Origin of the sequence: Microcystis aeruginosa LEGE 91341, assembly GCF_015206885.1 — a bacterium.
Classification (GTDB): domain Bacteria; phylum Cyanobacteriota; class Cyanobacteriia; order Cyanobacteriales; family Microcystaceae; genus Microcystis; species Microcystis aeruginosa_H.
Map to the genome: position 1 here is coordinate 1 of NZ_JADEXY010000012.1, position 48143 is coordinate 48143.

Below are 48143 nucleotides of genomic sequence, written 5' to 3' on the forward strand. Positions count from 1 at the left end.
GAGATGGGGAGATAGGGAGATGGGGGTTAGGTGTTAGAGAGGTTTGATCGGGCGAGAGAAAAACAATTTATAGCGTTTCCTGTTCGCACGAGGTACATTATCAATATTGATTTTGATCAAGGTGAAGAATTGTAATTTTTGGCGTTGCTGATTTGAGATATGAATCTTCTCTTGTGGGATTTTTAAAACCTCGACCCAAACTAACTTTTGGATACGATGCACAGTTGGCATTCATAACTTGATTCAGCAACGCCTAATTTTTTTTCTCAGAAAAAATCAATTATTGAAAATGTTCCCAATAGTAGTTTCTATAATGAAGGTTTTTCGTCAAAACATCTTGGGGAATGTAAAAATATATAAAAATATGTAAAGGTATATGAAGATGTGCGGAATGTCGGATTTAATAAACTGCATAATGTTCACTTTCGCAGCCAAAATAAGAATTTAAGGACAGCGAGAGAGATCGTTGCACGAGGAATTTAGCCCATTGTACAACTTAGTACAACTTTCTTGTCTCAACGCTCCGACCTGCTGCTGTCTGCTTTTACTTATAGTTGCAAAGGCTATGTCATCAAGCACTGGTAAATATCTATCCCTATCCCAACGTCAGCAACTTCTCGAAATCTTAACAGAACCAAATATCCCCGATATCGATCGCAAACGGATTCAAATCATTCTTTTAGCTGACGAGGGCAAATCCCAGGGCGAGATCCGTAAGCTTCTCGATTGTACTGCTGCCACCGCTAGTAAATGGATACTGATCGCCGAGAGTGGCAAGATCGATCGCTGGCAGAAATACCGCCGCGGTCGCCCGCCAAAAGTTGATCAACCTTACCTCGATCGCCTGAGGGAACTGATTACTAAATCCCCCCGGGATTTCGGCTATTCCTTTAAGCGATGGTCGGGAGTTTGGTTAGCGCGGCATCTAGAGAAAGAATTCGGGGTTGCGCTCACCCCCACCCACATCAATCGCCTCCGCAAACAGCTACAGCCGATCCGCATCGTCGATCTTTCTCCTTCAGCCAAAGCTTAAAACAACTATGCTCGATACTCACAGCCTCGTCAATCCCTGGCCAGAATTCCTGTCCGAAACCCAGTGGCGGAGTCTCCAGAAAACAGCGATCGCTATCTCTCCCGAAGCGGGTACCTTGTCCCTACAGCCCGGATTATACCTAGTCGTTCGCGGCAAAGTTCGGATAGCGAACTCGCAGCAAAAAGAGATGATCGCACTCAAAACCGACGAATTTTTCGGAGAATTCACCCTCTTTCCCCGATCAGGTTTTCTGCTCTTCGGCGTAGCTCAGAGACCACCCTACTCGGTTCGAGTCTCCGCAAAGGCGGAACTACTTCTTATCCCCGAGTCCGCGCTGAGGCCGATCCTGAAAAAACACCCCGCCCTGAAAAAAACATTACTGCAACGGGCGCGGGAAATTGAGCAACTTCTTGGGATGAAGGCAGAAGAAACGGACAAAAAAAGCGCTCGAGCCTATTTTCCCTCTCCAGCGCGGCGGTTAGGTCACTGGATCGGGCAATCCCTCCGCCGTTATCCCTTCTTCGAGCAACAGTCCGCCTCCGATTGCGGGGCGGCCAGTTTAGTCATGATCGCCCGTTATTGGGGCAAAAGAATCAGCGTCAACCGTTTGCGGGAAATGGCCAACGTCAACCGCGACGGAGCATCCCTGAAGGGACTGATCACTGCGGCGGAAAATATCGGCCTCTCCACCCGTCCGGTGAAAGCGACTCTAGAGGGATTAGGGAAACAGCCCCTACCGGCGATCGCTCACTGGGAAGGCAAACACTTCGTTGTGATCTGGAAAATTACCCCCAAACAGGTGATTATTGGCGATCCAGCGATCGGGCAATTAACCCTAAGTCGTGCCGAATTCGCCAGTAAATGGACGGGATTCACCCTTCTGCTCCAACCGAACCAGAAATTCCGGGACACAAAAGAGGATAAAACCTCTCTCTGGCAGTTTTATCGCTTACTCGAACCCCATTGGTTCGTACTGCTGGAAATTTTCGTCGCCTCGCTTTTTATCCAAATATTCGGCTTAATTACGCCGATTTTCACCCAGTTAATCCTCGATCGAGTAATCGTCCAGGGGTCGTTAACCACCCTTTGGGCGATGGGGATCGGTGCGCTAATTTTCGGGGTTTTTCGGGTGGCAATTACTGGTTTACGCGCCTATCTCCTCGATCATACTGCTAATCGCATCGATACGGCATTAATCACTGGTTTTATCCGCCATACCCTCAGCCTTCCCCTCGGTTATTTCGAGTCCCGCTATGTGGGCGATATTGTTTCCCGCGTCGGGGAAAATCGCAAGATCCAGCGTTTTCTCTCTGGGGAAGCTCTCTCGATTTTACTTGACTTATTAACGGTTTTCGTTTATGTGGCGGTGATGTTCCGCTATAGCTGGCAATTAGCCCTCATCAGTTTAGCGATCGTGCCACCGTTCTTTCTGCTGGCGTTAATTTCTACCCCTTTTCTCCAGCGAATATCCCGGGATATTTTTCAGGCAATCGCTAAGGAAAGCAGTTACCTGATCGAGATTTTAACCGGTATTCGTACCGTCAAATCTACCGCCACAGAGCGATCAACCCGTTGGCACTGGGAAGACCTTTTCTCGGTGGAGGTCAAGAAAAATTTCTCCGGGCAGATTATCGGCAATAATCTCCAAATCGTCAGTAATCTCATCGAATCTTTGGCGACGACGGGTTTACTCTGTTTCGGTGCCTATCTGGTAATTCAAAATCAATTATCGATCGGACAACTGATCGCCTTTAATATGCTTTTTGCCCAGATCATCGCGCCTTTTCAACGCTTAACCGTTCTCTGGACGCAATTTCAAGAAGTCAATATCGCCGTCGAGCGCATTAACGATGTACTGGACGCGAAACCGGAGGAGAATTTAGAGGAACTTTCTCGGCAGTTTCTCCCGGAATTAAAGGGACATATTCGCTTTGAAAGTGTCACCTTTCGCTACCACACCGACAGCGATCGCAATGTGTTAGAAAACCTCAGTTTTGAGATTTTACCCGGTCAAACCGTTGCCATCGTCGGTCGGAGCGGTTCGGGAAAAACCACGATCTCGAAATTGCTGATCGGCCTCTATCCCCCCACCGACGGCAAAATCTCGATCGACGGTTACGATCTGAGTACGATCGCCCTCAGTTCCCTCCGGCAACAGGTGGGAGTCGTCGATCAAGATACCTTTCTCTTCGGTTCCACGATTCGGGAAAATATCAGTTTAGGTCATCCCGATCGCCCCCTAGAAAATGTAGTGGTCGCGGCGAAATTAGCGGGAATTCATGAGTTTATTCAATCACTGCCCATGGGGTACGAAACTCAAATCGGCGAGGGTGGAGGGCTACTTTCCGGGGGACAGAGACAACGGATCGCCATCGCTCGATCGCTGATGGGAGAACCGCGGTTATTAATCCTAGATGAAGCCACTTCCCACCTCGATACCGAATCGGAACGGATTATTCAAACAAATCTCCAGAAAATTCGCCAGAATCGCACGATGGTGATTATCGCCCATCGCCTCTCTACGGTGCGGAACGCGGATTGTATTCTCGTTCTTGATCGAGGGGTATTAGTCGATAGTGGAACCCACGAAGAATTAATGGCCCGTCCTGGGATTTACCGTAATTTGAACTCTAATCAATTGAGTGAATAACTATGACCACCAATCTAGACAGAGAGCGTGATAACTGGTCTTTCCAGACCAAGGAATTGATCGATACTTTACCCCTACCTTGGACACGGGGTTTACTCTATTTTCTGATTATTTTCGTCTCGATCATTCTCCCCTGGGCGATATTCTCAAAAGTCGATGAAACGGGTGTCGGTCCAGGAAAACTGGAACCCCAAGGGGAAACAGTCAAACTCGATGCAATCACCGCAGGAGAAGTGGAAAAAATCTATGTCCGTGAAGGCCAAGAGGTGAAAGCAGGACAACCGATTTTAACCCTAGATTCCTCATTAATCGGCAAGGAAATACAACAAATCGAGGAGAAAATAGAAGGACAAAAAAGCCGTCTTTCCCAACAGAAACTGGTCAAAAGTCAGTTAGAGATTTCTTTAACCACCCAAAGCCAACAAAATCGCGCGGCAGCAGCGGAAAAAGAAGCCTCGATCGAACAAGCGCGGGAGAATGTGGACGCATTAATCAAGAAGGCCAAAATATCCCTAGAAGAACAACAAGCGCGAGTCAATCAAGCGAAAACCGCCCTCGCACAAAGTCAGACTGATTATCCGATTCTAAAAAGTCGTTATCAAACGGCTTTAAAAGAAGTCGATCGCTACCGAAAAGCGTGGGAGGATGGCGCGATATCGGAGGTACAATTCATCGAGCGCGAGGACAATGCCAAGGAACGCCAACAACTCTACGAGCGGGGAAAAGCGGAGGTAAAAGAAAATCAACATAAACTAGCGGAATTAGAAAGCACCTACCGTCAGACGAGTCAACAAACGAGCGCCGATATCGCCCAAGCGCGTCTGCAATTACAGGAGCGGCAGCGGGGTTATCAAAGTCTCCGCCATTCCAACGAGTTGGCACTCTTAAGGGTACAGGAGCAGATTAACAATCTAGACACGGAGATCGCAACACTGGCATCGGAAATCGCCCAAAGCGAGAGCCAACGGCAAGCGCTCCAAATCCAACTAAGTCAGAGGGTTTTAAAGGCGAATACCGACGGCACAATCTTTTCATTACCGATTAAACGCGCGGGTGCGGTGGTGCAGTCGGGAACGCGGGTTGCGGAGATAGCACCGAAGGGATCGCGGTTTATTCTCAAGGCAGAAATGCCCACGGATCAAAGTCAATTTCTCCGCGCCGGTATGCCGATAAAAGTCAAGTTCGATGCCTATCCTTTTCAGGATTACGGCATTATCGGCGGCAAGATCACCAAGAAATCACCGACGGCGATCGAAAAGGAAACACCAAACGGAAAAATTAACGTTTTCGAGCTAGAAATTCAACTCGATCGCTCCTGTATTCAAAAGGGAAATCAATGTATTCCCCTCAATCCGGGAGATACGGCTACCGCAGAAGCGATCGTTCGTCAGCGTCGGGTGATCGATTACATCCTCGATCCCTTTAAGGATCTACAAAAAGATGGGTTAAAACTGTAGTTTTTTTTCAGGAGTCATTATGTCCCATAGTATCACCATCACCAATCAAGACCTTATCCAACAGCTTAAGCTATCGGGGAAAGTTCCCGAAATGGTCGAGGGAATTATCGGTCGGAAAATCATCACCGAAACCGCCACGGCAGCGGGGATTAAAAACACGACTACTGAGTTACAACAGGCGGCCGATCAATTCCGTCTCGCCAAAGAATTACATAACGCCAAAGATACATGGAATTGGTTGGAAAAACAGGGCTTATCCCTAGATGATTTCGAGGAGATCGTTCAATTCAGTTTACTATCGGGTAAATTAGCCGAACATCTTTTCGCAGACAAAATTGAATCCTATTTTGTGGAACACCAGCTAGATTATACCGGTGCGGTGATCTATGAGGTAGTGTTAGCAGATCAGGCGATGGCGGAGGAGTTGTATGAATCGATTCAGGAGGAGGAAATCAGCTTTCAGGAAGTAGCGCATCGCTATATCGAGGATGTGGAATTACGACGCAAGGGAGGTTATCGCGGTACTGTTTCTCGTAAGGATTTACGACCGAATCTTTCCGCCGCAATTTTCGCATCGGATTCTTCTCGATTGTTGAAGCCGCTGCAAGGCGATCGGGGTTTTCACCTGATTTTCGTCGAGGAAATCCTTAAGCCAAAATTAACCGAGGAGTTGGCTGTGAAAATCGGGGTCGATTTGTTTAACGGTTGGATAAAAGAGAAAATTCAGGAAATAGAATACGAGTTAAGTAATTAATCGTGGACGGGGTGGGCATTGCTCACCCCGCCCCTTAATTATTCTAAAACACTATTAATAGAGTGCAACGTTAGAGTCTAACGAAAAACCGCCACCACCACCGCCGCCGCCACCGGTGGGAATAGAAACAGATATATTGGTCGGACCGCCTTGTGAAGCTCGACCGATACCGTATCCAACTACGAAAGCGGCGATAACCCATCCAAAAAAACCACCTCGCATTCCGACTTCTTCATTCGTTAGGTTTCTTAATTCATCGGTCGTTTGTAAATCATTGACTTTGATGTTAGCCATAATCGATTGATCTCATGTTTGAGGTTGACTAAACAAAATCATCCACGATACACATTCAAAACGCAAATATATTTTGAAACTTAATTAACTTATTTTTGTCTCGAATTTGATCGGCAAGAATACTGCGATCAGTTGTGCTTTAAGGTTATTCTCTCAAAAATGTAGAATAACCTAGATTATATTTTTTGAACTTAAATTATCTTTTTATGTTCAATTAGTCTTTAAAAATATCTTGTTTTTTCTTGCAAGGTTCCATAGTATTAAATTCAGAGAAGTAGCTGGACAAGCCTGACAACTCTTGCCAAGACTTTTCTATTTATAGAGTCAATTACGATCGCGAGCGTGTTCCCTAACCAATTCGCTCGTAATTATCCATTGAACAAGCGGATAAAACTGATGAAATCTCTTCCGCACCAGACACCTACCCTTTGCCCTAGCGCACGAGAAAATTCCCCGGATAGCGTAATTTTCGGGATCGCGGCGGGAACCGTCGAGGAACCCCGCGTCGCCTATCTCCCGGAAATCCAACCCGTCACCGCAGAAATTCTCGCACTCGCTCAACCCGTCACCCCCACCGAAGTCTTCCGCTTCGCCGCCTCCTGCGCGGAAAAAGAATGCGTTCATTTCGATGGGAAAGATTGTCGCCTTGCACGTCGGGTGGCACAGGGACTCGCAGAAGTAACCGATATCCTTCCCCCCTGTCGAATCCGGCAAAACTGTCGCTGGTGGTTACAGGAAGGAAAAGCCGCCTGTCTGCGCTGTCCGCAGGTTGTCACTGACAACTATAATCCTTCCGAAACTTTCGTGAAGGTTGCCGAACCCGAATCTTAACCCTATTAAATAGGAGTCTAATTACCATGGCTAAAATTCATATTTCCGATCTACAGGTGAACTCTTTTCAAGAATCTCTTGAAACTGCGATCAATCGCGCGATCGAGACTCGAAACATTCAAGGCGGTATATTATCGTCATCAACAAGACTGGGAATAATAAATTGGCCTCCCATCACTCTCGGAATTATCTACAGCCCGACCGCGGATTTATCTTGACGCTTGTTGTCTTTTATCAAATTCTAACAGGAGTTAACTTATGGCTCTCGAACAAGTTCACGCTTTTTATCAAAAAGTCGCTTCCGATCAGTCCTTCCGTTCCCGAATCCAATCGGTGAATAGCAAAGAAGAATGCAGCGAGATCGTCAAAGCTGCGGGGTTCGATTTCACACCACAGGAATTCGAGGAATACACCACGCGACTTCTAGAATCCGATCGCCCCGATGAAGAAATTAAAGATTTAAGCGAGGAAGATTTAGCGGCGGTCGCAGGTGGATTTATCAGCGGTTTTCGGTGGCCCCCCATAATGTTGTATGGTGGGCCAGCAAATCGCGATCTACTATAGGACGACAGAATCGTTCGACCGATGTACGGATTACCGGCAGATCGTTTCGTGGATTTCTAATTCCAACCGACTCATAAATTTTATCGAGTATTAAACTTGTAAGGAGCTAATTATGTCTTTTGATCGCACCCCGAACTTTACCGAAAAACTAGCAACCGATCCCGATTTTCGTTTAAAGGTTTTGGACGAAATCGCTAACGATGACGAACTCAAAGACTTAACCGAAGAAGACTTAAAAGCGATCGTCGGGGGATGGCTGAACAAACACCAAATATACGGCTCTCCTTATCTGCGTGATTGGTTCCTAAATATAAACATAGAATAATTCCAATGACCGAATACCGTCGCATCAGCTACGCCGTCTGGGAAATCACCCTAAAATGTAACCTCGCCTGTCAGCATTGCGGTTCCCGCGCCGGCCACACCCGTAGCCACGAACTTACCACTGAAGAGGCCCTCGATCTCGTCCGTCAACTGGCCGAAGTGGGCATCAAAGAAGTCACCCTGATCGGGGGAGAAGCCTTCCTCCGTCCCGACTGGCTCGATATCGCCCGGGCGATCACCGACGCGGGCATGATCTGCGGTGTCACTACCGGCGGCTACGGCATCACCCTCGACACCGCCCAAAAGATGAAAGACGCGGGGATCAAAGTCGTCTCTGTTTCCGTGGACGGATTAGAAACTACCCACGATCGCCTGCGGGGGAAAGCCGGCTCTTGGCAATGGGCTTTCCGCACCATGGGCCACCTCAAACAAGCCGGTATCCCCTTCGGTTGCAATACCCAGATCAATCGTCTTTCTGCCCCCGAATTTCCCCGAATCTACGAAAAAATCCGCGATGCGGGCGTATTTGCCTGGCAGATCCAGTTAACCGTCCCGATGGGGAACGCAGCCGATAATTCGGAGATTCTCCTGCAACCCTACGAACTCCTAGAACTATACCCGATGCTCGCCCGTGTCACCGAGCGAGCGCGACGCGAGGGGATAGACGTACAACCGGGCAACAATATCGGCTATTACGGCCCCTACGAACGTTTATTGCGGGGGGGGGACGCGTGGACATTCTGGCAGGGCTGTAGTGCTGGACTGGCGGCACTGGGTATCGAGGCCGACGGTGCGATCAAAGGCTGTCCCTCCCTTCCCACCGCAGCCTATACCGGGGGCAATATCCGCGATCGCTCCCTGCGCCAGATTATCGAAGAGGCCGAAGAACTGCGCTTCAACCTCGGCGCGGGAACCCCGAAGGGAACCGATCACCTCTGGGGATTCTGTAAAACCTGCGAGTTCGCCGAACTCTGCCGCGGTGGTTGTAGTTGGACTGCTCATGTTTTCTTTGATCGCCGGGGGAACAATCCCTACTGTCACCACCGGGCGTTAAAACAAGCGGAGAAGGGAATCCGAGAGAGATTCTACCTCGATCACCCCGCAGCGGGAATTCCCTTCGATAACGGCCAATTTGCGCTGGTAGAAGAACCCTTCCATTCTCCCCTAGCCAATGATCCCCTCGCCTTCAGTGCCGACGCGATCCAATGGCCGGAAAGCTGGCAAAACAAAACCCCCGTACTCACCCCCACAATCTAACCATGAACGAGAACCCGAACCCTATCCCCGCCATCCTACCCCGATCGGCGTGGGAGAGCCAGATCGCCTATCTCCGGGCTGTATTCCGGGCGAAAAAAGCACTAGATGAAATTGAACGAATTCAGAACGAGAAGACATGAACGCTCGATCGATCTAATCTGTAGCTGCTAACCCCTCATCCCTCACTGAATCGCCTGTTTTAAACTACGGCAGAATTCTTCGAGGGATTTTAACCCATCGCTGGGGGAATTATCGGCCAGACGTTTAACCATGGCACTGCCGACAATTACCGCGTCAGCCCCCCAGTTTTTCACCTGTAGTGCCTGTGTCGGGTCAGAAATGCCAAATCCTACCCCGACGGGTTTATCGGTGACAGAACGGATAGAATCGAGCAATTCCTCCACTCTGGTGGCCACTTGATTCCGCATTCCCGTCACTCCCGTGACACTAACCAGATAAATAAAACCTTGGGATTGCCGGGCGATCGCTTGTATTCGTTCCGGGGGACTGGTAGGCGCTACCAATAAAATCACTTCAATTCCCTTAGCGGCAGCTGGTTGCAGCAGACTTTCCGCTTCCTCTAGGGGTAAATCGGGAACCACCAAACCACTCACCCCGGCTGCTTTAATTTGGTCTAAAAAGACATCTATCCCGCGATGATAGATGGGATTATAGTAAGTAAACAGAATAATCGGAGCTTTCACCTCTCCCTGGGCATTTTTGACGATTTCTAGCACATCTTCCAACTTGACACCCCGATTTAAAGCGCGGGTGGCTGCCGCTTGAATAACTGGACCATCCGCAAGAGGATCGGAATAGGGAACCCCCAACTCGATCAGATCGGCCCCTGCCCGGTCTAAAATGCGTAAAGCTTGGGCAGTGGTAGATAAATCGGGATCACCGGCAGTAATAAAGGGAATTAAGGCACAATTCCCCTGGGAACGGAGAGAACGAAAACACTCGGAAACAGCAGTCATCGAAAATTACTGGAGACATAAAGCACCGTCTATTATCTCATGGCGGGGAATAGCTCCTTGCTAGTTGCCGCAAGCTCAGGTAAAGAATTTTTCAAGTAATACTTAAGGAATATTGACAAAATGGTGATCGAGGATAGAATGAGCGCAGTCTGATAGTTTTGAGAAAATCTCTTCTATAAACTGGTTTTCATTCCGCTTTTTCCGGTACAAAATAGGACTACTGCCCGATCGGGTTGCGTATAATCAAACACCATACCATATCTATGTTTTCCATTTACATTCTCACCCATAACGAAGAAATTGATATTGCCCCCTGTGTAGAATCGGCACTTCTATCCGATGATGTGATTGTGGTTGACTCCTACAGTAGCGATCGCACAGTAGAGATCGCTTCTCGTTATCCAGTGCGCGTGATTCAGCATCAATTCGAGAGTCATGGTAAACAAAGAACTTGGATGTTAGAAAATATCGAGACTAAATACGACTGGGTTTATATTCTCGAAGCAGATGAAAGGATGACACCCCAACTCTACGCAGAATGTCTGCGTGCCACGCAACAACAGGAATTTACTGGTTTTTATGTGGCCGAAAGAGTTATGTTTATGGGAACTTGGATCCGTCGCAGCACCCAGTATCCCCGTTATCAAATGCGTCTATTTAGAAAAGATCAAGTCTGGTTTAGCGATTATGGTCACACGGAAAGGGAAGAATGTCGAGGGAAAACCTCTTTTTTAGAAGAAACCTATCCCCACTATACCTGTAGTAAAGGTTTAAGTCGTTGGATTGAAAAACATAATCGTTACTCTACTGATGAAGCAGCAGAAACCCTACATCAGTTGGCTAACGGGGGTGTTAGTTGGAAAAATTTATTTTTTGGTGAAACCGAAGTAGATAGACGGAGAGCTTTAAAAGATTTATCCCTACGATTGCCTTTTCGTCCCTTACTTCGTTGGTTTTATATGTATTTTATCCTAGCAGGAATTCTCGATGGTAAAGCTGGTTTTGCTTGGTGTACTCTGCAAGCTTTTTATGAGTATTTGATCCTCTTAAAAGTGGCGGAAATGAAACAGGGTTTACCCACTCCCCCCGAAGTTAGAAATCGTTTTCATACCCCGCACAATAGTAACAATAGTAATTCCCATAGGTCTGGTTTCGTCTCCCTAAAAGGAAAAGCCGATTAACATTTAACCATGATTAATCAGCCGGCAATCACCTAACAACAACCTAGGGACAAAAAACAATGCCAATCCACCTACTCAGTGGTTAATTTTCACGGGGAATACAGCCGTTCGACTTCACTCAATAGTTACTTGACTGGTATCGACGCTGGTTGCCCCATGGACTTTACTGGCAATTACTACCATTTTATTTAAAGTCGCCTGATTGGAAACCCTGCCTTTTAGTACAACTTTACCACCAGTTTGAGCGACCCACAATTTGTCTTCATCAGCTAAATCCGGTGTCTCGTCAAAAGCTAAAACTACTCGTTTAGCTAGTCCGCTTTCGTCGTATTTTCCATCTAATCCGACTCTTTCGGGGGGAATACCCGCAGCAGCGGCTTTTCCTGCGATCGCACTAGCGGCATCTGCCGGTTTATCTAAGCCAAAAATTCTTTTTAACCAATCCATTGCTAACACTCCTGATTGAGTTCTAAAACCCCAATTTCTTTAAGAGGGATTTAGTGGAAACGATGTGTCGATCTAATCCTAAACGATCGGGACTGACTCCCACCGCTAAAGCGACTAATTGGGAAAAATGTAACACAGGTAAACCCAAACTTCGATTGATCGCTTTTGCCACTTCCGGTTGTCGGGAATCAAGATTAAGATGGCATAAAGGACAAGGGGTGACTAAACAATCGGCCCCCGCTGCCATGGCCTCTAAAATGTGTTTTCCTGCCATTTGGAACGATTGGGTGGTGGCATAACTGGACAGGGGCCAACCACAGCATTGAGTGCGTCCTTGATAATAAATCGGATTTGCTCCCACCGCTCGAAAGACATTTTCTAGGGATTCCGGCTGAAAGGGATTATCGTAGGGAAGAGTATCCTGGGCCCGCAGGAGATAACAACCATAAAAACTGGCACAATTTAAGCCTGATAAGGGACGAATCACCTTAGCCGCCAGATTATCTAAGCCATAATCGCCCACAATTGCCCAGAGTAGGTGCTTAACCGTCGTCGTACCTTGGTAGGGGGAACAATGTTCTTTCTGTAAATAATTATTAACTTCCTCAACATAATCGGGATTATTATGCTTTGCTTCCTTCAAGCGCTCATCCACATGACCGATCACCCCTTGACAGGTGCTACAGTGAGTCAACAGGGGTAAATTGAGGGCTTCTGCTAGGGCAATATTGCGAGCATTGACGGCATCTTCCAATAGTTGCGAATCTTCCTTATAGGTTCCCGAACCACAACAGGCAGCTTTTTTGAGTTCGACTAAATTAATCCCCAAAGCTTCCGTCAGGGCTGCCGTGGATAAATATAGTTCCCGACAGGCACCTTGGGCGACACAACCGGGAAAATAAGCATACTGGAGATTGTTGACTGTCATGGATTCTAGGAAATTACTACTCATTGCCTATCTACCATCTTGCCCCCCTTCCCCCCTGTCATCACTAAAGTGATGGAATTTCTTAACAGACAGTCTTTTGTGAGCTGCTCCCAACAAGTGTAGGGTAGTTTGTCCCTAGAGATAATATCCAAAAAGGAGGAGAGCCATCTCAACAGTATAATGGCTCTCCTTGAGAAAAATTGTTGTCCTGAGGAGTCGGTTGTACGAATGGGAATCTGCCCAGTCAAGAGGTGATTTACTGGTAGAATTGAGATTGTAGCCAAGAAATTACGGCGGGAAACCCTATTTTGTCTGCTTACGCCGCTTGGGGGAGGGTGATGACAGCACCAAAGTCAGCACGGCTAGGGAAAATCGAGAGAACCCGGTCCAGTTGGGTTAATTCAAAGATAATCTTGACTGAAGGTGGAATAGAACAGATATTGAAGGATTTTTCTTGACTTTGAGCCAGACGAAAGGCGGTAACTAAAGCCATTAATCCGGCACTGTCGAGGAATTCCACCCTACTCATGTCCACGAGAAAAGTGATAGAGCTATTCTGGTTCACCAGATTGGTGAGCTGCTCTTGAAATTCTAGGACGTTAGCGGCGGTAATATAGCCACTTGGCTCAAATAGAGCAATTTCTGGGACTTTTACAGGACTTTTCATGGCTGGGCTTTGAAATTCATAAATGAACCTTTTAACTGGAAATCAGATAACGCTATTATGTCCTAACTTTCTGAGTTTGTAACCTTGGTCTTGATCAATTTTCCCTCTCCTGAAAAGATTAATCTTTTTTTAATCTTGACCCCTATAGGGAGGAACCAATTTTAGGTTAACCTTAGGATTCTAGTGGTAAAGAGGAACAGTGGTCAGGACTGACTAGGGTGAACATCAGGGGAAAGTCGTTAGGTTTAAGCTCTAACTCCGAATAACTAAGGATGACCCAGGATTATACTGGTGTTTTTGCTAAAATAAAGTAAAGCAGGATACAGAAACTAGATTTATTGAGCTAGAGTAAGGAAATTGTGGATACCCAGCCGACTATCCGCCAATTAGTGGAAAAAGCCCTATATTATCGTCAAATCACGCCAGAAATTGAAAACGGAATTAATGAACTCCTCGCTCGTCTTGGCTACGTTTCTGATGTGGATTACGAGGCCCTCGAGTTACTCATGGATGAAATGGACGAAGGCCGGATTAATCTCGTTCCGCGTCGGTAACTTCAGTTATCAGTTATCAGTTATCAGTTATCAGTGGTGAGTTTTCAGTGGTGAGTTTTCAGTTCACTGATGGCCTTTCGGTTCCTGCTTATGCAATGGACGGGGTTATAAGGGATGATTTAGCGATCACCCGCTCGAACCGAACCTAGTAACGAAGAACCTGACTTTACTGATGACTGTTTACTGAACAATCCCCCAAAACCCAATTTCCCCAAATTTCCCCAAATTAATATAATTAACTTCAGGCTTTCTCTTAACCTGATTTTTTCCATGATTCCTTTAACTCTTAATCTTTTGCAAGGTTCCGTTACTTTTCGTTTCAGTCCCAGTGCTGCTCTGGATTTGCAAAGGGAAATTAACATTTTACTTGATCGCCTGAAAGCGATCGCCAGTAATGCTGCTAGTGGGGGTAAACCCCAACCCCAAAAACCGCTGGAATATCAGCACACTGGTGATGTATTTCTGGAAGTGTTTTGTAATCCCAATATTTATCCGAATCCTTTTTCGGCTAAAGTTTTGTTAACGGTTCGCGATGATCGCCTACGCTTAACCACAGAAGCAGAATTAACCCGTGTGATCGAAGATTTAGAGCGTTATATAGACCAAAATAGTTAGAAGTGGGGGATTTTTGGGGTTTTGACCTTTCCTTGTCGTCCCACCTTTCCCCATCTGACTATTCTTCTCTAGCTTGCCATGTTACCGACCGATTTATTGATTTCCCGTCAAAATGGCGAGACAATTATTCCCAAACGCTTACCGATCGCTCCTGATTATCTGGCGATCGCTAAAGAACAAATCACCTGTTTTCAGGAAAGTATCGGGGAAACTAAGGGAGAATTAAGCCAAAAACTCCTAATCTTGGAGGGAGACAGTCCCGATTATAAAATTAAACGGGGATTTGCTCACCTATTAACCAATCATTTTGCCACCTTTGAGATTATTAGTCCCTTAGAACCGCAGGAATTAAGAAAAAGAGTTTTTGAACAAGCGGCCAACTTTGTTCCTATTCCCCAAAATCGATCGCTAATTCTGGAGAAAATTGCCCAGCAACTCAGCCAAGAATTAAATCAAGAAATTTTTCCAGTAGCTCTAGAAAAAGGACTCTATGCTGATTTAGCGGAGAATAAAATTCTCACTCAATTTGATGCTCCCACCCCCGAAAACTTAATTAATCGTTTTAACCTCTCGCAAATTCAAGGGATTTTTTATCGGGCCAGTTATTTAATTATCAACGTCCACCGCAATGATCCGGGTGAATATAAATATCTCTTTCGCTATCTAAAACTATTTCGTTTAATGACTTATATCGAAGGGGATGCCGACACGGGATTTACTATTACTATCGATGGTCCCACCAGTTTATTTAAAGCTAACAGTCGTTATGGCATTGAAATCGCTAAATTAATTCCTGCCTTACTCCATGTGACTCACTGGAATTTGAAGGCACAATTACAGTATAAAGATTCCTATACAGGAACTATTAAAAAACAACAGTTTAATTTAGAGGATAACTGTGGTCTGGTATCCCACTATTCCCCGGGTAAACCCTACGATAGTATGTTAGAGGAATCTTTCGCTAAACGTTGGTTACAGTTAAAAACTGAATGGCAGTTAGAAAGGGAAGTGGATTTAGTGCCTTTACCCGGAGGAGTGATGATTCCCGATTTCCGTTTAGTGCATCCCGATGGTCGCGTTTTTCTCCTCGAAATTGTTGGTTATTGGCGACCAGAATACCTACAAAAGAAATTTTTACAGGTTAAATCGGCCCAAGCAAATAATCTAATTTTAGCCGTATCGGAACGGTTAAATCTAGAAAAAGCTGGCGTTAAATTTCAAAACCTACCCGCTCAGGTTATCTGGTTTAAAGATAAATTATCACCCCAAGCAGTGTTAGAAGTTTTAAATTAAAAGGTTAAGAAGCTAAAAGCGGAAGTATGATTTAATACTCCCGCTTCGGTTTAATCAGACTAAGTTAACCTTTTCGCTTAAGACCAGACAATGAGTGCTACATCATTGAGCAATGGCAGGACTGATGGACACTTTCACCACTTTATTTTTTTCTTCTTCCGCTTTCGGGAGGGTGAGATTGAGAATACCATCTTTGTATTCAGCAGCCACGTTAGTGTTATCAACCTGAACCGGTAGAGGAATAACCCGATGGAATTTACCATAACGGAATTCAGTGCGGGTAAATCCTTCTTCTTCGGTTTTAATTTCCGATTTTCTTTCACCATTAATGGTCAGACTATCGGCTGTTACTTCCACGTTGAGGTCTTTGGCTTCCATACCAGGTATTTCCAGTTTAAGCTGAACTGCCTCTGGCGTTTCGGTCATTTCCGCCGCTGGGATAAAGGATAACCCCACTTTTTCGCCATTGCCTACATCAGTCGGCACAAGACGGTCAAACAAGCGATTCATTTCTTTCTGTAGGCTTTCTACTTCTCTGAAAGGTTCCCAACGTATAAGTGCCATATAAGTCACCTCCGAAGTTTTCTTAACGCTAGAGATGTTGGTTTGTCTCTACACTTTTAGGATAGATAAAAGATTCTCTTACCGGGGTAGGGTTTTCGGTATTGAGTTTTTCCAGATTCCCGTACTATCTCCTATACTAGGGTCTGCTGAAAAAGTTTTTCCTGGGGAAGTGGGAATTATAAATTATGAATTATGAATTATGAATTATGAATTATGAATTGGGAATTATAAATTATGAATTGGGGAGTGGTAAGTGAGAAGACCACTTCGTGCGCGACGTTCGGACATTCGGCGAAGACTTCGGCGTGAGCTCAGTCGAACGCTTAGTCGAGCGGACGGTGGGACTGTCGAACCGTTGCTGGGGGAAGTGGGGGTTTTCTCAGTGAACTGATAACTGATAACTGATAACTGATAACTGATAACTGACTCTACCAACAAACTTATTCAGCAAACCCTAATTATCTACTGATGAATAATTAAACTTTCTAAACTGGTTTGTAAATCTTGGGTTAATTGTGCTACGGCCGAGCGTTGATCGCTTTTATAATCAGCATAGCGCTCGGATACAGAAATAGGTTTACCGATAGTTATTATCGCTTTTTGTTGACCAATTTGGGGACGAAAAAAGGGATTACCTCCCTTAATTCTTGTCACTAAATCCCAGAGTAATAAAATTGTCTCGGCAAATCTTTCTACGGTGGGTTTTTCCTTGACATAATAACCAGTTACTGAGACGAAACTTTCGACAATTCTCATGTGCCACATTTTTAAATTAGCTTCATCAGCAAGGCGATCAGCTAATCCTAATTCAAGGGGAGAAATAGAATGAGTGGGTTTTAATTCTTCCCGATAAATGCGTTCCCATCCTGCTTGTTCCAAACGACGACAGCGATCGATCACATTACCATTAGGAGAAATATTAAAATACTTTTCTGCGGTTTGTAGGGCCACATCTAATAAATTGGCTAAACGTTTGGCTAGGGTTTCGTTTGGATCATCACCATTGGCAGGCACTACCGGCAAAGATTGATAGTAGAAATCTCGATAAAAATCCTCCATTAAGGATAATAATCTTTCTCCTAAACGAAAAAGACGCTCGTATAAAACCTTTTCTTCTAGGGATGAATTTGGGATTGATTCTAAACCGCTATCGGTTTCTAAATTAGTTAAAATTCGCTCGATTTCTTGCCACACTGGAGTCAGATAAAAATACTGAATACCAATGGGTAAAATAATTACTTCCTGCTGCTGTTTAGCTTTTCTGACATCATCCACCCCCCAAAAAGCCAATTGAGAAATACCCGGTTCAATAGCACTGACAAGCTCATTATGTCCGTTAGTTGCCCCTTCCGGAGCGGCGGCTAAAGGATAATTTCCTTCTAATAATAAACGACGAGCCGAACGCAATCCAATTAAATCGGCTTTTCCCCGTTGAATTGGTGTGCCACCTAACTTAGAATATAACCATCCTACCCTTTCTCCCGCCCATAAAGGAATCCCTCGATCGTACATAAAATGAGCGTGAATTGGATTGTTTAATTTTATTCCTAACTCTTGGGCTTTTTTGGGTACTAATTTCCACAAAAGATAGGCCATACAGTAGGGATCGTTAATACTGGGATGACGAAAAGCAAGCAGTAAACGGACTTTTTTCTCTTGACTTTTTTGATAAAATGTGATTAAAGTTTCTAGATTAGCAGCGGAAATTTCTCTTAAGTTGGTTTGAGTTTGTAACCAGAGAGGTAAAAAGATTTGACATCCCTTTAAAAGCAGGGGATTAAGGTCAGGGGTGATAAATTCGAGGGGGGGTTGCGCGCCCAAAGATAGATTAGACATATAAGTAGTCGTGCCAAATAAATTTCCTAGTTGAGACAGTTATCAGTTATCAGATTTCAGTTTTCAGTTCACTGTTTACTGTTCACTGTTTAAGAAAGAATCCAAGAAAACTCTGATCAATAATTACTCACTGGTCAAAAGGTAATCACAGCAGCAAACAGGTGTGGAGCTAGATTTCAAATACACTGGGATTACAGGCTCCCTCAATCGTGAAAGGAGAAATTAACCGACTTTGAGCGAGGAGGAACACCAGTAGTTTACCTCCTCACCTAAACAAATACAGCTATACTATAGCTCTATCCCCATTTCTCGCAAACGAGCCGCCAGTTGTTGAGAACGCTGTCTTTCCGCTTCCAGAGCTTGCTGAGTAGCATTTAATTGCTCCTGGGCTGCAGCCGCTTGCTCCTGTGCTGCAGCCGCCTGCTCCTGGGCTGCCGCCGCTTGTTCCTGAGCCGCAGCCGCTTGTTCCTGGGCTGCTTCTTCTGGCAAGGGGATTAAATTGCCTTCTGGGTCATAAAATCTTGCCCAAATTGCCGTTTCTCGGTCAATAGTGCCTTCCCAAGTTCCCAACCAATAGCCTAAAGTTTCGCACCATAACCAGCCGCGCTCGTTTCGTTCTAAAGAATGGTAACGTTGGTCGGCCCCTAAATGCCATCCTTGTAAAGAATTGGCATCAAAAGGATCGTAGATGAAATAATCTGGCGTGCGGAAGGTTCCCTCATAAATGGCTTTTTTTCGCACTTTATCAGTCCTAGCGGTACTAGGAGAGGTTAATTCCACGATAACATCAGGATAGCGTCCCTCTTCTTCCCAAATTACCCAACCCTGTCGCTCTCTCGTGCCATCGACATTGAGGACGGCGAAGAAATCTGGCCCGCGAAAATCGCGATTTTTTGCTTGTTCGCGGCTGAAATAAATAAACATATTGCCACCCGTGTAGAAGTCGTCTCGTTCGCCGTAACCCTGCTGTAGGGAACGAATCAAGACATTCATGGCAATGCGGTGTCGGTTGCTTTCCAAGGGTTCACCATCATCAAAAATTAAGTCTGTGGGGGGTGGGGGGGGTTCCCAGAAGTCCTCGAAATCTTCTTCTATCAGTGCCGGAGAGGTGGCAGTTTCGTCGCTTTTGGCAATCGTCATTTTTTCGGCCTCTCTAGGTGGGAGTATCCATATTTTTGCTGATTATTGCTCCTATGTTACATCAGAATTTAGGAGTGAGGAGATAGATTTTAGAAGTTGAGAAAATTATCTTCGCTTAATAATGACCAAAATTTTTCTTCTGGGTGCGTTACATTGGGCTAACAGACCCGACTAATATCCTTAAGCTAACTAAAAAACTTGGCTTTATCTTTAACTAATTTTGTCCCGATTCCGGCGGCAATCACTTCGGAGAGAATGCTAATTAAACGATAGATAGCAACGGTGACAAGTACGTTAGCGGCGGGGAATTTTTCTGTGTCTAAAAGTGCGATCGCTGTGGCTTCAAAAACTCCTAATCCTCCCGGCGCTCCGGGGACAACTAAACCCAATAACCAGGCAAAACTAAAGGTTCCTAAGAGGGGTAAAATCTGAGCGGGGGTAATCATTTTTAATACCATCCCAGCTAAAATAAAACCCGCACCGCGCCACAATAAAAATCCAGTTTCACCCAAGAGGGGAACGAGAGGATATTTAGTTAGATAAACAGGTTCTTGAGCAATCTTTTTCTTTTGGCTAAGGATTTTGAGAGGATAATTTAAAAATTTGGGATGAATGCCGATTAAAATTAATCCTAAAACTAATATCTGTATCCCTAGACTTGAGCTAGATTTCATCCAACCCAAACCACTACCAATAACTGCTATGGCTAAGGCTGCACAAACCAGTAGCAAAAGTTCTAATAAAACGCTTAAACTAGCGGTTCCCCAATTACTTCCTGCTTTATTAATTGCCACAATGCGAGCATAAAAGTGTCCGATATTACCGGGTAGGTATTTTCCTAAATTGGTAATCATATAGATCCCAATTCCTGCGGAGGTTTTAATCGGCTGTTGATAGCTTTTGAGTATCCATGTCCACACCCATCCTGCCCAAATTTGAGCGATAACTGTGGTTATAAGTGCCAAGAAAAGAAATAACCAACCGTGATTTTCAATTCTAACTGAGGTAACGTTATCCCAGTTATTTTTAAGATTGCTGAGAACAAAAAATAAGGTTCCGCCAATAATCAGCCAACGTAGAAACTTTTTCAGCATTTCGTTTTTTCCTTTATTCATTTTCTGGAGGAAACCAATCGAGATCAAGGAGATTTTCTAAACTGTAGGGACATTCCCCAGGGAAACTAACTTGATTATCGGTTTTTTCTCTAACATAATTTAAGGCTTTCTGATAAATGCGAGGTAATTCTTGAGTGAGATAATTGCGGAGATTAGTAGTTAAATAAGTATCGATCTGGTTTTTGAAATTGACAATTTCTGAGCGCCAATGACTACGATTATATTTTCTCTTGACTGTCCAAAATTGTAGCAGTAAAAAATGTCTAATAATTTGCTCTAATAAACTAGCAACACGAAACTTTTTCTCGTTTCCCAAGTCTTCTAACTCCTCGATTAAGTTTTCTAAGTCTAAAGCTTCATATCTTTTATTCTTCAACAGTTCTATAGTTTCCTCTAACCAGAGGGAATCATCAATCTCGTAGAGAGTTTTTAAGTCGGGAATAACAGTCATTTTTTATTTCCTTGATGATAAGATGGCAGCCAATTAGAATCGAGAAGTTCTTCTAAACTGTAGGGACAAGTATCGGGGAAAGTAACTTTGTTTTTTGTCTTTTTCCGCACAAAGAAAACTGCATCTTCATAAATATTAGTTAATTCATTTTGTAAATAATTACAGAGATTAGTGGTTAAGCGTCTTTTTAGCTGAATTTGAAAGTTGACTATTTCTAACTCCCAGTGATCCTGATTATATGCTCTTTCCTCCGTCCAAAACTGTAGGAGTAAGAAATGTCTAATAATTTGCTCTAATAAACTAGCAACACGAAACTTTTTCTCGTTTCCCAAATCTTCTAACTCCTCGATTAAGTTTTCTAAATCTAAATCTTCATATCTTTTATTCTTCAAGAGTTCGATGGTTTTTGCTAACCAGAGAGAATCATCAATTTCGTAGAGAGTTTTTAAGTCGGGAATAACAGTCATTTTTTATCTCCTTAATGATAAGATGGCAGCCAATTAGGATCGAGAAGTTCTGCTAAACTGTAGGGACAAGTATCGGGAAAGTTAACTTGATTGTTGGTCTTTTTTCTCACATAACGGAGTGCTTTCTGATAAATATTATTAAATTCTTGTTCTAAATATTTCCGTAAACTTGCCGTTAGGTAGGTATTTAATTGATCTTGAAAATTTACCAGTTCTGCTTGCCAATGAGCCTGATTATAATCTCTTTCCCTTGTCCAAAATTGTAATAATAAACAATGTCTAATAATTTGCTGTAAAAAACTAGCAACACGAAACTTTTTTTCGTTTCCCAAGTCTTCTAACTCCTCGATTAAGTTTTCTAAGTCTAAAGCTTCATATCTTTTAATTTTCAAGAGTTCGATTGTTTCTTCTAACCAAAGAGAATCATCAATTTCGTAGAGAGTTTTTAAGTCGAGAATAACAGTCATTTTTTTATCTCCTTTATTCGTAAGGTGGTAGCCAATTAGGATCGAGAAGTTCTGCTAAACTGTAGGGACAAGTATCGGGAAAGTTAACTTGATTGTTGGTCTTTTTTCTCACATAACGGAGTGCTTTCTGATAAATATTATCAAATTCTTGTTCTAAATATTTCCGTAAACTTGCCGTTAGGTAGGTATTTAATTGATCTTGAAAATTTACCAGTTCTGCTTGCCAATGAGCCTGATTATAATCTCTTTCCCTTGTCCAAAATTGTAATAATAAACAATGTCTAATAATTTGCTGTAAAAAACTAGCAATACGAAACTTTTTTTCGTTTCCCAAGTCTTCTAACTCCTCGATTAAATTGTCTAAATCTAAAGCGTCAAAATTTTTAGCCTTGAGCAGTTCTATAGTTTCTTCTAACCAAAGAGAATCATCAATTTCGTAGAGAGTTTTTAAGTCGGGAATAATAGTCATTTTTTATTTCCCCTAGAATGGGCAATAGTGACCAGTTAAACTGATCACTACAGCTTTTATATACTAGATAATTTTAGCGGAGCGCAGACCGAAAAAGAGACCGAGGGCAATTCCGCTAAAAACGATCAGATAACCCGCTAAAGCGGCAACAGCTAACACAGACATGGTGAAAATCTCCCAAGTAATTTAATCTTTTTTAGCATTGTACCGTTATTCTTGCCCTTCCCCTTCCTCGTCTTCCATATCTTCCCCAAAGCGCTGCTGGGGGGGAATTGCGGCGACAATTGCCTCGATTACCTTGCCGACTGGAACAATTTCTAAGCCCACATCTTCGGGATAAACTTGACCTCTGGGGACAATCGCCCGTTTAAAGCCCAATTTCGCCGCTTCTTTTAATCTTAGTTCCATTTGCGACACTAAGCGCACTTGTCCGCCTAATCCCACTTCCCCGATTAAGACTGTGCGCGGATCCACGACTCGATCGCGAAAACTGGCGACAACAGCGATCGCAACTCCCAAATCCGCCGCCGGTTCTTCCACTCCCAACCCTCCCGCGGAGGCAACATAGGCATCTAATTTCGATAAAGGAATGCCGACGCGCTTTTCTAAAACGGCGAGAATTTGCTGTAATCGGTTGTATTCTATGCCAGTAGTCGATCTTCGAGGGGAAGCATAGCTGGTGGGGCTAACTAATGCCTGTAACTCCACCACAATCGGGCGTGTACCTTCACAGGCTACCACCGTCGCCGTACCCGGGGAAAATTCGTCGCGATTGCCTAAAAACAATTCTGAGGGGTTTTCCACTTCCACCAAACCGTGATCCACCATCTCGAAAATACCGATCTCGTGGGTTGCTCCAAAACGGTTTTTCACGGATCTTAAGAGACGATGGGAGGCATAGCGATCGCCTTCAAAATATAACACCGTATCGACCAAATGTTCCAAAACTCGCGGACCGGCAATCGCCCCTTCTTTAGTCACATGACCGACAATTAATAAAGTAATATTCTCCCGTTTTGCCACCTGCATCAAGGCGGAGGTACATTCGCGAACTTGGGCGACAGATCCCGGCGCGGAAGTTAACGCCCCAAAATAAAGAGTTTGAATACTGTCAATTACCGCCACCTGTGGGCGTAGAGATTCTAATTCCCGCAAAATTTCCTCTAAATCGGTTTCTGGCAAAACGTAGAGATGATTATCGAGTTCTGCGGTTGATTCAGAGGCTTTTTTATCCTTGCCATTGCCGTTATTTTCCGACTCCACGGGAACCACTCCCACCCCCAAACGGGCAGCCCGCAGTTTAATCTGTTGTCCCGATTCTTCGGCGGAAACGTAGAGGATGCGCGGTAATCTTTGGGCGAGTTGGTTGGTAACTTGCAGTAAAAGCGTCGATTTGCCGATACCCGGATCGCCGCCGATTAGTACAAGAGAACCGGGGACGATGCCACCACCGAGAACGCGATCGAATTCGCCGTAACCGGAGGGAAAACGTTCCTGTTCATACTGGGTAATTTCCGAGAAGCGCACCGAGATGCGCGGTTGCGGGTTGCGTTGTCCTTTGCCGTTATTTGGGCGACTATTTTGCCATCCTGGGCGATTTACCGCCGGATTATTGCCACCAGCCATCACTTGTTCTTCTAGCGTCCCGTAGGTGTCACAACTGGGGCATTTTCCCAACCATTGGGGAGATTCCGCCCCACAAGCGCTACAGATATATATTGTTCGCGATTTCGCCATGTTTTTTAAGAAAAGTTGAAGAAAAGCGGTTTGGGGATCAATTCTCTTGTCAAATTTGATTAAGTATGATAAGGGGGAAGGAAGACCCTAAAGTTATTGATAATTGTCATAAAAGAAATAAAATAGGAAATTCAGGCTTAATGATAACGGCCAAAGGATATTCTATAAACAGGAACGCTCGTTATTTAACTTTAAAATTCATCACACTATTTAACTAAGGAGTGTTAATTCAGTTGGAGAACCAAAAGGAAAAAATTCTCGTTGTTGATGATGAAGCCAGCATCCGTCGTATCTTAGAGACTCGTTTGTCGATGATTGGTTATGAAGTCGTCACCGCCGCCGACGGCGAGGAAGCTTTAGAAACCTTCCGCACCGCTGAACCCGATTTAGTGGTTTTGGATGTGATGATGCCGAAATTAGACGGTTACGGTGTCTGTCAGGAACTCCGCAAAGAATCGGATATTCCTATCATTATGTTAACCGCTTTGGGCGATGTGGCCGATCGAATTACCGGGCTAGAATTGGGCGCGGATGACTATGTAGTTAAACCTTTTTCTCCCAAAGAACTCGAGGCGCGGATTCGTTCGGTGTTGCGTCGGGTGGAGAAAAATGGTGCTCCGGGGATTCCTAGTTCCGGTGTGATTCATATTGGTTCCATTAAAATCGATACCAATAAACGCCAAGTTTATAAGGGGGATGAACGCATCCGTCTGACTGGTATGGAATTTAGTTTACTGGAATTATTGGTCAGTCGCTCGGGAGAAGCTTTTTCCCGCTCGGAAATCCTTCAGGAAGTTTGGGGTTATACCCCCGAACGTCATGTGGATACGCGGGTGGTAGATGTGCATATTTCCCGTTTACGAGCCAAATTAGAAGATGATCCCAGTAATCCTGAGTTAATTCTCACCGCTAGAGGTACAGGCTATCTTTTCCAGCGGATTTTAGAACTAGACGAGGAATAGTTCTCAGCTATGGCACCAGCTGATCCCAATCGTATTTTAAGACTGTTACCCCTGTTCGCCGGCATCGTCGGGGGTACGGTATTAATGTTTAATCGTTTTGCCACTGCCGATTTAACCCCATCGCAAGCGCGTTCCGATGTGATGGGAGTGATTTTGAGTGGGGTTTTAATTTTGGTGGGTTTAATCTGGCAAAGAGTTCAACCCCGCTTACCGGATGCTGTGGAATTAATCGGGCGCGAAGGTCTGGAATTTGCCCCAGATTTGCCAGAACTGGTTAAAATTGAGCTTGCTTGGGCTTCCCATTTACTTTTAACTAACACCGTGACAAAATCTCTGATCGTTTATTATCAGGGAAAAGTTTTATTACGTCGCGGTATCTTAAGCCAGAATTCTGAAGTTAAAGTTAGTAATATTATCAAAAGAGTTTTAGAAACCGGTAAAGCCGTCTATTTAGTTAATTTAAATTTATATCCCGCTAAAATCGAGTTTGACTATTTGCCAGAAAACACCCAAGGCTTAATCTGTCAACCCATCGGTAAGGAAGGGGTGTTAATTTTGGCGGCAAATGCACCGCGCAGTTATACTAAACAAGACGAAATTTGGATCGAGGGAATTGCTGATAAATTAGCCAACACTTTCAGTCAGTTTTAGACGATTTCAGTTTTGTTGTTTCATTAATTCTTTTAAATCTTCCACTGACTCAACAGTATTGATTTTGACTACCCCAGACATTGCCAATTTATCCACTTAATCTTTTCTATAAGTGGGCTAAAGTTTTTGAAAAATGGTATTAGTATAGCTCAAATTTTACGCAAATACATTGAGCGACCACCAAAACCACAGGAGTTACTGGCAATTGTATCGCTTCATTGCCGCGATGCAAATTCCCCACCTGCCTAGGTGTCCGGGTGGGGACTGACGCGGAATTGTTCACCCTAATTTCGGTAAACCCATACTATAGTTCTGGACTCTGGCGTTGAGATTATAGCTGATTTCGCCTTTTTGCAGGAGAGAACGGATAAAATGTTCTAGATCTGAACCGATGCGACGGAGATTATATTCGCTCAGTTCTTCCCCATTGTAGGACTCTACCAATTCATCAAACTTACTATAAACCTTATTGAGAGCCACTTCTTCCCAATTAAATTCATTATCGGGATCCACATCAAGAGTCAAAACATTGTTACTCTCGATCAATTGATTATTTTTTACTTCAGCCGTATAAATGCGAATATGACGGGTCGTGGATTTTAACAGCATGGAATCTTCAGGGTAAGTTAGACGCTATGTCTAAGATTTTGCCATGATTTGCGGCAATGGGGAATTGGGAAGTTTTTTTCAGTGTTGCCAAAGGCACGGCGTAGCCGTCCAGTAAACAGTAATCAGTAATCAGTGAAAAGACAGCACTGTTACTGTCACCTAATATACTGCTCACTTAACACCCCCACTGATAACCGGTAACTGGTAACTGGTAACTGAGATGGCTGTCTCCCGAACAATGTTTACGCATCGACCAGAAACGTGATACTATAATAGATTGCAGTGTTTAAGCAGAGATCACGAGTCCTATGGCCTTAACCCAGACCAAGAAACAAGAACTAATCAGCCAATATCAGTCCCACGAAACCGATACAGGATCATCGGAGTTACAGGTAGCTTTCTTAACCGAGAGAATCAACCAACTGACCGAACACCTGAAAGCTAACCCAAAAGACCACGCTTCCCGCCGGGGATTACTCCAGATGATCGGTCGTCGTCGGGGACTGTTAACCTATATTCAGAAGAAAGATCAACAACGTTATCAAACCCTGATCGGTCGTCTCGGAATTCGCCGTTAAGCTTACCCCCCTTGCATCCCTACCATGGCCTCTGAATCGAAATCGACGGAGAAAAAAGAACGTCTCCCCTTTGAGCCGCGCCAAAATAAGCGAAAAACCCCGAAAATTGCCCCTAGTCCCGTGCCACCGCCGCTAAAAAATCGCTCCGAGGAAACCAGTTTAAAGGCAATTCCCCAAGCGGTCAGTCAACGGATGGCCAAACGCATGGCGGTATTTTGTGGCATTCCGACAGTATTAGGGATAACTTCCTTTTTTGGCTTCTACTGGATTATTAGCCACAATCTTCTCGAAATACCTTCCTACGTCGCCATGCTCGTCAGTTTAAGCCTATTTGGTCTAGGTTTTATCGGTCTGAGTTATGGCATCTTCTCCGCTTCTTGGGATGAGGATCGGGTGGGGGATTGGCTAGGATGGCAAGAATTTCAAGCTAATTTTGGTAGAACGATCGCCGCTTGGCGGTCCGGCAAAAAAGAAGTGGAAGAAAAATAGATAACCTCTAGAAATCGTCAACAATAGAGATTAAAGGAAACAATAAAAGGTTAATGCCATGATTGTTGTCATGAAAGTCGGTTCCCCGGAAATTGAAATCGAGCGCGTCGGTGCCGAATTCGAGGCATGGGGATTAAGTCCCGAGAAAATCGTCGGTAAGCATAAAGTTGTCATCGGTTTAGTCGGAGAAACCAGGGAATTAGACCCCCTACAAATCCAAGAATTAAGCCCTTGGATCGAAACCGTCCTACGAGTCGAACAACCCTTCAAACGCGCCTGTTTAGAATACCGTCACGGGGAATACAGCGAGGTTTTAGTCCCCACTCCTAACGGTGTTATCCCCATCGGCAGAAATCATCCCGTTAGCATTGTCGCCGGCCCCTGTTCGGTGGAAAATGAAGCGATGATCGTGGAAACTGCCAAACGAGTAGCGGCAGCCGGAGCGCAATTCCTCCGGGGTGGCGCCTACAAACCCCGCACTTCTCCATACGCTTTCCAAGGTCATGGGGAAAGCGCTTTGGAATTACTAGCAGCGGCTAGAGATGCCAGTGGTTTGGGTATTATCACGGAAGTAATGGACGCGGCGGATCTCCCTAAGATTGTCGAAATAGCCGACGTGGTGCAGGTGGGGGCCCGCAATATGCAGAATTTTTCCCTCTTGAAAAAAGTTGGAGCGCAACCGAAACCAGTCCTACTCAAGCGCGGCATGGCGGCCACTATTGAAGATTGGTTGATGGCGGCAGAATATATCCTCGCGGCAGGAAATAGCAATGTTATTCTCTGCGAACGCGGTATCCGCACCTTTGACAGTAAATATACTCGCAATACCCTAGATTTATCCTGTATTCCCGTTTTAAGAACTTTAACCCACCTGCCGATCATGATCGATCCTAGCCACGGTACGGGTAAATGGGAATATGTACCGACCATGGCCATGGCTTCTCTGGCAGCCGGGGCCGATTCCTTGATGATCGAGGTACATCCTAACCCGCCGAAGGCCCTATCTGATGGGCCGCAATCCTTGACTCCGGACCGATTCGATCGATTAACTCGGGAGTTAGCGGTCATTGGTAAGGCGATCGGGCGTTGGCCCCAGGTTCCGGCACTGGTTTAATAAGATAAAAAGGGGGTGAGTCAACCCCCTTTTTTGGGCATAAATTTCGCTTTTCGGGGCAGTTATGGTGACAGTTCCTCTAGAGTTAAATACTAGCGAAATCCGGGCAGAAAGACGGGTTACTTTTTATCATCTCAGTTGGCTATCCTATCAGCAAATTTTACAAGCCCTAGGGGAAAATAATCGCGCCCATTTATTTTATGATCGTGGCACTTTAGAGATTACTATGCCCCTAGAAGAACACGAGTTTTATCGAGAATTAATCGGACGTTTTATCTATTTTTTGGTGTCCGAATTGGGTTTAAAAATTAAAAGTATGGGTTCCACAACTCTAGCTAGGGAAGATTTAGAACGAGGAGCAGAACCCGATAATGCTTACTACATTCAAAATCAAGCTAAAGTGCTAGGAAAAAGGATTAATTTAACTGAAGATCCGCCCCCAGATTTAGTGGTGGAAGTGGATATAACCCACACGGATATTAATAAATTAGCACTTTATGCCCGTTTGGGAGTGCCGGAATTATGGCGTTTTAATGGACAAATCTGGCGCATTTATCAGTTAGAAAAGGGGGTTTATCAGGAAGGAGAATTTAGTCCCTCTTTTCCCCTAGTTCCGAAAACTAAACTCTATGAATTTTTAGCCACTGCTCAAGAGGATGAAGTGAGGGCAGAAAAGAATTTAAGAGCATGGTGTCAACAGACTTTTAAAAATTAGGTGGGCATTGCCCACCCTAATCTTAGGATGGCGGTTTGTAGGTAGAAGCAACGGATAATTCCTTTAATTGCTTCGCTGCCACTGTTGAAGGTGCAGAAGTGAGTAAACAACTAGCTTGCTGGGTTTTCGGGAAAGCAATCACATCGCGAATCGATTCTTCTCCGGCTAACAACATCACCAAGCGATCTAAACCGTAGGCGATGCCACCGTGGGGAGGGGTTCCGTATTCAAAAGCTTCTAACAAAAAGCCGAATTTATTATAGGCTTCCTCTGGGGATAGACCGATGGTGGCGAAGACTTTTTCCTGTACTTCCCGTTGATAGATCCGCAAACTGCCGCCACCGATTTCAATACCATTAAAAATCATATCGTAGGCGAGGGCGCGAGCGTGGGCTAGATCGTCTAAATCTTCGGGATTAGGGGCAGTAAAGGGGTGATGCAATGCTTCTAGGCGTTTTTCCTCGGCGTTGTATTCAAACATCGGGAAATCCGTCACCCAGAGGAGGTTGATTTTCTCGGGATCAATTAATCCCAATTGTTCCCCTAAAACTAAGCGTAGGCGGGATAGGGATTTATTGACTGTATCGGTATCTCCTGCCCCAAATAAGAGCAGATGCCCCGGTTTTGCGCCAGTCTTCTCGATTAAAGCCTGTTTTTGTGCCTCTGTCAGGTTATCTTTAATCGCACCGATGGTATCAAAATCGTAGTCTTCGCGCACGCGGATGTAGGCAATTCCCTTCGCCCCCGCATCGGTGGCTTCTTTGAATAAATCCCCACCCGGTTTGATTCTGACGTTAGAAATCGCCTCGTTACCGTTGGGAATCGGTAAAACTTTCACCGTCCCCCCACTAGCGATCGCACCTGAAAACACCTTAAATCCCGAATCGGCAAAAATCTCCGCCACATTGACCAATTCCAAGCCAAAACGAGTATCGGGGCGATCGACCCCATAGCGATCCATAGCCTCAGCATAGGTTAAACGGGGCAGGGGCAGGCTTATATCGATATTTTTGACTTTTTTGAAGATATGAGCGATTAAAGCCTCATTCAGGGCTAAAATCTCAGGTAAGGAGAGAAAACTCATCTCCATATCCAACTGAGTAAATTCCGGTTGACGATCAGCGCGCAGATCTTCATCCCGGAAACAGCGAGCGATTTGATAGTAGCGATCCATTCCCGACACCATTAATAATTGCTTAAATAGTTGCGGTGATTGGGGTAAAGCGTACCATTGGCCCGGGCTGACACGGGAAGGAACCAGATAATCCCGCGCTCCTTCGGGAGTCGATCGAGTTAAAATTGGCGTTTCCACTTCGATAAAATGCTGTTCATCTTCGAGAAAACGGCGCATTTCCTTGACAACTTGGTGACGTAGTTGTAAATTCTGACTCATACGCTCCCGGCGTAGGTCTAGATAGCGGTATCGCAAGCGCACATCTTCCCGTATCGATTCACTTTCGGAACTGGAGACGACAAAAGGCAGTTGTTTAGTAACCCCGTTGAGAATCTCGATGCTACTGGCATAAATTTCAATTTCTCCGGTGGCAATGCGTTGGTTAAGGGATTCGGGGGGCCGTTGACTAACTGTTCCCGTCACCTTGATGACATACTCGTTTCTGACGGTTTCAGCGATGGGATAGGAAGCGGGAGTTCGTTGGGGATCACTGACGATCTGGACAATACCACTGCGATCCCGCAGATCGATAAAAATAACGCCACCGTGATCGCGACGGCGATCGACCCAACCGAAGAGGGTGACACTTTTTTCAATTTCGATCGCGCTTAGGTCGCCACAGTAGTGAGTTCGCATAGTCTAACTAGAGAATTACTTATATTACGAATGTAGTATAGAAAGGATGGGGCCAGAAAAAAATCAGACGGCCTTGCTCATTATGCCAGTATTTTGTCGCTTTTGTCCTCTTGTTTAGGGTATTTTTATGGTCTCCTAAGTAGCTGGTTTTAATTAAATTGAAGATAGATTTTGGGTTCGATCCCCCCTGCTTCCCTTGATAAGGGGGGATCGGCACCCCCTTAATACCTCCTGAATAAGAGGGCATCTGACAATTTTTAACACCTACCTACTTAGTCCTCAGCTATCGGCTTTTCGCAGATGGGCTATAATCAACAAGGCTCCTCTAGCAGTTACCAATTTTAAACGATTAAAAACATGAATTGCTTAGAAAAAAAAATGGTGCAACTGTTAAGAGAACTCAGGGAAGATCACCATGTTTCAGGGGTAAAAGCGGAATTCGAGACGGAAGGAACCCGACTGACGGAAGCGATGCGGTTGAAAGAAATTAGTCTGCAAGCGGGGGTAGATTTTAATCTGAAAATCGCCGGTTGCGAAGCGATCAGAGATATATTTGATGCGGTTAATTTAGGAGTCGATCGCTTGATTGCTCCCATGGTAGAAACAGCATATGCTTTACAAAAATATCTGCGGGGAGCTAGGAGGGTTTTAGCTGATCAAGGGGTGGAAGATGTGGAGTTATTGGTTAATATTGAAACTATTACTGCCTGTGAGAATTTTCAGGAAATGTTAGCGATTCCAGAGATAAAATCTCTCGATGGTATCGTCATCGGACGCATGGATTTAGCCTGTTCTTTGGGATTAACTCGCCGGGATGTCAATAGCGAGCAAGTTTTAGCTCTGGCTTTACCTTTGGCAAAAAAAGCTAAGGCTGCCGGTTTGACTGTTGCTATTGGGGGTGGGGTGTCACTAGATTCTTTACCGTTTTTCAAAATGTTCTGCCAAGGACATTTTGACCGCTTCGAGACGCGCAAAGTTATCTTTAATTGTCCCCAAGCTTTGGATAATTTTAGTTTAGCTTTCCCAAAGGCGATCGAGTTTGAATTACTCTGGCTAGAGAATAAAAAAAATTATTATGGTGCTATTGTTCGTGAAGATGACCAGCGTTTAGCAATCCTCCATGATTTACTTTTTGGTTAAAGATATTGATCCTTCGATCGACCGTTCAAAACCTAGGCAGCTCTAATCAATCTGACAAATAAAAGGTAGGACTGGCTGAATAAATCTAAAAACCTTGTTGGATCAGATTTTTAGGCTTTTTGGTTTCCAAAAAGTGCCAGGGATTGGATCGATCGAGGGGAAATTAGCCCTCTTATTCTTGGTGTGATCTCGCGTAGCGAGCGCGTTGCGACCAGTTTAACTTACTATAGGAACGATCAATCTTTGTGTCCTTCGTGTCTCTGTGGTTCGCACCACACCCCCGCCCCCACAAACCAACTTTTTGCTGCAAACCCTAGATAGTTAACAGTTTCCCATCCCCAGTAGCTATAGTCATTTCAGATAAGTCTGATACAGTCTAAACCGACAAAACCCTTATGAACTCTGGGATTGATATTCTCAATCTTAATTGAAATGACTATAATCTGGATCTTTTGTCGCAGCACATCTGGTCTATTTTGTCAAAAAAACTTTTTCTTTTTAACATAAGTACACATATTTTTGACAAAAGATCTTTTTCGTCAAAGGAGCAATTGGCAAGTTTTTCCTGGGGACGAATTAGTCATCCTAGACGTGGTAAGGGTTTCAAGGCACAAGGACTAAAAATGCACAGAGTAACCCAATTCTCAGATCCTAGCAGCAGGCTGTAACTATTGCAATCTCGTTGACAAATAGGAATTTTTCTCAATTATTTTTTAAGAAAAGTAAAGATGAAGGAATGTAAATTTAAATCTTCTCAAGTATATTGGGATTTTGATAAATTTTGCTTATGTAAATTAACCCTTAGCATTTAGCTTCTGAGAGCAGTTATCTTATTGGTGAAGTACAAAGTTGTTGTTTTGGCAAGTCTCCGAGCAAGGAGACGATGCCAAATCCAGTTATAATTAATCTTTAGGAGAAACCCGATATTTTTCAGTGTAATTGTCAATTTCCTTTTTGTTATCAATCTAGCTGATGGCTGACGGCTAATAGCTTTCTTTTTCCTCCGTCACCAGAGTAATACCTGTCCATTCTCCCTTCTGATCATAAGAACGAATTAAGCGCTGTCTTTGAGTAGGAGAAAGTAACCAACCCACCTCTAAAACAAAAGGATGACCAGCAGTAATTTTCAGAGGTGTATTACAGGAAGCTCCATCCGGCAGTAGCAGAATTTGCACTGGCAGCGGACTATTTTCAAACAACAATCTTTGTCCCTCAATACGAGCGCTAGAAGTAATTTGATTATCACCAAAAGTCAAAGTTTGCGAGAGATAATTATCCTCCTGACGCTCGATCGAGACATGGGTAGAATAGGCAGCAGAATTATAAAAATCCCGTCCCGTTGTCACCGCTTGTCCCCGCCATTGACCAAGTAATTGCTCCACCGTTAACATCGGTCTTTCTGGTGACTGAGAATCAACTAACTTTTCCCGAATTAAAGTCAAGCGATCGAACTCACAGCGTTCATTAAATAACTGGACGATTCTTAATCGTCTTTCCCCAAAGATTAACCCAAATTCTGCCCCGAATTGTGAGGAAAAACTACTAAAATATAGAGAACCTTGGCAAAAAGCTCCCGTCTGGCTAAATAGAATACCCTGATGGAGAGAACTATACTCTAAAATCAAATCTTCTGGCGCTCGATCGCTGTAGAGACGGCGGACTAATTGACGAATCGATCGATTATTATTAATGCCTTGCAAAGATACCAAAGTCGGGGTATCTTCGATCAAGTCGCCTTGGGGAGACAGACGGGTAAAAGAACCTTGCCATTGACCGAGATTTTTGAGTAAACATTCCCACTGGGAGAGCATAATAATTGAAGTAATTGGGGTAAATAGGAAAAAATACATGGGAACAATTCGATTAATGCACGCCAAACTCCATCGAGTGCGCGTCAGCGAGGCTAACGTCGATTATGTCGGCAGTATCACTATCGATCGAGAATTGATTGAGCGGGTCGGCATTTTGCCCCTTGAAGAGGTGGATGTGGTCAATCTTAGCAATGGTAAGCGCTTTTCCACCTACGTTTTTCCGGGCCAAACCGGGGAAATTTGCCCCAACGGTGGGGCGGCGCTGCTCTGTCAACCCGGAGATATTTTGATTATCTATGCCTACGAACAACGTCCGAGGCAAGAAGTTCTCGAAAACGGTCATTTTGCCAAAGTTCTCGTCGCTGATGCCGAAAATCGCTGTCAGCAATTTTTTGAACAGAGCCTAATTCCCCGGGGTGATGGTCGGGGAGTGGAATTCTATAGCCAAGAATGCTGATTCTTGTCCTCAATTTGTTAACTTTCCCGTCATCGGAAATTTTGGGTCTGAAACCCCGCCGTTCTAGGTTGGCTTTACGTTAGAATTAAAAGGCCAGTCTCGAAAACCAAGTGGACGGCGCAGCACCTTGAAAACTCGGCTTAGGGGGTTCCGACCAGAAAAGCTTGGCCGGGTAAAAAGTCGCGCGCAACAAGTACAAGAAGCTATAGGCGGTCAACGTACCGTGGGACACACGGAATCGGGCTTCTGAAATGGGGCGAAAGTCTGTGGACTCTGTGTAAGACAGTACATGGTTTTTTAACTGTGGTATGCGACGGTGGTGGAAGCAGAAACTTAAATCGTGAGGTTTAGGAATCGCCGCACTTTTAGGGCGGCGAGGATGTCAAAATAAGAATAAGTAATGTAAATTTTCTTAGAATCAGCCCCCATGCGTGTAATTCTCATGACCGGTAAAGGAGGCGTGGGTAAAACCTCCGTCGCCGCCGCTACAGGACTCCGCTGCGCCGAACTTGGCTATAAAACCCTAGTTCTCAGCACCGATCCCGCTCACTCTCTCGCTGACAGTTTCGATCTCGAATTAGGTCACGATCCTCGTTTGGTACGTCCCCATCTTTGGGGGGCGGAATTAGATGCACTAATGGAATTGGAAGGCAACTGGGGCGCAGTAAAACGTTACATTACTCAGGTATTGCAAGCTAGGGGTTTAGATGGGGTGCAAGCGGAAGAATTAGCGATTTTACCCGGAATGGATGAGATTTTCGGCTTAGTTCGCATGAAGCGCCACTACGATGAGGGTACTTATGATGTGTTGATTATCGATTCCGCACCCACGGGGACAGCTTTACGATTGTTGAGTTTGCCAGAAGTGGGCGGTTGGTACATGAGAAGATTTTACAAACCTTTACAGGGAATGTCGGTGGCATTGCGACCACTGGTGGAACCTTTTTTTCGACCGATCGCCGGTTTTTCCCTGCCAGACAAGGAAGTTATGGATGCTCCCTACGAGTTTTATGAGCAGATCGAGGCTTTAGAAAAGGTTTTGACCGATAATACTCAAACCTCGGTTCGTTTGGTGACAAACCCCGAAAAAATGGTGATTAAGGAGTCTTTACGCGCCCATGCCTATCTAAGTCTCTATAATGTTTCCACCGATTTGATTATTGCTAATCGGATTATTCCCGACAAAGTAACCGATCCTTTCTTTGCTCGTTGGAAAGAAAATCAACAGGGTTATAAACAGGAAATTTACGATAATTTTCATCCTTTACCAGTTAAGGAAGTTCCTCTTTACTCCGAAGAAATGTGTGGTTTACCCGCTTTAGAAAGACTGAAAGAAACTCTTTTTGCTGGGGAAGATCCGACTAAGGTTTATTACCAAGAAAACACCATTCGGGTAGTTCAAAAGGAAAATAATTACAGTCTGGAATTATATTTACCCGGCATACCCAAGGAACAGATACAACTCAATAAAACTGGAGACGAGTTAAATATTCGCATTGGGAATCACCGTCGTAATTTAGTCTTACCCCAAGCTTTAGCAGCCCTGAAACCTTCGGGAGCAAAAATGGAAGATGATTACCTGAAAATCTCTTTTAGCAACGTGGTGAAAGTGTAATTTCCCCAGAGTAGGTGGGGAGTGGGAAGTGGGAAGTGGCAAGTGGCAAGTGGGGAATTTCATCACCCCATCACCCCATCACCCTAAAACCCCATCACCCCATCACCAGACAATTGACTTTTTCAACAAACCTTACTGATGATTTTCCCAGAAAAATCAAGAGAGCAGTCTTTTTTCTAACCATGCCAGGACACTTTCAACATCAGCCACTTTTTCTCCTTTAGGTATAGGTGGACGTTGTACCATGACCACGGTTATTCCCAACTCTCTAGCGGCGATAATTTTGGCGTAGGTGGCATCACCGCCGCTATTTTTACTCACGATCGCCCCAATGTTATATTCTTGTAAAAGAGAGCGCTCTGACTGTAAGGAAAAAGGCCCCCGTTCCAATAATAATTTTCCAACCGGTAGGATGGCATCTGGTTCCGGCGGGTCAATCATCCGCATCAAAAACCAGATATTTTTTAGATGTGCATAACTTGCCAGTTCTTGCCGACCAATAGTGAGAAATATCCGCGGCGCTAACCCAGGTAAAATATTCGCCGCCGCTTGATTGTTTTCTACTTCAATCCAATTATCTCCAGATACTTTTTCCCAAGCTGGACGACTTAACGTTAATCGAGGAATACCACAATCCGAAGCGGCTTGAGCGGCATTAAAGGAAATTTGCGCGGCAAAGGGATGGGTGGCATCAATTAAACAATCAATGCCTTCTTGCCGCAGATAATTGGCTAACCCGGTGGCACCACCAAACCCCCCCCGGCGAGAAGGAGTTGTGAGAGTAATCGGTTCTCTCGTGCGACCGGCAAAGGAAGCGATGGCATCTATACCCGGAATTGCCGCAATTTTAGCCGCTAATGCCGCCGCTTCCCCCGTTCCCCCTAAAATCAGCACTCTTTTATTTTTAGTCATCCAGCAATCGCCAAAAGGCTTCCACTGATATTCAGCAGACCCTAATTAACTTAACAATATAATCCCTGAATCCACTGCCATTCTTGGGCTAATCCTTCGGCTAAAGAGACTTGGGGATTATAACCTAGAATAGTACGCGCTTTGGTGACATCGGCGGCGGTGTGACGGGCATCTCCCCGGGCCAATCCTTGATGCGATCGCTCGATCGGTTTACCGATGACTTTTTCCATCGTATCCAAGACATCCAGCAAAACCACGCGACTGCCACCACCAATATTAAACACCTCACCCACCGCTTCCGGCACTACGGCAGCGGCTAAATTAGCGGCTACAGCATCGCTAATGAAGGTAAAATCGCGGGTTTGTTTTCCATCTCCGTAGATGCCGATGGGTTTGCCTGCGATCGCGGATTGAAAAAACTTATGGAAAGCCATATCGGGACGTTGCCGTGGTCCATAAACGGTGAAATAACGCAAGGCAGTGACGGGAACGTTAAAATTCTGGTGATATAGCCAACAGAGTCTTTCTGCCGCTAATTTGGTGATGCCGTAGGGTGAAACCGGTTGGGGACAAAGGGTTTCCGGAGTCGGCATCGTTTCCGCATTGCCATACACCGAGGAAGTGGAGGCAAAAACCATCCGTTGTAAAGAAGAGGTTTCCTTAGCGGCCTCAAGAATAATTTGAGTAGCATTTATATTTCTTTCGGTATATTGACGAAATCCATCACCCCAGCTTGCTCTGACTCCTGCTTGGGCTGCCTGATGGAATAATACTTCTACTCCTTGCAGCAGTTGTCTCCAGTCGAGGGCTTGTATATCCGCTTCAATTAACTTAAATTCGGGATATTTTGCTAGAATATGGGCGTTTTGGCGCTTTAAACTGGGGTCGTAATAATCATTAAATTGATCGATACCGATCACCTGATCTCCTTGTTCTAAAAGCTTTTGTGCCAAGTTAGAACCGATAAAACCCGCGACACCAGTAACAATATGAGTAGCCATTTAATCCTAGTCGTTGATATTTTGTATCGATTTTGACATACTCCCACCGTCAAGCTACGCTGTGACGGGGGATTCTTTCCATATCACTATCGGAAATTCCTTGTTCAACGAGACAGCTTAGATTCTCAATGTCTCCACTGAAAACCCACAGGCCGGACTCTCCCAAGGCGTTTGGGTCGGTTTCTGTTTGCCCAACAGTACCGTTGAGATAATTTTCCAAATATTGTAACCCTTTTTTAAGAATATTTATTGCTGCATTATGATCCCTATCTAAGATTGTTTGACAATCAGGGCATTGATGAGTTCTAGTGCTTAATGTTTTTTGAACTCTCGTCCCACAAACTGAACAATCCTGAGAAGTGAAATGCGGTGGTACAGCAATACAGACAATTCGTAGCGGTTTAGTTTTTTAGGGCTATCATATTTGGTTTTTTATGCAAGTTTTCCAGCAGATAATTATCAATTGGTAACTCTGTTAGTCTATCTTGATATTTTGGGGAGGAACTATTCAGAGACTTAAGGTTTTTAAGAATCTCTGGGATTGCTTGCCAAGGTGCTTCCATACTTTTGAGAAAGGTTTTCATGGATTTTAACTACAATTAACGAGTATTTTTTGATTCAATCGGTTGTTTAGATAACACCGGTGAATAACGGAGTCGGAGAAGAATTTTTTTTGCCCAATGTTGAAACACTTTCAACTGATGGCGTTTGCTGGGTAAACGCAGTATATAGACAAATCGACGCATTATATCGGCTAATTTACCAGTAATATTAATGCCAAAACTGGAGACAAGGGCTGATTGTTTACCCAGGGTTAACATATCACCTAAATGCAGATAATAATAGGGTTGGGGCGATTTTTTTCTGATTACTGCCGAGATATTTTTGGCTACTACACTGGCTGCTTGATAGGCTGCCTGTGCTGTGGCAGGAATTACCTGTTTACTAGGATAAATTTCGGCTAGATCCCCAAGGGCAAACACTTCGGGATAGTCGATTAATTGTAAACTGGAACGGGTTAATAATTTGCCTTGTGCTGTTTTCTGACAATCTAAATTATTGATCCAATCCTGTGCCTCAGTTCCTGCTGTCCACAATAATAAATCAATGGGGATAACCTCATTTGTATTATCTTTAAATACGGTTATGGAATTAGCGGTAACTTCCTTTAATCCCGTGTTTAAATAGAGACTAACATTCTTGGCTAAAAGGGAACGATAGGAAGCAACACGCACCGATTTAGGGAAGTTTTGCAGTATTTCCTCGTTCCTTTCCACTAGGTGAACTTTGCCTTTTTTTCCTAAACGATCAGCCACCTTACAGGCTAATTCTACCCCATTGGGACCGCCGCCAATAATGGCTAAATTAATTGAGGATTTTCCTTGAGTTTCTAAGTCATGAATTGCCGTTTGTAATTTTTCCACATCCTCTAAACTCCGAAAAGTTAGCCCATAATCGGCTAACCCCGGTATAGCCGGCCAACGATTCCGCACTCCCACCGCTAAAACAAGGTAATCGTAATCTATAACTTCCTCATTTTCTAAATATACTTGATGATTATTTAAGTCAATATTACTGGCTTTTTGAGGTTTTAAATTAACCTGAGTTCCTGTTAATAATTGACGGTAGGAGGGGGCAATTTCCCAGCGTTGCAATTCTCCTGTAATTAGTTCATAGAGAAGGGGAGTAAAGAGAAAATGGTCTTTTGGTTCGACTAAAGTTATTTGCCATTGACCTGATTTTACTGCTGTTAATCGACTCAAATCGAGTGCCGTATATAACCCTCCAAAACCACCTCCCAGAATGCAAATCTTAGTTATAGGTTTATTCATGGATTTTTATTCTCAGTTGTGTTTAGGATGGGTTTCAGTTCCGAAACTAATTGTTCTGAACGAATAATTCTTGCTGGAGGCAAAAGATGATAATGGGTATCAGCAAAAATGGTGGAATCGGTCTTAATATTCAAGTCTTTCGGATCATAAATTGTTGGCACAACCCGACTTAATTCTTCGGCAGATTTGCGAATATTAGCGACGGTTTTATCATCATTTTTAGCATAAACCCAGGGCAAAGAAACCACTAAAATCGCCCCTTTTGCTTCTAAATCTTTCCTGAGTTTTTCAATAGCTTTAATTGAGTGAGCAGAGGCAGGAGTATCAAAGGTCATTTGCCACCATTTCCCCGTTCTTTCCTTAACTATAGTCGGATCTCCTCTGTCAGTAATCGGCTCGGAATAATAACCCGTCATTCTGCCTTTTGTGAATAAATCAACCGTGGATTTAGTGACTGCACGCATCCCCGGAATACCTAATAACCAAGTATCCTCGATCATGGTTTTTAAAGGTATCCCACCTAACCCCGGTTTACCAATAGCGACGCTAAAAGGTGCGGATCCCCAAAGTCCTTCGCCGCGATTAAAACCGTCCTCATCCATGAGCATGAGATATTCAGGAATCAGCAGAATGACATCCCCTTTGCGTGCTTTTTCGAGAATCATAGCAGCAATGACATTTAACCCGATGTCCCCCTGTAAACCGAGGTTAACCACCGGAATTCCCAATTCTTTGGCCATTAGTTCCGAATTTATGGTATAATGCGCCCCCGATCCTGCCGTGACGATTAAACGCCGCGGTCCTTCGATCCTAGCTGCGATCGCTGATTTGTCTTCGTACATCATCCGCAACCAGCTTAATTCGCCGCCGTAGATGACATTATAAACAAAGCCGAGAGACCAAGCGACTCCTAGGGAAGCTAACCAAGGGAAAGGGTTAAATGATTTAGTATTCATCAGAATTCAAAGTAAATAAAGTCACCGGTATTAGTGGAAGCTAGGAGAATAGTTAAACCTAGCAATATTTTGGACAGCCAAGGCGATAACAATAGTTCATATTCAAACTTTTTCTGGGCAATAGCCAGATGTTCGAGGATTAAAACAATGATACCAAGAACTAAAGCAACGCTTAAAACTGCTCCTTGATTGAGACTATAGGAACTAAAAATCTCTCCGATATTAGCTAAGGAATAATTGAAAGGATTGGCAATAACCAGAATTTTGCCGATTAATCTTCTGGTGTTCATCTCCATGAAAAAGAGACAACCAAAAATGACCGCCAATTGCGTTAAAGCCCAGGAGACAATTTGCGGCTGAGAAACGTATTTTCCGACGAAAGCATAGAAAGGTCTGCCTAGATAACGCAGTAATAATAATAATGCCCCGTGGTAAGCACCCCAAAAGATAAAATTCCAAGCTGCACCATGCCAGAAACCTGAAAGAGTAAAGGTAATGAATAGATAAAAAGGCGCCCAATTTTTATTGGAACCCATCAGGGGTAAAAACACATAATCTCGAAACCAAGTGCTAAGGGTAATATGCCAACGTCGCCAAAATTCGTTAATACTTTGGGATGTGTAGGGAGCTAAAAAGTTTAATTCCAATCTAATGCCGACAAAATAGGCTAAACCAACAGCAATAAAGCTATAACCGCCGAAGTCAAAATAGATTCTCAGGGTGAATAAAAAGGCCTCAAACCAGATATACCAAGCATTGTCAATCATTTTATCTAATTCGATGTAGGGAGCTAGGTTATCGGCGAGGACAAATTTCATAAATAAACCGAGGGAAAGCCAACGCAAACCCTTCTCGAAGTTTTCTCCTGTAAATTTGAGGCGAAATCCCTCCATTTGTGGTAATAAATCCCGGCGACGCTCGATCGGACCTGCGACAATCTGGGGGAAAAAGGAGATAAAATTGACATAATCGAGGACGGCTAGGGGTTTCTTTTTCTTTTCCCGTAGGGAGTCCACCACGAAAGCCACCATCTGGAAGGTATAGAAGGATACCCCCGGCGGTATTTGGCTAGGCACGGGAATTGGGGAAAGTTCCTTCCAGTTAGGGGGGAGAGAAACGAATAATCCGATGATTTCCTCGACAAAAAAGCCGAAATACTTGAAGTAGGCGAGGACGAGAATATCGATGACGATAACGATAGTGGCTAGGAGATTCGCTTTCCAGCCGCTCATTTTCAGCACTAGCCAGACCATAATGTAGTTAAAGGCTAGGGAGACGATGAAAACGAGGAAGCTGGTACGACTGGCGTAATAAAATAGGATTAGGGACAGCACCGCTAATCCGACCCCATCAAAAACACCTCGCCAGAGATTGAAAGACTTCGCCAGGTAGCGCGCCGTTAAGAAAGGAACGCTAAAAAGGATTAATATCCACCAAAATATAAAATCAGAGTAATTCAAGCCTTGTTAACTCCTGATGGTCTGTGTAACCTTGTTTGAGATGGGTTTCCTGACTTCTGGTGCTCAGAGACGAGGGATTTTCTTGACAAGCCTATCAAACTTTGTCAAACTTGTCCATAAAATTACCTTCATCCATCCTAAAAAATCGAGGCTAGACAAGCAATGCTTTATCAAAAACTGTGATTGATTGTGAAGGTTCCGAATACGAAATTCTCGATTCTTTAGCGGCAACTTGTCAATTAGGACAAATTAAAATTATCATGATGGAATGACATAAAAAGGGTCCCGATGCTTTAGTCAAACATCTGCAAGACTTCGGTTTTATCATCTTCTCCCGGATGCCTCGCAGTAAAAATGTCGGCACTTTGTACGCAATTAAACCCTAAAGTATAGAAGTGAGGTGATAGGAAAATGGGGAAATGGGCAAATGGGCAAATGGGCAAATGGGCAAATGGGCAAATGGGCAAATGGGCAAATGGGCAAATGGGCAAATGGTTCTTCTGGTTTCTGTGTGGAAACGAGGTCTATACTGATAGTTTATTTAACAAAATAGTTCTAAAAGTCTTTCCCAGTAAACATTTCACGATTTCATAAGCAAAAATTATCACACAAAGTCGAGAAGAGCCGGGAAGTTACCAAGTATTCGGTTGAAAGTCGGCATCATTAATAATGGCCACCGTATCCCCGGAGGGTTTAATCACAAATAGACCTTTTTTATAAGCGTATCGATCGATTCCTTCGTTGATTTCAATTCCCGCCACCGCACCGTAAGCTTGATAGTTTTGATAATGGGGAAAGGCGATTTTAAAGCGGGTCAATTTTTCGATAAATTCATCCACATCATCTTTAGATAATCTAGATTTACATTCCACCACCACGAGATCGGTATCATCGACGGCTAGGATATCAATTTCCATGGCGATGCCCTGACGTTTGACTCTAGCGCGGGGATAAACTTCCTTAATATCGATGCCTTTTTCCTGAAAAAGCCGCAAAACCGCTGGTTCTACCAATTCTTCCACAAATCGACCCCAGCGAGTGGTCAGACTATCTACCGCTTTGCTGGTTCTTTCTACGGTGCGTTTCAGTTCTGCCATAGAGCGATCGGCCTCGGCAGCCCGGCGCTCGCTTTCTAATTTCGCTTCGGCAGCCCGGCACTCGTTTTCTAATTTCGCTTCGGCGAAGACGCGTTCCATTTCAGCCCGACGAAGATCGCTTTCCCGTAAACGGCGATCAAACTCCTCCGCGGAAGCGCGGAATAGTTGGTAAATGTCCTCAAGGGTTACAGGTTCACTCATAACTCATAACTTACTTCCAAAACACCCTCCATCATTTTAGCGATTCCGTCGAGAAGCCGGACGAGAGCGAGAGAGAAAAACGGAAATAAATATTAAGAATTATGTAAAAGACTTGACAAATGTGCGGGGGGGACTTTTTCTTGGAATTTACTTGGTTCCAAAACTTGCATAATCCTTGCAACGCTCAAAGAGCTTGATTTTAGATGAAACTAACCATATCGCTCAACCTCCGAGAGAATGCTAATATAAAAAAGCTATTGGCTAATTTTTTCCTATTTTAACTCGCAATATGCTCCCGTCTAATCTCGATCGCATCGTCGAACGCCTCAAACGTCGTACCGATCCTAAGCAAAAATACGAACAATTACTAGCTTTTGCTAAAAAACTAGAACCAATACCAGAATCTGCCAAAATACCCGCCAATAAAGTTCATGGCTGTGTATCCCAAGTTTATATCACTGCCGACCTCGAAAATGGCCAGGTTTGGTACAAAGGCGATTCCGACGCACAATTAGTCAAGGGTTTAGTTGCTTTGTTAATCGAGGGGTTAAATGGACTGACTCCCACAGAAATCCTGCAAGTCACCCCGGATTTTATCGAAGAAACCGGTTTAAAAGTCAGCCTTACTCCTTCCCGCGCCAACGGCTTTTATAATATTTTCCAGTTAATGCAAAAAAAAGCTCTCGGTTTTCAGTTGGGAATGTCCGCTTAGATGCCTAGTTTTCTGGTTCCGGTTCCTTTGATTCGGGGATCTCGCAGTTTTGGAAACGAGTATCCACCAGCGAACGCGTGCAACCCCAATTACTCGGTATTCCCGACGGCCAACCCATCCGCAAAGCTTCCGGACAGATGGCCATCACCGTTAACTGACAATCGATTAACTGAAAACCCTCTTTCTCACACTGTTTGAGACTGTGTTTGAGAATGGAATCATTGTTAAATTCGATGGTTTTATTGCACTGAATACAGACCAAATGATGATGGTGGTGGGGATAGGGTTGATTGAGTTCGTAGTGTTTATGACCCTCGGCCAATTCTAACTCCCGCAAAATTCCCATCCGCGACATCAGTTTAACACTGCGGTAAATCGTCGATAAACTAATTCCCTCCCCCCGTTTGTCCAGTAATTCCTGCAATTCTTCGGCACTGAGATGATTGCCTTTCGGTAAATTCTGGAAAACGTGCAGAATTTTCTCTCGCTGGGGAGTTAAGCGCCACCCCCGCGCGTTGAGTTCCGCTTTCAGGGAGGAAGCAGTGTAGGCAGACATAAGCGATCAACTCTCAATAAAAGCTATTTAATTGACAATGATAGTCGTTTCGGCGAGCCATTGGCAACAATTTTCAGTAGTTGAAAATTCTCCCCCCATTCAAGTATGAAAAATTACTATGAAATCCTCCAAATTCCCCGTAATGCCAGCAATAATCAGATAAAAGCCGCTTTTCGTCGTCTGGCCCGGCAATATCACCCCGATTATAATCCCAATGATCCAGAGGCAGTGACAAAATTTCGGGAAATTGAACAAGCTTATCGGGTTTTGAGGGATAAAGGGCAAAGAAAAGAGTATGATCGCAGTTTATCCCCAGAAATCCCCACTTTTAACCGCAGTGCCGAGGATTTTTATCAACAGGGATGGCACTACGCTCAAGAGAAAAATTATCAACTAGCGATCGCATTTTACCAGCAAGCGATCGCAATTAATCCGCAATTTTGGCAGGCCTATCTGCAACGGGCGGAAGTTTACTACCATAATCAGCAGGATAGGCAAGTTTTAAGCGATTGTCGGCAAGTTTTGCAGCTAAAACCCGATTGTTCCCAAGCTTACTATTACCTCGGTTTATCCCGTCAACGACTCGGTTACACCCAATCTTCCCTAGAAGCTTATGGAAAAGCAATCGCCATTGACCAAAATAATCCCCAATTCTATTATCAAAGAGGATTGGCTCTAGAGGAACTCTCGGAACTGCCAGCAGCACGAAAAGATTTTCAAATAGCGGCCAAGAAATTTAAGCAGCAGGGAAATTTTCGCCGCTATCATGCCATTGAAAATAAATTAAGAGACCCTCAGAAAAGTTATCGACAACGGCAATCGATCGAGTGGTCAAAAACCCTTTTTATTCTCTTTAATTTGCTGAAAATCTCTTTTTTATCTTTGCTCAAACCCAAGACGGGTCTAGCAGAGGCCTTTTTAAAGTTCAACCGTAATCAGGCTTTAGCTACGGGGGTATTGGCGGCAATCATCAGCAGTTTTTTTATCACTTTTACTTGGCAAAACTGGACAGTTAAATCTGAGTTTTTACTGTTATTAGGTTGGTCAGTATTTCCTTTTATTATTCTGACTTTATCTAGTTGGTTAGGCAGAAAATTAAGTAATAAATATGGTAGTCTCACTGGCGATATATTTTTAGCTGGCCTGATAATTTTGCCCTTTTCCCTCGTCATTTGGCTCACTTCCTATTTATCCATAAATGGCGATATTATCGGCGCAATTATCGGTGTAACTGGAGGTTATCTAACCGGAATACTCTACTATAGTTATCGCCATTTATCCAATATTTCCTCGCAGATATCTTTACTTTTAATTCCTTTTGTGCTAGGTTTTCTTACGGTTAATATCTGGGGAGTTTATTATTATCTCTAAATCTTCTGGGGTATTACAGTTAAATAATATCTCAGAATTATCGATGATTAATTCCTCCACCACAGCGGCATTTAACCACTTTTGAAAAGAAGTTCCCCCCTGCTTAATATAAGTCTGCAAAGATTCTAAACAACGACGATGATAAAAAGCACAGAGAGGCTCCCAACGATTGCCGCAGCGGGGAACCAAAGCCATGGCATTTTCTGGTACATTGGCTAATAATCTTGACCATTCTTGAATAATTGGGGGCGTTAGTAACGGTAAATCGCAAGGGAGTAATAAAACCCAATCGGTTGATACAAAAGTTAATCCCAAGGCAAAGGCCAATAAAGGTCCCCCAGTGGGGAGAGGTTCCTTGATTATTTGGCAGTATTGGGGAATGATCATCTGGTAACGTTCCGGCCAGGGCGTAATCACAGACACTTGTACCGCACAATCTTGGGCAATTAAACAGATATTCTCCAGAAAAGAGAGACCCTGAAAAGATAACAAAGCTTTATCTCGTCCCATGCGGGAACTTTCGCCACCGGCCAGAATTAACGCCGTTAAAGCGGGAAAATCACTCATAATAACCAGTTCTAGAGGATAAACCACAGAGGCACAAAGGACACGGAGAAGAAGACAGAAAGAACAAGAGAGCCTAAAAATCTAGGCAACTTGCTCAAACCTATGCTAGTCTCTTGACAATTAATAATGTCTCCCTAAACAAGCAATAGATGAATTCCCATTTAATCAAAGTTCCCTTTGTCGATTTAACTTGGCAAAATCAGCCCCTACAAGCAAAAATTACCGAGGCAATCCAAACAGTTATCAACCGAGGAGATTTTGTTTTAGGCCAAGCTTTAGCCGAATTTGAAACCGCCTTTGCCCAAGCTTGCGGAGTCGAGTATGCTGTGGGAGTAGCTTCTGGCACTGCCGCTCTTGCCCTAGCTTTACAAGCTTACGGCATCGGTGCTGGGGATGAAGTGCTAGTCCCCGCTAATACCTTTGTCGCCACCCTCATGGGTGTTATTCAAGCGGGAGCTAAACCAGTTTTAGTTGATTGTCACCTCGAGACGGCCTTAATTGACCTCGCGGCGGCCGCCCAAAGAATTACCCCCAAGACCCGCGCCATTCTCCCCGTACACCTGTACGGACAGATGGTATCACCCCAACAATTACAGGATTTTTCCCGCAGCCATAATCTGACTATCTTTGAAGATGGGGCCCAGGCCCATTTAGCCAGTAGAGAAGGTTATCGCGCCGGCAGCATCGGTGTGGCGGCGGGGTTTAGTTTTTATCCCAGTAAAAATTTAGGCGCTTTTGGCAATGGCGGAATGTTAGTGAGCAATGATCCTGAAATTAGCCAAAAAGCCCGCAGTTTAAGAAATTATGGCGCACCGAGCAAGTATTTTCACACCGATATCGGCACTAACAGCCGTTTGGATAGCATACAAGCCGCCATTTTAAACGTTAAATTACCCCATCTGGAAGGCTGGAATCAGGCCCGTCAGCGAGCAGCAAGACAATATGATCAGCTTTTGGCTCCTTTAGCCAATAAGGGCATTTTACCCATAAGAGACGAAACCAAAACCAGTCATGTCTATCATCTCTACGTTATTCGCATTCTCCCCCATTGTCCGGTTAATCGCCAACAATTACAAGAACAATTAACTACCGTCGGTATTCAAACCGGCATTCATTATCCGATTCCTTGTCATCTGCAACCGGCCTATCGCTACCTGGGTTATCAACAGGGAGACTTTCCTAATTCAGAGATTCTCTGTGAAGAAATTGTCTCTCTCCCCATGTACCCCGGTATCAGCGAGGAGCAAATTGAAACCGTGGTTGAACAAATCACTGCGATCATCGGGTAACATAAATTCAGAATTTGTCACTAAATCGCTCTGTCCTATAGACCTCCTGCAAAAATAGGAACTGATTATGTAAAATAAAGTAAAACACTCAGAAAAACAATGACTTACGAAAAAGTAAAAAATTTGAATCCAGAAGAGTTTAAACGCTTTTGTGGAGTATATCCTG

The 48143-nt window shown here is 44.2% G+C and carries 51 protein-coding genes and 1 pseudogene; 24 read left to right on the forward strand and 28 right to left on the reverse strand.

Features of this window, described 5'->3' with window-relative positions:
* Nucleotides 1–565: 565 nt before the first annotated feature.
* From IQ234_RS03415 to IQ234_RS03430, 4 genes are read left to right on the forward strand one after another with little or no spacing between them, the layout of a single operon-like run.
* Nucleotides 566–1033, forward strand: coding sequence for a helix-turn-helix domain-containing protein (locus IQ234_RS03415; protein ID WP_110577624.1), 468 nt, complete (start codon nt 566–568; stop codon nt 1031–1033).
* A gap of 7 nt (nt 1034–1040) precedes the next feature.
* Nucleotides 1041–3683, forward strand: coding sequence for an ABC transporter transmembrane domain-containing protein (locus tag IQ234_RS03420; RefSeq protein ID WP_193956044.1), 2643 nt, complete (start codon nt 1041–1043; stop codon nt 3681–3683).
* A gap of 2 nt (nt 3684–3685) precedes the next feature.
* Complete coding sequence (locus IQ234_RS03425) at nt 3686–5140, forward strand: HlyD family efflux transporter periplasmic adaptor subunit (RefSeq protein WP_193956045.1); 1455 nt, start codon at nt 3686–3688, stop codon at nt 5138–5140.
* A 19-nt stretch (nt 5141–5159) separates the two neighbouring features.
* Nucleotides 5160–5894, forward strand: a complete 735-nt coding sequence (locus IQ234_RS03430; protein WP_193956046.1) for a foldase protein PrsA — start codon at nt 5160–5162, stop codon at nt 5892–5894.
* A gap of 54 nt (nt 5895–5948) precedes the next feature.
* Here the strand turns inward: IQ234_RS03430 and IQ234_RS03435 are convergent, their stop codons facing one another.
* A complete protein-coding gene (locus IQ234_RS03435) occupies nt 5949–6116 on the reverse strand; it encodes a hypothetical protein (protein WP_193956047.1) in 168 nt (55 codons plus the stop codon).
* Nucleotides 6117–6584: 468 nt separating this feature from the next.
* Between IQ234_RS03435 and IQ234_RS03440 the strand changes: the two genes are divergently transcribed.
* The 4 genes from IQ234_RS03440 (at nt 6585) to IQ234_RS03455 (ending at nt 9164) form a co-directional block, all read left to right on the forward strand.
* Complete coding sequence (locus tag IQ234_RS03440; RefSeq protein WP_193956048.1) at nt 6585–7019, forward strand: nitrogen fixation protein; 435 nt, start codon at nt 6585–6587, stop codon at nt 7017–7019.
* A gap of 258 nt (nt 7020–7277) precedes the next feature.
* Entirely contained in the window at nt 7278–7583 is a 306-nt protein-coding gene (locus IQ234_RS03445) for a Nif11-like leader peptide family natural product precursor (RefSeq protein WP_193956049.1), read from the forward strand.
* Between the two features lie 112 nt (nt 7584–7695).
* Nucleotides 7696–7908 (forward strand): hypothetical protein, encoded by a 213-nt coding sequence (locus IQ234_RS03450; RefSeq protein WP_193956050.1) that lies wholly within the window; start codon nt 7696–7698, stop codon nt 7906–7908.
* A gap of 5 nt (nt 7909–7913) precedes the next feature.
* On the forward strand, nt 7914–9164 hold the full coding sequence (locus IQ234_RS03455) for a nif11-class peptide radical SAM maturase 3 (protein ID WP_193956051.1): 1251 nt from the start codon (nt 7914–7916) through the stop codon (nt 9162–9164).
* Between the two features lie 182 nt (nt 9165–9346).
* Here IQ234_RS03455 and trpA read toward each other — a convergent pair whose 3' ends face one another.
* The gene (gene trpA, locus IQ234_RS03460; protein ID WP_193956052.1) at nt 9347–10141 is read right to left on the reverse strand and encodes a tryptophan synthase subunit alpha; all 795 of its coding nucleotides are present in this window, start codon (nt 10139–10141) and stop codon (nt 9347–9349) included.
* A gap of 263 nt (nt 10142–10404) precedes the next feature.
* On the opposite strand from trpA, the gene IQ234_RS03465 reads away from it, so the two are divergent.
* A complete protein-coding gene (locus tag IQ234_RS03465) occupies nt 10405–11322 on the forward strand; it encodes a glycosyltransferase family 2 protein (RefSeq protein ID WP_193956053.1) in 918 nt (305 codons plus the stop codon).
* Nucleotides 11323–11436: 114 nt separating this feature from the next.
* On the opposite strand, the gene IQ234_RS03470 is transcribed toward IQ234_RS03465, so the two are convergent.
* The 3 genes from IQ234_RS03470 to IQ234_RS03480 form a co-directional block, all read right to left on the reverse strand.
* The gene (locus IQ234_RS03470; RefSeq protein WP_193956054.1) at nt 11437–11769 is read right to left on the reverse strand and encodes a BON domain-containing protein; all 333 of its coding nucleotides are present in this window, start codon (nt 11767–11769) and stop codon (nt 11437–11439) included.
* A gap of 22 nt (nt 11770–11791) precedes the next feature.
* On the reverse strand, nt 11792–12721 hold the full coding sequence (locus IQ234_RS03475; protein WP_193956055.1) for a CoB--CoM heterodisulfide reductase iron-sulfur subunit B family protein: 930 nt from the start codon (nt 12719–12721) through the stop codon (nt 11792–11794).
* 292 nt (nt 12722–13013) lie between these two features.
* The gene (locus IQ234_RS03480) at nt 13014–13364 is read right to left on the reverse strand and encodes an STAS domain-containing protein (RefSeq protein ID WP_104395459.1); all 351 of its coding nucleotides are present in this window, start codon (nt 13362–13364) and stop codon (nt 13014–13016) included.
* Between the two features lie 359 nt (nt 13365–13723).
* Between IQ234_RS03480 and IQ234_RS03485 the strand changes: the two genes are divergently transcribed.
* The 3 genes from IQ234_RS03485 to IQ234_RS03495 all read left to right on the forward strand — a co-directional run bounded on the left by IQ234_RS03485 (nt 13724) and on the right by IQ234_RS03495 (nt 15826).
* A complete protein-coding gene (locus IQ234_RS03485; protein ID WP_046660872.1) occupies nt 13724–13918 on the forward strand; it encodes a hypothetical protein in 195 nt (64 codons plus the stop codon).
* A gap of 270 nt (nt 13919–14188) precedes the next feature.
* The gene (locus tag IQ234_RS03490; RefSeq protein ID WP_002732938.1) at nt 14189–14533 is read left to right on the forward strand and encodes a hypothetical protein; all 345 of its coding nucleotides are present in this window, start codon (nt 14189–14191) and stop codon (nt 14531–14533) included.
* 78 nt (nt 14534–14611) lie between these two features.
* Nucleotides 14612–15826, forward strand: a complete 1215-nt coding sequence (locus tag IQ234_RS03495; protein WP_193956056.1) for a DUF790 family protein — start codon at nt 14612–14614, stop codon at nt 15824–15826.
* Between the two features lie 102 nt (nt 15827–15928).
* On the opposite strand, the gene IQ234_RS03500 is transcribed toward IQ234_RS03495, so the two are convergent.
* From IQ234_RS03500 to radA, 10 genes are all read right to left on the reverse strand, one after another.
* Entirely contained in the window at nt 15929–16390 is a 462-nt protein-coding gene (locus IQ234_RS03500) for an Hsp20/alpha crystallin family protein (RefSeq protein WP_193956057.1), read from the reverse strand.
* A gap of 462 nt (nt 16391–16852) precedes the next feature.
* Nucleotides 16853–18226, reverse strand: coding sequence for a 1-acyl-sn-glycerol-3-phosphate acyltransferase (locus IQ234_RS03505; RefSeq protein WP_193956058.1), 1374 nt, complete (start codon nt 18224–18226; stop codon nt 16853–16855).
* 288 nt (nt 18227–18514) lie between these two features.
* Nucleotides 18515–19366: a Uma2 family endonuclease gene (locus IQ234_RS03510; protein ID WP_193956059.1), complete on the reverse strand. Its 852-nt coding sequence runs from the start codon at nt 19364–19366 to the stop codon at nt 18515–18517.
* Nucleotides 19367–19551: 185 nt separating this feature from the next.
* Nucleotides 19552–20481 carry a lysylphosphatidylglycerol synthase transmembrane domain-containing protein gene (locus IQ234_RS03515; protein ID WP_193956060.1) on the reverse strand — a complete coding sequence of 310 codons (930 nt, stop codon included), beginning with the start codon at nt 20479–20481 and terminating at the stop codon, nt 19552–19554.
* Nucleotides 20474–20932: a DUF29 domain-containing protein gene (locus IQ234_RS03520; RefSeq protein ID WP_193956061.1), complete on the reverse strand. Its 459-nt coding sequence runs from the start codon at nt 20930–20932 to the stop codon at nt 20474–20476. The genes IQ234_RS03515 and IQ234_RS03520 overlap by 8 nt, the downstream gene beginning before the upstream one ends.
* Nucleotides 20929–21399 (reverse strand): DUF29 domain-containing protein, encoded by a 471-nt coding sequence (locus IQ234_RS03525; protein ID WP_193956062.1) that lies wholly within the window; start codon nt 21397–21399, stop codon nt 20929–20931. The genes IQ234_RS03520 and IQ234_RS03525 overlap by 4 nt, the downstream gene beginning before the upstream one ends.
* A gap of 11 nt (nt 21400–21410) precedes the next feature.
* Nucleotides 21411–21866 carry a DUF29 domain-containing protein gene (locus IQ234_RS03530; RefSeq protein ID WP_193956063.1) on the reverse strand — a complete coding sequence of 152 codons (456 nt, stop codon included), beginning with the start codon at nt 21864–21866 and terminating at the stop codon, nt 21411–21413.
* Between the two features lie 13 nt (nt 21867–21879).
* Complete coding sequence (locus IQ234_RS03535; protein ID WP_193956064.1) at nt 21880–22335, reverse strand: DUF29 domain-containing protein; 456 nt, start codon at nt 22333–22335, stop codon at nt 21880–21882.
* Between the two features lie 63 nt (nt 22336–22398).
* Entirely contained in the window at nt 22399–22500 is a 102-nt protein-coding gene (petL, locus tag IQ234_RS03540; RefSeq protein ID WP_002742381.1) for a cytochrome b6-f complex subunit PetL, read from the reverse strand.
* 45 nt (nt 22501–22545) lie between these two features.
* On the reverse strand, nt 22546–24072 hold the full coding sequence (gene radA / locus IQ234_RS03545; RefSeq protein ID WP_193956065.1) for a DNA repair protein RadA: 1527 nt from the start codon (nt 24070–24072) through the stop codon (nt 22546–22548).
* 233 nt (nt 24073–24305) lie between these two features.
* Here radA and rpaB point away from each other — a divergent pair, with 233 nt between their 5' ends.
* Nucleotides 24306–25034 carry a response regulator transcription factor RpaB gene (gene rpaB, locus IQ234_RS03550; RefSeq protein ID WP_002734727.1) on the forward strand — a complete coding sequence of 243 codons (729 nt, stop codon included), beginning with the start codon at nt 24306–24308 and terminating at the stop codon, nt 25032–25034.
* Between the two features lie 9 nt (nt 25035–25043).
* Nucleotides 25044–25685, forward strand: a complete 642-nt coding sequence (locus IQ234_RS03555) for a cofactor assembly of complex C subunit B (protein WP_002789031.1) — start codon at nt 25044–25046, stop codon at nt 25683–25685.
* 279 nt (nt 25686–25964) lie between these two features.
* Here the strand turns inward: IQ234_RS03555 and IQ234_RS03560 are convergent, their stop codons facing one another.
* Nucleotides 25965–26294 carry an NAD(P)H-quinone oxidoreductase subunit M gene (locus IQ234_RS03560; protein ID WP_002738864.1) on the reverse strand — a complete coding sequence of 110 codons (330 nt, stop codon included), beginning with the start codon at nt 26292–26294 and terminating at the stop codon, nt 25965–25967.
* 308 nt (nt 26295–26602) lie between these two features.
* On the opposite strand from IQ234_RS03560, the gene rpsO reads away from it, so the two are divergent.
* From rpsO to IQ234_RS03580, 4 genes are all read left to right on the forward strand, one after another.
* Nucleotides 26603–26872 carry a 30S ribosomal protein S15 gene (gene rpsO, locus IQ234_RS03565; protein ID WP_002741886.1) on the forward strand — a complete coding sequence of 90 codons (270 nt, stop codon included), beginning with the start codon at nt 26603–26605 and terminating at the stop codon, nt 26870–26872.
* 24 nt (nt 26873–26896) lie between these two features.
* Nucleotides 26897–27361 carry a PAM68 family protein gene (locus IQ234_RS03570; protein WP_193956066.1) on the forward strand — a complete coding sequence of 155 codons (465 nt, stop codon included), beginning with the start codon at nt 26897–26899 and terminating at the stop codon, nt 27359–27361.
* Nucleotides 27362–27419: 58 nt separating this feature from the next.
* The gene (gene aroF / locus IQ234_RS03575) at nt 27420–28475 is read left to right on the forward strand and encodes a 3-deoxy-7-phosphoheptulonate synthase (protein WP_193956067.1); all 1056 of its coding nucleotides are present in this window, start codon (nt 27420–27422) and stop codon (nt 28473–28475) included.
* 64 nt (nt 28476–28539) lie between these two features.
* Nucleotides 28540–29190, forward strand: coding sequence for a Uma2 family endonuclease (locus IQ234_RS03580; protein WP_193956068.1), 651 nt, complete (start codon nt 28540–28542; stop codon nt 29188–29190).
* 22 nt (nt 29191–29212) lie between these two features.
* On the opposite strand, the gene aspS is transcribed toward IQ234_RS03580, so the two are convergent.
* A complete protein-coding gene (gene aspS / locus IQ234_RS03585) occupies nt 29213–31000 on the reverse strand; it encodes an aspartate--tRNA ligase (protein WP_193956069.1) in 1788 nt (595 codons plus the stop codon).
* Nucleotides 31001–31357: 357 nt separating this feature from the next.
* On the opposite strand from aspS, the gene IQ234_RS03590 reads away from it, so the two are divergent.
* The gene (locus IQ234_RS03590) at nt 31358–32140 is read left to right on the forward strand and encodes an aldolase/citrate lyase family protein (RefSeq protein ID WP_193956070.1); all 783 of its coding nucleotides are present in this window, start codon (nt 31358–31360) and stop codon (nt 32138–32140) included.
* Nucleotides 32141–33123: 983 nt separating this feature from the next.
* On the opposite strand, the gene IQ234_RS03595 is transcribed toward IQ234_RS03590, so the two are convergent.
* Nucleotides 33124–33951, reverse strand: a complete 828-nt coding sequence (locus IQ234_RS03595; RefSeq protein ID WP_193956080.1) for a DUF3598 family protein — start codon at nt 33949–33951, stop codon at nt 33124–33126.
* Between the two features lie 37 nt (nt 33952–33988).
* Between IQ234_RS03595 and panD the strand changes: the two genes are divergently transcribed.
* Both panD and IQ234_RS03605 read left to right on the forward strand, forming a co-directional pair.
* On the forward strand, nt 33989–34408 hold the full coding sequence (gene panD / locus IQ234_RS03600; RefSeq protein WP_052277873.1) for an aspartate 1-decarboxylase: 420 nt from the start codon (nt 33989–33991) through the stop codon (nt 34406–34408).
* Nucleotides 34409–34835: 427 nt separating this feature from the next.
* Nucleotides 34836–36023: a TRC40/GET3/ArsA family transport-energizing ATPase gene (locus IQ234_RS03605; protein WP_002788691.1), complete on the forward strand. Its 1188-nt coding sequence runs from the start codon at nt 34836–34838 to the stop codon at nt 36021–36023.
* Nucleotides 36024–36179: 156 nt separating this feature from the next.
* On the opposite strand, the gene IQ234_RS03610 is transcribed toward IQ234_RS03605, so the two are convergent.
* The 8 genes and pseudogenes from IQ234_RS03610 to IQ234_RS03650 form a co-directional block, all read right to left on the reverse strand.
* A complete protein-coding gene (locus tag IQ234_RS03610; protein WP_193956071.1) occupies nt 36180–36935 on the reverse strand; it encodes a cobalt-precorrin-6A reductase in 756 nt (251 codons plus the stop codon).
* Nucleotides 36936–36985: 50 nt separating this feature from the next.
* Nucleotides 36986–37936 (reverse strand): NAD-dependent epimerase/dehydratase family protein, encoded by a 951-nt coding sequence (locus IQ234_RS03615; RefSeq protein WP_193956072.1) that lies wholly within the window; start codon nt 37934–37936, stop codon nt 36986–36988.
* Nucleotides 37937–37985: 49 nt separating this feature from the next.
* Nucleotides 37986–38339 (reverse strand): annotated as a pseudogene (locus IQ234_RS03620) (zinc ribbon domain-containing protein); the annotation flags it as partial.
* Nucleotides 38338–38520 (reverse strand): hypothetical protein, encoded by a 183-nt coding sequence (locus IQ234_RS03625; RefSeq protein WP_228008360.1) that lies wholly within the window; start codon nt 38518–38520, stop codon nt 38338–38340. The pseudogene IQ234_RS03620 and the gene IQ234_RS03625, both read right to left, overlap by 2 nt.
* A gap of 15 nt (nt 38521–38535) precedes the next feature.
* Nucleotides 38536–39768 carry an NAD(P)/FAD-dependent oxidoreductase gene (locus tag IQ234_RS03630; protein WP_193956073.1) on the reverse strand — a complete coding sequence of 411 codons (1233 nt, stop codon included), beginning with the start codon at nt 39766–39768 and terminating at the stop codon, nt 38536–38538.
* Complete coding sequence (locus IQ234_RS03635; RefSeq protein WP_193956074.1) at nt 39765–40724, reverse strand: hypothetical protein; 960 nt, start codon at nt 40722–40724, stop codon at nt 39765–39767. The genes IQ234_RS03630 and IQ234_RS03635 overlap by 4 nt, the downstream gene beginning before the upstream one ends.
* A complete protein-coding gene (locus IQ234_RS03640; protein WP_193956075.1) occupies nt 40724–42184 on the reverse strand; it encodes an MBOAT family O-acyltransferase in 1461 nt (486 codons plus the stop codon). The genes IQ234_RS03635 and IQ234_RS03640 overlap by 1 nt, the downstream gene beginning before the upstream one ends.
* Before the next feature lie 632 nt (nt 42185–42816).
* Nucleotides 42817–43482 (reverse strand): DUF3782 domain-containing protein, encoded by a 666-nt coding sequence (locus IQ234_RS03650; protein ID WP_193956076.1) that lies wholly within the window; start codon nt 43480–43482, stop codon nt 42817–42819.
* Between the two features lie 289 nt (nt 43483–43771).
* Here IQ234_RS03650 and IQ234_RS03655 point away from each other — a divergent pair, with 289 nt between their 5' ends.
* Nucleotides 43772–44194: a SufE family protein gene (locus IQ234_RS03655; RefSeq protein WP_046663438.1), complete on the forward strand. Its 423-nt coding sequence runs from the start codon at nt 43772–43774 to the stop codon at nt 44192–44194.
* A 4-nt stretch (nt 44195–44198) separates the two neighbouring features.
* Here IQ234_RS03655 and IQ234_RS03660 read toward each other — a convergent pair whose 3' ends face one another.
* Nucleotides 44199–44750, reverse strand: a complete 552-nt coding sequence (locus IQ234_RS03660) for a transcriptional repressor (RefSeq protein ID WP_002737956.1) — start codon at nt 44748–44750, stop codon at nt 44199–44201.
* Nucleotides 44751–44855: 105 nt separating this feature from the next.
* Between IQ234_RS03660 and IQ234_RS03665 the strand changes: the two genes are divergently transcribed.
* Nucleotides 44856–46121 (forward strand): DnaJ domain-containing protein, encoded by a 1266-nt coding sequence (locus IQ234_RS03665; protein ID WP_193956077.1) that lies wholly within the window; start codon nt 44856–44858, stop codon nt 46119–46121.
* Here the strand turns inward: IQ234_RS03665 and IQ234_RS03670 are convergent.
* Complete coding sequence (locus IQ234_RS03670) at nt 46074–46688, reverse strand: molybdenum cofactor guanylyltransferase (RefSeq protein ID WP_193956078.1); 615 nt, start codon at nt 46686–46688, stop codon at nt 46074–46076. The two genes, IQ234_RS03665 and IQ234_RS03670, sit on opposite strands and share 48 nt — an antisense overlap.
* 149 nt (nt 46689–46837) lie before the next feature.
* Between IQ234_RS03670 and IQ234_RS03675 the strand changes: the two genes are divergently transcribed.
* Nucleotides 46838–47977, forward strand: a complete 1140-nt coding sequence (locus tag IQ234_RS03675; protein ID WP_193956079.1) for a DegT/DnrJ/EryC1/StrS family aminotransferase — start codon at nt 46838–46840, stop codon at nt 47975–47977.
* The last annotated feature ends 166 nt before the right edge of the window (nt 47978–48143 follow it).

What these genes read in the sequence shown, in the direction of transcription:
- IQ234_RS03415 (WP_110577624.1), top strand. Translation starts at nt 566, where the DNA reads ATGTCATCAAGCACTGGTAAATATCTATCCCTATCCCAACGTCAGCAA.
- IQ234_RS03420 (WP_193956044.1), top strand. Translation starts at nt 1,041, where the DNA reads ATGCTCGATACTCACAGCCTCGTCAATCCCTGGCCAGAATTCCTGTCC.
- IQ234_RS03425 (WP_193956045.1), top strand. Translation starts at nt 3,686, where the DNA reads ATGACCACCAATCTAGACAGAGAGCGTGATAACTGGTCTTTCCAGACC.
- IQ234_RS03430 (WP_193956046.1), top strand. Translation starts at nt 5,160, where the DNA reads ATGTCCCATAGTATCACCATCACCAATCAAGACCTTATCCAACAGCTT.
- IQ234_RS03435 (WP_193956047.1), bottom strand. Translation starts at nt 6,116, where the DNA reads ATGCGAGGTGGTTTTTTTGGATGGGTTATCGCCGCTTTCGTAGTTGGA.
- IQ234_RS03440 (WP_193956048.1), top strand. Translation starts at nt 6,585, where the DNA reads ATGAAATCTCTTCCGCACCAGACACCTACCCTTTGCCCTAGCGCACGA.
- IQ234_RS03445 (WP_193956049.1), top strand. Translation starts at nt 7,278, where the DNA reads ATGGCTCTCGAACAAGTTCACGCTTTTTATCAAAAAGTCGCTTCCGAT.
- IQ234_RS03450 (WP_193956050.1), top strand. Translation starts at nt 7,696, where the DNA reads ATGTCTTTTGATCGCACCCCGAACTTTACCGAAAAACTAGCAACCGAT.
- IQ234_RS03455 (WP_193956051.1), top strand. Translation starts at nt 7,914, where the DNA reads ATGACCGAATACCGTCGCATCAGCTACGCCGTCTGGGAAATCACCCTA.
- trpA (WP_193956052.1), bottom strand. Translation starts at nt 10,141, where the DNA reads ATGACTGCTGTTTCCGAGTGTTTTCGTTCTCTCCGTTCCCAGGGGAAT.
- IQ234_RS03465 (WP_193956053.1), top strand. Translation starts at nt 10,405, where the DNA reads ATGTTTTCCATTTACATTCTCACCCATAACGAAGAAATTGATATTGCC.
- IQ234_RS03470 (WP_193956054.1), bottom strand. Translation starts at nt 11,769, where the DNA reads ATGGATTGGTTAAAAAGAATTTTTGGCTTAGATAAACCGGCAGATGCC.
- IQ234_RS03475 (WP_193956055.1), bottom strand. Translation starts at nt 12,721, where the DNA reads ATGAGTAGTAATTTCCTAGAATCCATGACAGTCAACAATCTCCAGTAT.
- IQ234_RS03480 (WP_104395459.1), bottom strand. Translation starts at nt 13,364, where the DNA reads ATGAAAAGTCCTGTAAAAGTCCCAGAAATTGCTCTATTTGAGCCAAGT.
- IQ234_RS03490 (WP_002732938.1), top strand. Translation starts at nt 14,189, where the DNA reads ATGATTCCTTTAACTCTTAATCTTTTGCAAGGTTCCGTTACTTTTCGT.
- IQ234_RS03495 (WP_193956056.1), top strand. Translation starts at nt 14,612, where the DNA reads ATGTTACCGACCGATTTATTGATTTCCCGTCAAAATGGCGAGACAATT.
- IQ234_RS03500 (WP_193956057.1), bottom strand. Translation starts at nt 16,390, where the DNA reads ATGGCACTTATACGTTGGGAACCTTTCAGAGAAGTAGAAAGCCTACAG.
- IQ234_RS03505 (WP_193956058.1), bottom strand. Translation starts at nt 18,226, where the DNA reads ATGTCTAATCTATCTTTGGGCGCGCAACCCCCCCTCGAATTTATCACC.
- IQ234_RS03510 (WP_193956059.1), bottom strand. Translation starts at nt 19,366, where the DNA reads ATGACGATTGCCAAAAGCGACGAAACTGCCACCTCTCCGGCACTGATA.
- IQ234_RS03515 (WP_193956060.1), bottom strand. Translation starts at nt 20,481, where the DNA reads ATGAATAAAGGAAAAAACGAAATGCTGAAAAAGTTTCTACGTTGGCTG.
- IQ234_RS03520 (WP_193956061.1), bottom strand. Translation starts at nt 20,932, where the DNA reads ATGACTGTTATTCCCGACTTAAAAACTCTCTACGAGATTGATGATTCC.
- IQ234_RS03525 (WP_193956062.1), bottom strand. Translation starts at nt 21,399, where the DNA reads ATGACTGTTATTCCCGACTTAAAAACTCTCTACGAAATTGATGATTCT.
- IQ234_RS03530 (WP_193956063.1), bottom strand. Translation starts at nt 21,866, where the DNA reads ATGACTGTTATTCTCGACTTAAAAACTCTCTACGAAATTGATGATTCT.
- IQ234_RS03535 (WP_193956064.1), bottom strand. Translation starts at nt 22,335, where the DNA reads ATGACTATTATTCCCGACTTAAAAACTCTCTACGAAATTGATGATTCT.
- petL (WP_002742381.1), bottom strand. Translation starts at nt 22,500, where the DNA reads ATGTCTGTGTTAGCTGTTGCCGCTTTAGCGGGTTATCTGATCGTTTTT.
- radA (WP_193956065.1), bottom strand. Translation starts at nt 24,072, where the DNA reads ATGGCGAAATCGCGAACAATATATATCTGTAGCGCTTGTGGGGCGGAA.
- IQ234_RS03555 (WP_002789031.1), top strand. Translation starts at nt 25,044, where the DNA reads ATGGCACCAGCTGATCCCAATCGTATTTTAAGACTGTTACCCCTGTTC.
- IQ234_RS03560 (WP_002738864.1), bottom strand. Translation starts at nt 26,294, where the DNA reads ATGCTGTTAAAATCCACGACCCGTCATATTCGCATTTATACGGCTGAA.
- rpsO (WP_002741886.1), top strand. Translation starts at nt 26,603, where the DNA reads ATGGCCTTAACCCAGACCAAGAAACAAGAACTAATCAGCCAATATCAG.
- IQ234_RS03570 (WP_193956066.1), top strand. Translation starts at nt 26,897, where the DNA reads ATGGCCTCTGAATCGAAATCGACGGAGAAAAAAGAACGTCTCCCCTTT.
- aroF (WP_193956067.1), top strand. Translation starts at nt 27,420, where the DNA reads ATGATTGTTGTCATGAAAGTCGGTTCCCCGGAAATTGAAATCGAGCGC.
- IQ234_RS03580 (WP_193956068.1), top strand. Translation starts at nt 28,540, where the DNA reads ATGGTGACAGTTCCTCTAGAGTTAAATACTAGCGAAATCCGGGCAGAA.
- aspS (WP_193956069.1), bottom strand. Translation starts at nt 31,000, where the DNA reads ATGCGAACTCACTACTGTGGCGACCTAAGCGCGATCGAAATTGAAAAA.
- IQ234_RS03590 (WP_193956070.1), top strand. Translation starts at nt 31,358, where the DNA reads ATGAATTGCTTAGAAAAAAAAATGGTGCAACTGTTAAGAGAACTCAGG.
- IQ234_RS03595 (WP_193956080.1), bottom strand. Translation starts at nt 33,951, where the DNA reads ATGCTCTCCCAGTGGGAATGTTTACTCAAAAATCTCGGTCAATGGCAA.
- panD (WP_052277873.1), top strand. Translation starts at nt 33,989, where the DNA reads ATGGGAACAATTCGATTAATGCACGCCAAACTCCATCGAGTGCGCGTC.
- IQ234_RS03605 (WP_002788691.1), top strand. Translation starts at nt 34,836, where the DNA reads ATGCGTGTAATTCTCATGACCGGTAAAGGAGGCGTGGGTAAAACCTCC.
- IQ234_RS03610 (WP_193956071.1), bottom strand. Translation starts at nt 36,935, where the DNA reads ATGACTAAAAATAAAAGAGTGCTGATTTTAGGGGGAACGGGGGAAGCG.
- IQ234_RS03615 (WP_193956072.1), bottom strand. Translation starts at nt 37,936, where the DNA reads ATGGCTACTCATATTGTTACTGGTGTCGCGGGTTTTATCGGTTCTAAC.
- IQ234_RS03625 (WP_228008360.1), bottom strand. Translation starts at nt 38,520, where the DNA reads ATGAAAACCTTTCTCAAAAGTATGGAAGCACCTTGGCAAGCAATCCCA.
- IQ234_RS03630 (WP_193956073.1), bottom strand. Translation starts at nt 39,768, where the DNA reads ATGAATAAACCTATAACTAAGATTTGCATTCTGGGAGGTGGTTTTGGA.
- IQ234_RS03635 (WP_193956074.1), bottom strand. Translation starts at nt 40,724, where the DNA reads ATGAATACTAAATCATTTAACCCTTTCCCTTGGTTAGCTTCCCTAGGA.
- IQ234_RS03650 (WP_193956076.1), bottom strand. Translation starts at nt 43,482, where the DNA reads ATGAGTGAACCTGTAACCCTTGAGGACATTTACCAACTATTCCGCGCT.
- IQ234_RS03655 (WP_046663438.1), top strand. Translation starts at nt 43,772, where the DNA reads ATGCTCCCGTCTAATCTCGATCGCATCGTCGAACGCCTCAAACGTCGT.
- IQ234_RS03660 (WP_002737956.1), bottom strand. Translation starts at nt 44,750, where the DNA reads ATGTCTGCCTACACTGCTTCCTCCCTGAAAGCGGAACTCAACGCGCGG.
- IQ234_RS03665 (WP_193956077.1), top strand. Translation starts at nt 44,856, where the DNA reads ATGAAAAATTACTATGAAATCCTCCAAATTCCCCGTAATGCCAGCAAT.
- IQ234_RS03670 (WP_193956078.1), bottom strand. Translation starts at nt 46,688, where the DNA reads ATGAGTGATTTTCCCGCTTTAACGGCGTTAATTCTGGCCGGTGGCGAA.
- IQ234_RS03675 (WP_193956079.1), top strand. Translation starts at nt 46,838, where the DNA reads ATGAATTCCCATTTAATCAAAGTTCCCTTTGTCGATTTAACTTGGCAA.